The sequence below is a fragment of the Streptomyces viridosporus genome (assembly GCF_002078235.1).
Taxonomy (GTDB): Bacteria; Actinomycetota; Actinomycetes; order Streptomycetales; family Streptomycetaceae; genus Streptomyces; species Streptomyces viridosporus.
On record NZ_MSGP01000117.1, the window covers coordinates 1 to 55,293 of the forward strand.

Genomic DNA, 55,293 nt, shown 5'->3' on the forward strand with positions numbered 1-55,293 from the left:
GCCCACCGGCTCGGCTGGTCCGTCTGACGACGCCGTCATCAGGCCCGAGCTCGGGCCAGCCACTACCGCCGACAAGCCGCGGATCAGACATGAAGATCACAATCTACGGCTGGGGTATCAGGCAGTGTTTGAGATGTGCAGTCCCAGTCCGCTCAGTCCGTCGGCTGCTTATCATGGTGGCCATGACTGCCCAGCCGCCGAAGCCCTCTCCGCGCCCTGCTCCGCCGGGAGAGCTCCGCGCCTCTCACGACGACCGGGAAGCAGTGGTGGAGCAGCTGCGCGATGCGGCAGCCGAGGGGCGAATCGACCTCGATGAGCTGGATTCGCGCCTGGAGCAGGCGCTGAAGTCCAAGACCTACGCCGAGTTGGCCGTCCTGACCGCCGACTTGCCGAGGATCAATTCCGCTGAGGATCTGCCGCCGCTGGTGCTCAAGGGCGGCATGTACGGCGCGTCTCGAGGCCCCGGGCGCTGGGATGTTCCCGGGCGCGTGATCGCTCGCGGAGGCTTGGGGGGTGTGAAGGTCGACTTCACCCGGGCCGAGTGCCGCCTCACGGAGGTCGCGGTGGAGGCGTACGGGGAGACAGCCGGTGTCACGATCGTCATCCCCGAGGGCTGGGCCGCGGACACCAGCGGCATGGATCCCGGCGTCGGCGGCCTGAGGGACAAGACCACTCCCGACCGGCTTCCGGGAACTCCGCTGATCCGGCTCACCGGCTCCGGCGGCATGGCGGGAGTGGTCATCCGCCACCCCAACCTCTGGGAACGGCGCAAGCTGCACAGCAACCCGACGCAGGGCTAGGGCGTGTTGCGAAAGTGGATCTTGGTCGTAAATGATCACGTCCTGTGGGGTGTGGTGACCTGACGAACGGCCAGTGGGCCCGGTTGGAGCCGTTGCTGCTGAGAGGCGTCAAGTCGGGCCGCCCACCAATGTGAACGCGGCGACAGCTGGTAGACGGCATACGGTGGCGGACCCGGACCGGCGCCCCATGGCGCGATGTGACGGAACGCTACGGTCCCTGAGATCTGGTCTACGACCTGTTCCGGCGCTGGCAGCGGGAAGGCACTTGGGATCGGATCGTCACCCGGCTCCAGGCCGAGGCGGCCGCGAAGGGCCTGATCACCTGGGGCGTGAACGTCGACTCCACCGTCTACCGGGCCCACCAGCATGCCGCCGGGGCGAGGAAAAAGAGGGCTGCTGATCCGGACCGGGCGACTCCCGGCGGCCTGGAGGCCGAGCCGGACGACCACGTGCTGGTCACTCGCGCGGCGGCCTGACCACCAAGATTCACCTGGCCGTCGACGTCTCGTTTCACGTCCTGGTCGCCGCGGTCACCGCTGGACAGCGGGCCGATGCCCCGGTGTTCACCGAGGCCATGGACCGCATCAGTGTTCCGCGGATTGGTGGCGGACATTCGCGCACCCGGCCTGCTCATGTCCTGGCCGACCGCACGTACTCCTCCCGCCGGATCCGCCAGTACCTGCGTCGCCGGCAGATCCCGCACACCATTCCGGAGAAGCGCGACCAGGCCTGGCACCGCCTTCGCAGGGGTTCGACCGGCGGCCGCCCGCCCGGCTTCGACCGTGAGTGATACAAGGCCAGGCACAAAGTCGAATGCCGGATTGGGCTCCTCGAACAGGCCAGAGGAGTCGCGACGCGCTACGAAAAACTCGCCGTCCGCTACAAAGTTACCGTCCAACTCGCCCTGGTACGCCAGGCGTTGTAACGACATCTCAAACACGGTCTAAATCGCCTCTCCGCCCACGCCACAAGCCCGCCCCGGCCGCCGGTCGGCCGGAGCGGGCTTGCGTTCTCGCGTGCTGAGGGTTGCCCGGCTCGGGCTCGTCTTCCGCGCGGTGGACACCGCCCACCACCGCCAGCCTTTCGGGAGTCCGCCGTGTTCCACGTTCCGCCGCAGTATGCCGCCGCCCTCGAGCGGGCCGAGGCCGCCCTCGCGGCCCGCTTTCCCTACCACGTCCCCGGCGTGCGGGACGGATGGCGCATCCTGATCCTCTCGGAGAGGCCGATCGTGGTGGGTGACCTGAAGGAGAAGATCGACGCCGACCCCCGAGCAGGAAGCCAAGCGCATCGAACTCGCGCAGGCGCTGGCCGCCGCCGGTCTGGCCGTGACCCTTCCCCCGGACGCGTACAGGGGGCTCTTCGCCGAGATCCCCGCCGACCACACCAGTCCCCGCTACACCGTGCAGACCCGGGCTCCACACGCCTACCTGCGCCGGCGCAACGCCCACGCCCGCCACCGCGACGTCCTGGCCGCCGAACGCAAGGAACGCGCCCGCATCCGCAGCGAGAAAGGCATCCGCTGGGGTGGGCGGCCGTTGAAGGCGGCGTAACCAGCCGCGAGCGGTGATCTCTGCGGGCTCATTGATTCCGAGCCCGGTCAAGGCGCTCCCGTCAGCCGTTCCAAAGTGGCTGCTGCTACCAGGGCTCCCCTGCGGAGGGGGCGAGGTCCGCCTCCCCATACCATTTCGGCTCACGCCCGTTGACGAAGAGGGCTCTCCCGGAAGGACGGCACTGATCGTCTCCTCCTGGAATTCTTCATCGGTGAGCAGTCTGCGCAGGAACTCCGCCATTCCGAAGGAGTGGACCTGGAAGTGGGGGTTCGTGTGCCGCCCGCACACGAGCACGGGCCCCAGGTCGGGATCGTCGCCCGTGGTCAGCCGGCAATAGATGTCTGCGCCACTGGTGTCGCCCGGGCCAGAGTGGAGTCCGGGTCCACGTCGAGGGCCGCCCTGCCGCCCGGCGAACCATCCGGGTCGGAGCACTAGCGATCGCTACTCGGGGATCTGGGTAAACTGCTGGCAGCTGGGTCCTCGCCGGGCAAAGATACAGCCATGCGCTATGCCAACACCGACCCCGAGCTGATGGATCTGGTCCGACGATTCGTCACGCCCGGCCGGCGGTACCTGCGGCTGGGGGGAAGCTCGCTGCGGTTGAGCGGGCCTGAGCGCGACCTGTTCGTGGAGGAGCTGGTCCAGGCTGCCGGGGAGATCACTCCCGCTGAGCTCAACATCCTTTTCGAAGGCGGTTGGCGAGAGCGTAAGACTGCCTCCTGGCTGGTTGCTGTAGCCGGCAGGACCGAGTTCCGCAGCCGCATCGGCGAACTCCTGCTGGCCAGCGGAGGCCCCTACGGCGGGGCCTACTGCATCACTCTTGCCACCTTCGGCACCAGCGCGGACGCCGACCTGGTCTGCAGGTACCTTGATCGCTACTTGCCTCAACCCGACCTCGTCTACGACCAGACCTTTGCTCTCAGCACACTGCTTCACCTCGATGCCGTCCTTGGGGCCGAACGAGCATCCCCATACCTTGCTGCCGGTGGCCTGTGGCAGCAGTGGACCGGTGCCACGCCGAACATGGTGCGGGATCCGCAGGAGTACCGGCAGGTCGTGGCCCAACTCTGTTCCTTCGCCGGCGAGTGCGCTGAACTCTTTGCCAGAATGGGTTCTGGCACAACTTCCGTGCAACGGCCACTGTGAGTGACGGCTGAGTACTCCCGGGCGCCTTCGGAGTCACCCGAAAATGAGCCGTGGTCAAGGTGGTTGGCCTGACAGTTCGGGGCCGTGGAAGAGGTCGTGCTCCGTCTGGAGGAGTTGTTGTTCCCGTCGATCGCGGACGTCGCGGTGTTGTCGGTGGACGCGGGTATCGAGATCGTGCGCGTCGACGCGCAGTGCACCACGGCTGGCGCCACCTGTCCGGAATGCGGAGCCTGGTCGCCCCGGGTCCATAGCTCCTGCCTGCGGTTTCCCGCGGACGCTCCGAGCGCCGAGCGGAGCGCGGTACTCCATTTCCGGGTCCGGGGGTCGCGGTGGACCGGATGAGCCGGCGGCTGCGGCCGGGGACCTGCGCGCCTCCGCTGGCGGGTGGATCACCGTCCGTCCCGGCCGTGGGGTTCGGTCTGTGCCTCACGGATGGACGGGGCCGTGGCGGCGTTTACGACAGTGCGGTGGCCGTGCGAGTGTCCTGCGTCCAAGCTCCGGTATCGCGCATGGACCTCGAGTCGGCCGGTGTGGATCCGTCAAGGGCAGATCGAGCTGCGTGACGACTGTGCCGGGGCGGCCCTGTGCCGGATGGATCCCGCTCCGGGCGGTTCCGCCGGTTTCCGGTTCCGACCGTCGCGGAGCGTCTGGTGCGTCGGCGCCGCCGACCCTACTGTAGCCGGGGGAGCCGAGGCCGTCCGGGAGCCCTGCGCGGACACTGCCGACCAGTACTTCGTCGTCCGGGCGGACTGAGTGGTCAGCCGTGCAGTGAGCGGTGGACGGCGACCGCCCCGGGGAGTGCAGAGGGATGCTGCCCGTTCCGATGTGGCCGTGGATGCCGAGGAGCCGGTCACCGGACGGCGCCGTCGGGGCGAGCGCGTTCGCGGGAGGGGATGCCGCCGTGGACCGGTCGCAGTCTCGGCCGGGGCGTGGAGTCCTGTCGAACGCGGTGCCATCCGAGCGGATATCCGTACCCGTCCCTACGAACGAGAGGGCAGCGTCATGGACATCATCGATCTCGCCGCACTGGGCGAGTCCTTCACCCGCGACCCTTACCCCGTGTACGCCGGATTGCGGGCCCGGGGCGCGGTGCACCGCATCCGGATACCGGAAGGGGGAGCGGAAGCCTGGCTGGTTGTCGGATACGAGGCCGGGCGTGCCGCACTCGCCGACCCCGGGCTCTCGAAGGACTGGGGCAAGGCATCTCCCTCCCTGCCGCTGGGCTCCGTCTCCTCCGGCCCGCACATGCTCAGGGCCGACCCTCCGGACCACACGCGGCTGCGCAAACTGGTCGCCCGGGAGTTCACCGCGCGCCGGGTGCAGGAACTCGCCCCGCGCATCCAGGAGACCGCCGACGTGCTGCTGGACCGGATGCTCGTCGCCCCCGGTGGGCGCGCCGACCTTGTCGAGGCGCTGTCCTTCCCGTTGCCGATATCCGTGATCTGTGAACTCCTCGGCGTACCGGACCTGGACCGTGAGTCCTTCAGGACCTGGTCGAACGATGCTCTCGGTGCCACCGATCCCGAAGAGCGCACGGCCGCGGCGAGTTCGATGGCGCGGTACATGGCGGACCTGGTGGAGGGCAAGCGGAAACGGCCCGGCGACGACCTCTTGAGTGCGCTGATCCACGACTCCGACGAGGACGGCGACCGGCTGTCTGGGGAGGAACTCCTGGGTATGGCCTGGCTGCTACTCGTGGCCGGCCATGAGACCACCGTGAACCTCATCTCCAACGGCGTCCTCGCCCTGCTCACCCACCCGCGTCAACTGGCCGCCCTGCGCGAGGACCTCTCCCTGACCGACGCCGCGGTCGAAGAGATGCTCCGCTACGAGGGTCCTGTGGAGACCCCCACGTTCCGCTTCACCACCGGGCCGGTGACGATCGGTGACACGGTCATTCCCGGGGGCGGTGAACTCGTTCTGATCGCGATGGCCGACGCCAACCGCGACCCCGCCCGCTTTCCCGTCCCCGACCGCTTCGACATTTTCCGTGATGCCCGCGGCCATGTGGCGTTCGGCCATGGCATCCACCACTGCCTGGGAGCCCCACTGGCTCGCTTGGAGGCGCGGATCGCCGTCAGGACGCTGCTGGAACGCTGCCCTAACCTGACCTTGGACATCCACCCAGCGGCGATCACCTGGCGGCCGGGGATGATGATCCGCGGTCCGCGCAGCCTGCCCGTGCGTTTCAGCGGGTAGGTCGACGGCGCAGGCGGACCGTCCGGGTCCGCCGGAGGCCTCTGTTGCCTTTGCAGGGCTGCGCGACGGAACCTTCGGCGTCCGGGTCCGAAACCTGTCGGCCGTCCGGTCGAAGGCCGGGACGACTGGACGGCGGTGGGTCCTTTGCAGCCGGCATGCCGCAGGGGCGGCTGGTGCCGGGGACGGCCGGTGTCGGAGCCGCTTCTGCTCGCCGGTCTCGGCAGCGACTGTTCACGGCTCCGGGAGGCGCCGTGGCTGCGCCGTGTTCGATGTTCACGAGAAGCGACGGCGTCTCAGTGCCGTCCGGCGGGTGGAGGTGTCACCGGGTGGGAGAAAGCGGGGTGGGCGGTCCGGCCGCGGCGGGACGGCATCCGGCTGGGGGCGAGACGCTCGAGCGGCGTGCACCTGCGGTGGGTACGCGTCGCCCGCGCGCATGTTTTGGTGCTGCGGGTAGTCGGGCGGGTCCAGCAGGTACAGGGGTTGCTTCGGCGGTGGCGTGCTGGGGCGGGAGCCAGGAGCCAGGAGCCGGGAGCCGGGAGCGCCGTTTTGCCGGCGGTGCGCGCGAATGGGAGACGGGGACGGCTCCCGGTTCCGGGTGTCGCCCGGCAAGTCGGCGGAAGTCGTCCTGGCTGTGTCTTGCCTGCTGCGACTGGGGTAGAGTGGATCTTGAGCATGCCGCCGGGTTCGCCGGTGGTGGGCTGTGCGTTGGTGGTCCAAGGAAAGACGCCCCGCTTCCTACGGGGAGATGCAGGTGCAAGGCCTGCCCGGCGCTCCATGAGGAGGACCCCCGGCCCTGAACAGCAGGGCCGGGGGTCTTTTTCATGTCCGCCCGCCGGGATGTTCGGCCGAAGTCGTCGCGGTGGATCCCCGTCGAGCGGGCCCGGTCGTTGAGGCCGGAGCCGCGCAGGTCGTGGACGGAGCCGCCGCTGCGGGTCACGCACACCCGCCGGCCGGAGCAGGTGCGCTTCTCAATGCAAGCGGGCGGTGCGGGCGGAGTTGCTGCGGGCCTGCGCTGCTGCAGAAACGCACCAGTGCGGATCCGTCATCTTCCGACGGGTGCCGGTGCCGGGCAGCCCGCCCTACCGGTTTCTCGTCAGGCGGGATCCTTCGGGCGTGCGGCGGTAGAGCACCGACCGGCCGGACCGGGCGCGGGTGACGAGGCCGGCCCGGTGCAGTACGCCGAGGTGGTACGAGACTGTGGCGAAGCTGAGGAAGTGACGTGCCGCTCGTTGCGTGGTGGAGGCCGGTTGCGTCAGAGCGGCGAGCAGTCCCGCACGGGTGGGACCGAACAGCCGGACCGTCTCGGCGGAGGAGGCTGCCGGCGCGATGGCGCCGGTGTGGGGGTGTAGAAGACCGAGGCGCCCTGCTTGGTGCGCTGGGCTTGGCTCTTGGCCACGAGTCCTTCGAGCGCGACGCGGACGGCCTTGGTCCTGATGCCGCGCTCTCCGCTCGCTTCGGGAGTCACTGGGACGGTGTGAAGGGCGGGACGGACACCGTACCGTCCTCGCCCACGACGATCCGCTCGGCGAGCTGGGCCAGGACCTGAGAGGGAGACAGCCCCGCCCGGTAGGCCACCGTCTGGACCAGCCGACTGGGCGCGGCGGACAACCGGACCTCCGCTCGCAGTTCATCCGCTCCCTCCCGCCCCTGTTCCTCGAAGTCATCCTGTGTCGCAAGCGCACCAGCAAGCCGTTCCTCACGCTCGCGAGCCCACACCGAGCCCTGAACATCCTGCTCCGGCTCGTACACGCTCCAACCGAGCGCAGTCATCAAATCCCTGACGCGCTGCCACTCGGCGTGTTTGGCCAACCAGATGACAGCCAACCGCTCCCGGTCCATCTCGAACGCGTAGAAGGAACCGTTCCCCCTCAACCGCTCCGCGGTCTCCCGCTCACGGACAGCGGCCTCCGCGACCTTCTCCGCAACGGCGGCGACATCCAGGCCACTCGCCTGACGCCGGACCTCATCCCGCGCCACGTCCTGAGCACTCCACATGCGTTTTCCCTTTTCCGAAAAGCGCGGGCATCTGGACCCGCATCCGACAAATCCGTTAACGATCACTAGGTGAGCGAAGCGCTGACCTGGGAGTCTAGTGATCGTTTCAGGACTCGCGACTATGGTGCGGTGCGTCTCTGAGCTGGGGTTTTCGTGGAGCTGCGGTAGCTGGAGAGGTCTTGACGTGCAAGTTCAGTGATCGAGCCTTTTCCACCTTCACTCTGAGCTGGTCAGATGAAGGGTGAGGACGGCCTGCTCGACGAGGGCCCGGATCTTTACGTGGGACCGGCTCACCGCCTGCTGGCCTACGAAGAGGGCCTCCCACCGCCTCCAGCACGGGATGCGGACCGTGTTGGGGGCCCCCCGATAACCCTTTGTCGGCCCAGCACCGGAGGCCGGCCCCGACGGTGCCGTGGGCACGGGCCGCGCGGACGTCGTGGACGGCGCCGGGCAGGGCCGCAACAGCCGGCCGAAGGGATCCGCGACGACCTGCACGTTCATCCCGTGTCTCTTGTGTTCGCCGGAGCAGCACGGCCGGTCCGCGGCGATGCGGTCGATCGGCAGCAGCGTGCCGTCCAGGATCAGATACGCCTTCACCGAAGCGGCCCCCAACGCGTCGATGGGGCCGGGCGCGAGGGTGGCCAGGAGCTGGACAGTCTCGGTGACATGGCGGTAGGCCCTCGTGGCTGCGACGCCGAACCCGGTCGTGATCTGGGCCTGTGTGTGCCCCACCCGCAGATGGGTGAGTGCCGGCAGGCCTGGCGGCCGGCGCTCAGGCGCCGCCAACGGGAACCGATCGCACGGTGGTGCCGCCACACCTGCTGCGTGAGGAAGCGGAGGGCAGAGCCGGGTACGTCGACGCGATGGGGTTTCCCCTGCTCGGGGGCACCTCCCAGCGGTAGCCGGGGGAGAAGCCGAGAGCTTGGGGAAGGTAGACAAGCATGTGAAGCCTCTCGTGGGGATGGCTCTCTTGGTCGAAAACCCGTCTACCAGGGACTTCACCACGTTGTCAGCACAACTGCCGAACTTCAGAGGCGGGTTGGAAAGGGGTCACTGTCTGCGCCCCGGCTTGTAGGGGAGCTGCCGGGGCATACGGGCTTCAACCGTCCGAGAGGAGCCTGCTCATGCTTGGCATAGTGGCCGCGGTGCTGTTCTTCTTCGCTTTTTTGATCAACGCTGCGGACATTGGCACCAACGATGTGTTCTCTTCGACGAATGTGATGCTACTGGGACTGACCGCCCTGGCCCTGCATGTGGCGGGAATCGGTGCTGGCTGGGCTTCCAGGAGCCGACGCTGACCCTGGACCCCTCAGTCGGCGGTGCGGCGCGCAAGCCGAGTTCGGTGCTCGGGTGGCGGCAGGCGACCCGCCGGGTGGTCCCATCGGCCCTGCCGCCGGCAGACGGGGGCGAGTGACGAAAGAACGCCCGCCCACGTTTCAGCGGCTGGCGTCTTCGGGGCGTTTCTCGGCCTGGGCGGCAGCCGTGGGCTCCGGCGCGGCGGGGGCGGTATAGAAGATCGAGACGCCCTGCTTGGTGCGCTGGACTTGGCTCTTGGCCACGAGTCCTTCGAGCGCGACGCGGACGCCCTTGGTCTTGATGTCGCGCTCGGGATGCGCCTGGCCGAGCGCGGCGGAGGTCTCCGCAGCCGAGCGCGGTTCGCTCTGCTGTGCGAGGTGGTGGCGGATGAGGTCGACCAGGGCGGGCCGGGCCGTCTTCGCGGTGCCTGACGCCTTGGTCGCGGTTTTCCCGGCGGCGGCCTTCCTCGCGGCTCGCTTGCCGGGCTCGGCGGCCGCCGCCTTCCGGGGAGAGGACAGGGCGGCACTGTCGGACCCGGCTGCGGGCTTGGCCGGCGCCATGGTGATGCCGAGTACCTGCTGCATGGTCACCAGCACGGTGTGGTCCTGCTCAGGGCAGTCAACCACTCCTGAAGAGCGGTGATTTCCACCCTGATGCGCTCCTGCTCCTTGATGTTGCGCTCAAGGTCGCCGGTCACCCGAGCACGGTATTGCGACGCCAGTTCGGTGGCGGGGGCTGGGTTTGTGGCATGACAGGGCCTTTCGTCGGCTCGCCGGTCACGCCGCCGGCCCCTGGGCCGGCTGGCGTGGGGGACTCGCCGCGGCGGCCGAGGTCACGGGTGCGCTTCGCGGGTGCAGCGTGACCGCCCGACCTCCTCGAGGAACAACTTGTCAGCAGTTATGGGGGAAGCTCAGCCCCGGAGGCGGCGTGGCGCGCAGTTCCCTCACCAAGGCACGCACAACAGCGGTTCCGGCCAGCTGGGACGTGGTGACGTAGCCGACCTGGCGCGTCGGGCGCTCGGGGCCGAGATCGACGATCCCGACCGAGTTCGGTGCTCCGGCCAGGGAGAGTGCGGGCATGATCGCCATTCCGTGGCCTCCGCTCACCAGGGAGAGCACCGCTCCGTCGTCCTCGGCCTCGACGGTCGCCTTCGGGATCCACTCCTGTGCGGCCCACCAGTCGCGGGTGTACGAGCTGCAGTTCTCGGCCCAGTCGACCAACGGCAGCGAGCGCGGGGCATTGTGTTCCGCCGTGTGCACGAGGGCATACGGTTCCTCGAAGAGCCCGTTCGCGACCAGGCCCGGTGGGAGGGGTACGGAACCACCCAGTGTGGCGATGGCTATGTCGGCTTTTCCGTCGGATACCTCACCGGCGCTGCCGCGCCCCACCTCGCGTACGATCCGCACCTGCGGCTCGACCCCGGGATGCCGGGCGCGCAGCCGTTGAAGGACGGGTGGCAGCAGGTGGAGAGCCGCGCTGCGGAAGGCCACGATCCGCAGTGGCCCCTCCGGCACGTCGGGCCGGACCGCGCCGCGCGCCTCGGCGGTGAGGATGTCCAGCAGGCGCAGGATGCGGCGGGCGTATGCCACAGCCTTCTCCCCGGCAGGGGTGGGGCGGGCGCCGGCACGGCCGCGTTCGAAGAGCACGGCACCGGTCTTGCGCTCGCTGCTGCGAATCGAGTGTGAGACCGCGGACTGAGTCAGCCCCAGCGTTCCGGCCGCGGCGGAGAAGCCGCCGGTGTCCGCGACCGCCACCAGCACTCGAAGTTCGTGCGGGGCGAGATCGGAGTCGGTTGTGCGGGCCACGGGTCGCTCACCTCAATGTATGAGAACTGCTCATGGAACGGGATGTCGCATGAGCCCAACCGGCTGCCCACCGGGCGCATTCCCGCCCTACGGTCCAGTCATGAACCACACCGCGCTCACCGTGCACCAGATCACCCGCCCTCACGGCTTCCCCACCGCCGAGCACTTCACCTTCGTCGAGTCCACGATTCCGGATCCCGCAGCCGGGAGCGCACTGGTCGAAAACCTCTACTGGTCCGTCGACCCGTATCACCGCGAGATGATGGACGACGTGCCCGGCGGCTTCGCACTCGGCGCCCCGCTGGAGGGCCGTACCATCGGGCGAGTGATCGCCTCGCGCACGCCCCGGCTGGCCGAGGGCGACATCGTGTTCCACCGGCAGGGCTGGCGCACGCACACGGTGGTCACGCCTGAGGAGATCCGGCGGTTGCCCCTCTTCGACGGGGTGCCCCTGACCGCACACCTGGGCATCCTCGGTGGCACCGGCCTGACCGCCTATGTGGCTCTGACCCGGATCGCCCGGCTCCAGAAGGGTGAGAACCTGTTCGTATCAGCCGCCGCGGGTGGGGTCGGCACGGCCGCCGGGCGGTTCGCACGGCTGCTCGGCGCCGGCCTGCTCGTGGGCAGCACGGGCTCGGCGGCGAAGGCCGACCATCTCACGCGGGAGGTCGGCTACGACGCGGTCTTCGACTACCACGACGGGCCCGCCGCCGACCTGCTCGGCAAGGCCGCGCCGGACGGCATCGACGTGTTCGTCGACAACGTCGGCGGTGAGCAACTGGCCGCCGCAGTAGGAACGCTGCGCGAGTTCGGGCGCATCGTCCGCGTCGGCACGATCAGCCAGTACAACACCCCCCACGCGCCGCTGCCGCGCTTCGACTACGCGGACATCGTGGAGAAGAGCCTTCGCATGGAGGGGTTCCTGGTCAGCAACTACCGCGAGGTGCAGGAGGAACTGTACGAGTTCGCGGTGCCGCATCTGCAGAGCGGGCGGCTCGCTCTGGACGAGACGGTGGTGGACGGGTTCGACCACATCGTGGACGCGTTCCTGGGAATGCTGCGCGGCCGGAACACCGGGAAGATCATCGTGCGGGACCAGACGCAAGCCCCGTACGTGAGCTGACCAGGCCGTCTCTTTCGGATCTTGCATGATGACCGGCATGAACACGGAAGTCTGTGACCCAGCCGAGTTGGCCGCCCTCCACGAGATCTTTGCGTCCCGTCCCGAGCCGCTGCCGCCAATCGGCTCGGATGCGGTGCGGTCCTTCGAGGCGGAGCACGGCATCGTGCTTCCGGAGCCGTATCGCACATTCGTGGCAGAGGTCTGCGACGGACTGCGCGCGGGACCGCCCTACTACGGCCTGCTGCCCTCGAGCAAACGCCCTCGAACTGGGGCTCGGGCCGCCCCGAGCGCCTACTTGCCGAACCTTTTCCTCTCACGGCGGCGTGGCTGTGGGAGGCGGAGGGCGACGAGACGGCGCTGTCCGGGCGGGGGTTCGAAGACCGGATAGCCTCCGTGTACGACCACGGCTCACTGCTGTTGGGCACCGACGGCTGCGGCATGTACTGGCACCTGATCGTCACCGGTCCGCAGCGCGGTTACGTCTGGCTGACCGACGAGAACGGCGCGATACCTTTCGGCACCCGGCCGGGTACCTGCCTGATGCCGGGCACGCCCGGTTTCTTGGGGTGGGTGACCCGCTGGGCCCAGGGCTGCTCCTGGTTCGCGGATGCCCAGCCAATGCCATTCCCGGTGGTGGTGCTGTTCGTTGCGGTCGTCTTCAACCGCGGCCGGATACCAACCGCAGGGCAACTCACCGATTTGATCATCCCTCGATGAGGCCGGAGAGCCATGCGGCGTGAACCCCACTTCAGCCGACGAGCCCGGTCCTGCTGCTCCCAACGGGTCGCGCGTCCTTGCGAACGTCCGTACCCGGCGGCCAGGGTCGGCAGCAGGGTCTGGCGTCAGGCCGGGGGGTTCATGGCGGTGTGGGCATCGGCTCGGGCAGCACCCAGGACATGTTCTGATGCCTTCTACGTGCCCCGTGAAGCCACCCAGGGTGTCGGGCACCGGTGAAACGTGTGTGAGCGGTCAGGGAGCCAGGGCTTCGTGGAGGGTGGGGTGGCATTTGATGATGTCGTCGATGCCGACGAGCTGCAGGACCCGCAGGACGGAGTCGGTGGGTGCGGCCAGGCGGAGCCAGCCGCAGGCCTCGGTGACGGCCCGGTGGGCGGCGATGAGGATGTTGATGCCGCTGGAGTCCATGAAGGTGACCTGACGCATGTCGATCACGATGCGGGGCCGGGCGGTGTCGGTGACGTCCAGGGCGTGGCGCAGCTGGTCGCCGGTGTGGTGGTCGATCTCCCCGGCCAGGGTCAGCACGCGGATGCCGTCCGTGGTGGTGGTCATGACCGACAGTCCGCCGACCTGTTCGGCTTGCCCGGTGTCCGTCATTCGTTCCTCAGCCATTCGGTGATACTTGCACACCAAGACCTTCGGCCCGAAGTGCTGCCCTGCACGTCCGGGCGATGCTGCTGTGCCGGTGGGGAGCCGGCGCAGGGGAGTGGAGCGTGTACCGCGCGGGCGCGGGTACGCGCGGGGGTGTGAACGGGGCAGCGAAAGCGGGCCGTGATGGAACCAGTCCCGGTGAATGAGGACGGCACCGCACCAGACGAGCAGACCATACAGATCACGGTGGCCCTGGAAGGCGACGGCACGGACATCGCCCACGCCCGCCACCTGGCAGCGCAGTTCCTCACCCGGGTGCAGGCCGAGCACGGCCTGCCGGTCTCGCAGCGCGCCGTGGACCTGACCCAGCTGGTGGTCAGCGAACTGGTCACCAACGCCCGCAAGTACGCGCCCGGCCCGGTGCTGCTGGACCTGCGGATCGCCGGGGACCTGGTGGAGGTGGCGGTGTGGGACTCCGAGCCGGTACTGCCCATCGCCCGGGCCGCGGACGCGGGCCGGGTCGGGCAGCACGGGCTGGAGATCGTGATGGCCGTCGCCCAGGGCTTCGAGGCGCAGCGGGAGCCGGTCGGCAAACGCATCACCGTTCGCATCGCCCTGCTGGACGACCCCGGCGGTCACATCGCCGGACGGGATCCCGTGTAGTGCGGCGCAGAGGCGTGGACGTGAGTCGGTGTCCCCCGGGCATTTTTCTGGTGCGGAGGTAGTTCATGAAACGCATCAGCCCCGAGGGCCTCATCGCAATTTTGGAGGACGTGGCGGCGTCCTATGCGCCAGGTGAACTCGCCTACTTGGCGTTGACCAGCAAGCCGGAGCTGACGGTGCGGGACCGGCTTGCTTGGGCGCTTCAGACACGGCTTGCCGGTGCTGTGGTGGCGCGCGAATGGAGGAACACGGTCGGCTGGATCGACCTGGCGGTGCTCGATACAGCGGGGGACTCACCGCGGGCTTTGCTGGAGTTGAAGGCGGCCTACACGTTCGACTTCGCAAGGCCCGACAGGCCATCCGCCATCAACTACCGCAACAAAATCATCGCTGATGCGGAGAAACTGCGCAGTACTGACGCCGTAAGCCATGACATGCAGCTCTACGTGCTGCTGCTGTTGACTCACCCTATGGGCATCCCTTCCGGCGGCACTGCCATCAAGTACCGTCCAGGGCTTTCGGCAGCACTGCGCGCCTATGGCCCAGAGCCCCTGCGTCACATGGCCGAGCACAGCGTCCGCGCCCTCCTGTCCTGTCTCGGTCCGATGCACCAAGGGACCTTGGAGGGCGGCACGGCGTTCGGCGTCCGGGTGACGATCGACTACTGGCTCATCGGGCCCCTGGCGACTGGCTGCCCAGAACCGGGCGCTTGAGGAGTGCGACTCAATCCGGCGCGGGAGGACCCCAGCTCGCCCGGTGCGACTCGACCGCAACCCTGGCGATCATTCTCCCTGAAGCTCAATTTCTGGGTTGTTCTGGACACTGGCTGGTCGAAGTCGTCGGCTGGGTACAGGAGGAACTGGCCCAGCGACACTCCCTGACGCTCGGCCCGACTCGCCACCGAATCGACCCGGAGCACGGGCCGGTGGAGGGGAACCCGCAGCAGTACCGGACGTCACTGCCGGCGGTCCAGGCTGCGCAACGGAGGACTGCGCACTGCGCAGCACGCGTCACGACACTGCGCAGCGCGCGACCGCGCCGAGTCGTGACGGTTCTTGGTCCCGGCGCCAAAGGCCGGTGTCCTGTAGCTGCGCAATCGCCTGCCCGGCACCGTGAGGCCGGGCAGGTCGGAACACCCCGCGCTGGCGGGGAGGACGTCGGCTGCCACCGCACCTCGACGCCCCGGGGCACCCCGGACAGCCCCTCGGGCCCGCTGACCGCCAGGCTCTCCACCGCCTCCCTGGGTAACGCCACTTTTCCGGCAGCCCGAAGCCGAGGCTGCGCCGCACGGCCCTGGCCAGGTCGGGCGTTGCGGGCGTCATGTGCGAGGGCGCGGTCGAACTCGATGAGGGCCTCCTCGTCCCGGTCGGAGTAGCAGAGGCGCCGGCCGTGGTAGGTGTGGGCCCAGCTTCTGGCCGTCGTGCCGAGTCGGCCGTGGGCAAGCAGAGCAGCGAGGCAGGCAAGGATGGGCTCGTCATCGGCGAGAGCGTCCCGCAAGCGTGTGGACCAGGTGAGCAGGGCGGCGTCCGCGGTGTCCTGGGCGGCTTGTTCCACGGTCTCGATCCACTGCCGCAGCACCGCGGTGTCCTGGCCCGCGGCATGCACCACCTGTTCAAGAGCGGAAGTCAGATGCGTTGTCGGATGCGCGCACAGCCGGCGGTACGTCTCATCCAGACGGTGTCGGCACCATTCAGCGTTTTCCCACCGCTTGGCCTCGGGAGCCGTTCCTCGACCGCAGCACGCCAGGCGGCATGCGTGTCTGCCAACCGCAGATGCGCCGAAGCCCAGCTTTGGGGAGAGTGGGTGCGCTGCTGCCGGACCAGGCTGGCGCGCACCACCGCGTGGTAGTGCTTGAAGCCCGAGACCGCTCCCCGTGTTCGGCTGCGCGCCTTGCGTGCCGTGCCCGGGGGGTCATCCGGCCCGTCCCGGCCGCCACCGGTACGCCCGAGGTGCGGGGCGGATTACGCCGCCAGCACCTCGCGCAGCCCGCGCACGGCGTGCTCCTGGTGATGCTGGGTTGGGATGGAGCGGGACAGGTCCAGTGCCCGGCGGTGGACGAGCTCGGTGCGGTAGGCGTCCGGGAGGCCGGACAGGACGGCGACGGTGCGCCGGCACGCCTCTTGGGTGTCGCCGTCGTGACGGGCGCAGGCGGCCGCGTCGATGGCCAGCAGGGAGCGGGTCATGGTGCTGGTCGGCGCGGACAGCTCGAGCGCCCGCTGCTGGCTCTCGCGAGCCCGCCGGGTATCGCCGAGCGCGGTGAGTGCGTGGCTGAGGTGGACGTGGTGCTTCTGCTCGCCGTGGGTGAGCCAGGTGTCGGCCCGCGCGTCGGCGTCGAGTCGCTCCATAAACGTGTCGGCGGCCGCAAGCGCCTGGCGAGCCTGTTCGGGCTGGCGAGACAGTGCGTAGGCTCGGGCGGCGACAGCGGCAGCCAACGTCGCCGCGGCGGTCGGCCGGGATCCGGCGAGTTGGCGGGCCTGCTCGGCAAGGACGGCTGCGGCCTGTGGGGCACCGTAGTTGAGTGGCACCATCGCCTCCCGGGCCAGCACCCATGCGTGCAGCTGTGGGTCGCCAGACTCCTTCGCGGCCGTGGACGCAGTGACGAACCAGGCACGGGCCTCCTTCCGCGCTCCGAGGTCGTGCAGCATGATGGCCGCCATTCCGGCCATCTGCCCGGCTGCGCGGCACACCCGCACCCGCGTGGACACCGGTTGCGGGCTGTCGAGGTAGGGTTGAAGATCGGCGAAGTCGACCACCAGGTCCGCCAGGGCCCGGGTCGGCGGCTGTCCGTGGTAGCCGTAGCCGTATGCCTCGGCAGCCGCTTCCAGCTCGTGCGACTGGCTCCTGCTGGGACTGCTGGCCGCCCGGCTGCGGCCCGGTCAGGTCCTCGTGGACGCCGGCTGCGGCACCGGAGGCGTCGGGTTGTGGCTTGCCCGTGCCCTGGATGCCCACCTGCACGGCTTCGACATTTCACTCGTCGCCGCCGCGCAGGCCACCGCCCGCAGCAGCCGCTTCGTCCCCGCCGGCCGGGCCGCCTTCCGCGTCGCCACCCTGGACGACACCGGCCTGCCCGACCGCAGCGCGCACGGCGCGGTGTGCGTGGACGCCCTCGCCCTCGCGACGGACCGGACGGCCGCAATGCGCGAACTCGGCCGCATCCTGGCACCCGGCGCCCGCCTGATCCTCACCCAGGCCCTGCGCAAGGGCGCCGCCCCTCGGTGGGAGGAGCAGGCCCGCGCCGCCGGGCTCGTCGTGGAACACGTCGACGAGCGGCCCGCCGAACCGGCGATGTGGGCACGGCTCTACCGGCTGTGGATCGACCACGCCGACGAGCTGCGACGCGAGCTGGGCGACGACCAGGCGCACAACATGCTGCACGAGGCACACCGGATGCTCCCCGCGCTCCCCGGACGCCGCGCGGTCCTGCTGACCCTGCACCGCCCCCGACGGAACCGGCGGCCCCCGGGGCAGCCGATACGATGACCCGGCCCGGTCCGCATCCCGCCGGCGACCGGCCCGCGACCAGCGAGAGGACCCCGCAGTGACCGAGCACCGCCCCGCCCGTGCGGCAGTGCTGTCGGCCGGGTCCTGGGGCACCGCCGTCGCCAAGATCCTCGCCGACGCCGGCAGCACCGTCGTCGTGCACGCCCGCCGCAGCGAGATCACCGACGCCATCAACGCGACGCACCGCAACCCGGCCTACTTCCCGGACGTCGAGCTGCCGCCTTCCCTGACGGCCACAACGGACCCGGCCGCCGCGCTGGACGGCGCCGACTACCTCGTGCTGTCCATCCCCGCCCAGGCCCTGCGGGACAGCCTCGCCGCATGGGCACCGCACATCGGGCCGGACACCGTGATCGTGTCGCTTATGAAGGGCATCGAACGGGACACCGGGCTACGGGCCAGCGAGGTCATCGCCGATGTGACCGGCGTGAGCACGGACCGGATCGTGGTGCTGTCGGGCCCGAACCTGGCCCGCGAGATCATGGCCGGGCAGCCCGCCGCCGCGACCGTCGCCTGCCTCGACGAGGCCGTCGCGCGCCGCTTCCAGCAGGCGTGTCACACCTCTTACTTCCGGCCCTACACCAGCACCGACGTGATCGGCTGCGAACTCGGCGGCGCGACCAAGAACGTCATCGCGCTGGCCACCGGCATCGCGCACGGCATGGGCCTGGGCGACAACGCGGCCGCCATGCTCATCACCCGCGGCCTGGCGGAGACGATCCGCCTCGCCACCGCGCTCGGTGCCCAGCCGACGACCCTCGCCGGCCTGTCCGGGCTGGGCGACCTAGTGGCCACCTGCACCTCCCCGCTGTCCCGCAACCGCACCTTCGGTACACACCTCGGGCGGGGCATGACCGTCCAGGAGGCCACCGCCGCCACCCGGCAGACCACCGAGGGCGTCGAATCGGCGGAGGCGATCCTCGCCCTGGCCCGCGCCCACAGCGTCGAGATGCCGATCACGGAGGCCATCTCCGCGCTGCTTCACGAGAAGGCCACGCTCGGCCAGGCCGCCGACGCGCTGATGCAGCGGTCCGCCAAGCCTGAGCACTGACCCCGGCACCCCGCCCCAGGGCGCACACCGCCCTTTTCATCCTCCCCTTTCCCGGAGGTCTTCGCCATGCCCGCATCCGTGCTGCCCGCTGCCCAGTTCGCCGTCACCGCCGCCCTGGTGGCGTGGATGGCCACCGGCTTCACCCGCCTGCCCGGCCGCTGGCTGCGCTGGAAGATGTTCTGCCGGGCCACGTTCACCATCGTCGTCACGCTCACCGGCACCAGGAACGGCCGCACTGAGCCGGTGAACGTCTACACCTATCTGTCCCCGGGGAGCTTCCTCTGGCGCTGCTGCTGGTCCTGGCCGGGGCCGCGATGGAGCTGCTGTACCTCAAGAGCCCCAACGCCGTGCGGTACACGCTGCTGACCGGCACCTGCCTGATGACCGCCGGTGACCTCGGCCAGGGGCTGAGCACCGGGCACGCGCCCAGCACGGCCAACACATGGACGCAGTGCCTGCTGGTGCTGGTCACCACGGACATCTACTGGAACAGTGCCTGGCAGAAACTCAAGTCCCCGCAATTCCGCACCGGCCTGTACCTCGCCCAGTGGATCCACACCCTCACCCAGCTCAGGCAGCAGCTGCCCTACCGGCGCCAGTACGCCGTCCCCGGCGTCGTCTGCCGCCTCATCGGCAACCTCACCCCCCGCGACATCCGCCTGTGGCGCCTGGCCGCGGCCGCCGTCATCGCGCTGGAGATCGTACTGACTCCCGCCCTGCTCATCCCGCAGACGATGCCGTACGCGGTCGCCGCCGGCATCGCCGTGCACGTGGCCTTCACCTGCCTCAAACCACGCCAGCTGATCACCTTCTCCGGCCTCACAACCGGCACGTACCTTGCCTTTGCTGCCTGACCTTCCCTCCGCAGACTGCCGGCCTTCTCCTGCATGCTGCGCCAGTTGCCGTCTTCGGCGTAGCCCATCATTTCCGAGAGCTTGAGCAGGACGTACGCGAAATCCTCCGCGAGCACGCCTTCCTTGCCTGTGGTACCGAGCAGTTCGGACAGCCGGGGCTCTTCGCTCCTCTTTCGCCCTTCACGCGAAGTGTGGTGGTTGTCCGGTCTGGCAGGACTACGCTGTTGAACGGGCCCGGATGCTGCATCCCCCGTCGGCATCCGGGCCGCCAGATACCGGCGGCGGCACGGGCAGCGACCGTGAAGTGAGCGCCGATGAGCGTGTCCTCGAGATCCTTCGGCGCCAGCCGGTTTCGTACGATCTGACGCAGCCACGTGGCCGGATCCTGGCCGCCACGCGCGGTCGCGGTGATGCGGTCCGGGGCGGCGTCGGTGAACGGCTCTCTCCTGGCCGTGACGGTGGCAGTGTCATCGGCGGGGAGGAGCGCGCATGGCCGCACCCACGGGACTGCGCGCATGTGGACCTGCCACCATGGGCGGCATGCGCACGGTGGGGATCGATCTGTCAGCCGACCGCTCGAAAACGGCGATGTCGGTGGTGGAGTGGGCGGACGGGATGGCCGCGGTCGGGCCACCCGCGCTCAAATGCACCGACGACCTGCTGATCAACGAACTCTCAGGGCTGCGTCCCGGCGACCAGGCAGGCGTCGACACACCGTTCGGGTGGCCGGCCGAGTTCGTGCGCGCGGTCGGGGCGCACCTCGCCGAGAACCCGTGGCCGGGCCGCGGCCAGGACAGTGAGCGCTACCGCAAGGACTACCTGCGGTACCGGCTCACGGACCGGATCGTGCGCGACCAGATCTACCCGGTCGCGCCCCCGCTTCCGGCTCCTTTCGACCGGATCGGCGCCATGGTGGCGCGGTGGGCACACCTGGAGGACGAGCTCAACCGCCGCGGCGTTCGCGTCGACCGGACGGGACGCGGGCCGATCGCCGAGGTGTACCCGAAGGCATCCAGGCACCGCTGGGAGCTTCTCGACGGCCCCCGGCGGATGGACGCCCTGCTCGCCGCCGCACCCTGGCTGCGGTGCGATGAGCCGACGGCGCACGCCTACGACGCGAGTGAGCATGCCTTCGACGCGCTGGTGTGCGCGCTGACGGCGCGTGCGGTGGCATGCGGTCTGACCGCCCGCCCCGAGGCGACGGAGCTCGACGAGGCCCGCATCGAGGGCTGGATCCACCTGCCGGTGCCGGGGTCGTTGGCGCTGTTGCCGCACCACGAAGACGTGGCTCCGATACACCGCTCGACCTGCGCCGGATGACCGGTCACTGCACGCGGCCGCAAGAAGCCGGGACAAGGAGTGCCTGGCCGTCCACGACTGGGTCGTCCCCGCACCCGCGGGGGTAGCTCCGGCTACAACATCCTCGTCCGGTCGGCGGACCGTCATGCAAGATCCAGGCTGGTACTCCAGTTGCAGTTCGCCATCCCTGCTGGTCAGAGGTGGCTTCTCGAGTCTATTCGGCTGTCGTGCCCTCGGGTGCCGGAAGGTCGTTACTTCCCTCGTCGCGGCGACGGTAGTGGCAGCGTTGCGCGGTGGCCTGGTGACGGCGGCGCCACCAGGGCCAGTTCAGCGCTTGATCGGCTTTCCGCCGGGGTGAAGGACGTCGTCATCCTGTCCGTCTCCTTCGAGCGCATCCCGGACGTGACCGTCCTCTTCCCGCCACCATCCCCGCGGTAGCGACAGACTTCCCGCTCGATGCCTCCGACGGGCCGGTGGACAGGGGCGCCGAAATATCCCGGGCTTCATCGGTGTTCCCGGATATGGGCACGCTCGGCATTCGGCGTGCCCGCGCCCGTACCGGTGTCTGTCTCTCCGAGAGGTCTGCTACCCGTGACTGTCCCGCTCTCCATCCTCGACCTGGCGCAGATAGGCGAGGGCGAAACCGCCGCCGACAGCTTCCAGGCCAGCGTGACCATGGCCCAGCACGCCGAGGAGTGGGGCTACCGGCGTATCTGGTATGCGGAACACCACAACATGCCGACCATCGCGTCCTCGGCGACCAGCGTGCTCATCGCGCACATCGCCGCGCACACGCGGACCATCCGCCTCGGCGCCGGCGGCATCATGCTGCCCAATCACGCACCGCTGCCGATCGCCGAACAGTTCGGAACCCTGGCGACGCTGCACCCCGGCCGCATCGACCTGGGCCTGGGCCGGGCACCGGGCAGCGACCAGCAGACGATGCGTGCGCTGCGCCGCGACCCCAGGTCGGCGGACACCTTCCCGCAGGACGTGCTGGAGCTGCAGGGCTACCTGGCAGGTGAGTCGCGCATCCCAGGTGTCGACGCCACACCGGGCAAGGGCACCGACGTGCCGTTGTACATTCTCGGTTCGTCCCTGTTCGGTGCGAGGCTCGCCGCCGCACTCGGGCTTCCGTACTCCTTCGCCTCCCACTTCGCCCCGAACGCGCTGCGGGACGCCGTCGCCCTCTACCGGCGCGAATTCCAGCCGTCGGCGCAACTGGACAAGCCGTACGTCATCGCCGGCGTCAACGTCATCGCGGCGGACACGACGGAAGACGCCCGGGAGCATCTCCATGCCACGAAGCGCCACCGCGTGACCCAGATGCTCGGCCGAGGCGGCCGGACGTTCACGCCGGAGGAGGCGGACATGATCCTCGAGACCCCCGCCGGACAGCAGGTTCTGCAAATGCTCCAGTACACCGCCGTCGGCAACCCCGCCGAGGTCAAGGATTACCTGGACCGCTTCACCGAGCTCGCCCAGGCGGACGAGCTGATCATCGTGTCCTCGGCCATCGACAGGAAGGCATGGCTGAGGTCGCTGGAGTTGCTGGCGGAAATCAGCGGACAGGCATCCGCCTGACGGGCCGAGGAGCTGTCGAAAAACAGCTCCTCGGTTCCGGGCACGGGTTCATCGGCTCAGCACGTGGTCGGCGATGGCGGCGAGTTGGTCGGCCGTGGTCACGGTGATGGCGCCGGCGGGAATGGTGCGGTCGAGGGCCTGAAGGACTCGGGTGGCCTTGCGGACGGCGCTCCGATCAGCGCCTTGGAGGTTCCCAGGAGTGCCGCGAGTGGCGGTTGGGGAACATCCCTGCGGGTCTGCGGGTCTTGAGGACGCCGAAGTTTCCCCGGCCCACGGCAGAGACAACGAGTCGGACGCGAGCCTGGCACCTGGACCTGCGCTTGCCGGTGACCTCGTCCGCGCTGGTCGGAGTCGGTGTGCGGGGTGTACGGGGTGTCGAGCGCGGTCGGTCGGGTCCGCGCCGTCGCGGGCTGTCGATCAACGCGGCATGAGGACCGACCGTGCTGTTGCGACCGGCCCACCTGGGCAGGGCGACGCGTTCGCCCTGCTGCGCCTGCTGCCGATGAGCGATCGGGACACGGATGTGGAGACCCTCGCCCTGCGCCACCAGCTGTCGGTGCCGGAGCGCCGACTCGGTGAGGAGAAGGTGCGGTTCAGCCCGAGCGGCCGGGCGTTCCCGGTGGCGCTGCCGTACCGGCTGCCGTCGGAGGTGCCACGCAGGCTGCGGCTGCCGGGCCGGATGAATGACGTTCTCGGCAGGAACAACGTTGCTGACCGATGTGGTCATCGGGGCAGGACCTCACGCCTCCGGCAGGGAGGCGGGCAGGGGTGTCAGGACGGTGTCAGGGCCGCGGAGTCGGCGGTGTGATCGGCGAGTGCGGCGGTCAGGGCGCGATCGCTGCCGGCGGTCGCGACGAGACTGAGCCCGACGGGGCCGACCGGGCTCCGCACTCCGGGCAGGGTCAGGACCGGCAGGCCCGCCACGCTTGCAGCGCAGATCAGCTGCACGGTCGCGGTACGCAGCGCCATGCCGGTGACGGCCGGGCCGGGCAGGGGAGCCGCCGTTGGGGCCGCCGGCTGTACGAGCGCGGTCCCGGGCGGGACCAGTTCGGCGAGCGTGCTCCGCGCCTGGCTCACGGTGTCCCGGGCCCACGCGAGGTATTCGACCGGCATGCCCTCGCCCGCAGCGATGGCGTCTGCGACGAGGGGCGAGACGGCCTCGCGGTGCGTCTTCAGCCAGCTGCCGTGCAGCTGCCACATCTCCACGGCTTGGAGGACACCCAGTGCCTCTGCCCACTCCTCGAGATGTGCGGCGCAGGTGCTGCTCCTCGGCTGCAGCGGGACGGCCAGCCGGTCCGCCCACGCGTGGGCCGCGTCTTGCAGCGGCAGACGCAGTGCCGGGCCCACCAGGTCGAACAGGTCCGTGGCCAGGAGCAGCCGTTTGATCGGCTGAGCGGGTCGCCGCGGGAGGAGCACGTCGGACACCCGGCTGAGCAGTCGCGGTGTCCGGGTGATCCAGCTCACGGTGTCGAACGAAGGTGCGAGACCGATCTGGCCGGTGTCCGGGACCAGACCGTGTGACGGCCGCAGGCTGTACAGCCCGCAGTAGGAGGTCGGCACCCGCACCGAGCCCGCCGTGTCAGTGCCCAGGCCGATGTCGGCCAGCCCCAGGGCGACGGCGCTGGCCGAGCCGCTCGAGGACCCTCCGGGGACCCGCCCGGGCGCCGCGGGATTCGGCGGCATCCCGTAGTGCGTGTTGAGCCCGGACAGGCCGTAGGCCAGCTCGTCGGCCCGTGCGATACCGGTGACGTCCGCCCCTGCCTGCAGCAGGGCCTGGACGGCCGCGGCGTGGGCGGACTCGATCGGCGCCTCGCGCAGCCATGCCGGATTTCCCGCCCCGATCGCATGGCCGGCGACAGCGAAGAGGTCCTTCACCGCGACCCGGGAGCCGGACAACACGCCCCCCTTGGGCGCCGCGACCAGCGGGTCACCGACAACACGCCAGACCGATGGGTCGATCTCCCCTGGAGCCGAGACGTCATCGCGGGGAGCGCTTGTCGTTCCACCGCTGTCGTGGCGAGGCGGGACCAGGAGCGGCACGTCGGCAACGGCAGGACTCGGCTGCTGGGCAGGCATGAATGACCTCTACGTGATCGGGAGGCAAGTGCGTACAACAGTTTGTACAGGATGGCCCCTGCTTGCAGCCCTTGCCGGTCGGGTCCAGGCTCATCAGCGCCATGCAGACGCACTTGAGCACCTCGGTCTCGTTCGGGAGGTGCCCACGGGCCCGGACGGCCCTGCGTGTGCGGGCGTCCACACTTTCGATCGCGTTCGTCGAGCAGATGACTTCACGGACCCCGACGTCGAAGGAGAGGAGGGGCACGAGCCCGGCCCAGGCGTCGGACCACAGCTTCACGATCGCCGGACACTTCCGGCCCCACGCCTCCTGGAGCTCCGGGAACCGCTCCATCGCCGCGTCCTCGTTCGGCGCGGTGCAAACGGGCGCAGCGCCTTGGCGACCTTGTCCCAGTCCTGGCGGGCCGCGTGACGGAAGCTGTTCCGCAGCAGGTGAACTCCACAAGTTTGGACAATCGTTCGAGGTCAGAGGGCCTCCACCGCATCGGGCAGGCCCTTCAGTCCGTCACAGACCAGCATGAGCACGTCGTCGATACCGCGGTTCTTCAGCTCGGTGAACACCTGCAGCCAGTACTTCGCGCCCTCGCCGCCGTCGCCGGCCCAGACCCCGGGACGTCCCGGGTACCTTCGGTGATCACGCCCATGACGACGTAGATCGGGCGGTTCGCGATCTGGCCGTCGCGGATCTTGACGTTGATGGCGTCCACGAACAGGACCGGAGAGACGCGGTCCAGCGGGTGGTTGGACCATTCCGCCATGCCCTCCACCACCTTGGCGGTGATCGTCGAGACGGTCTGCCGGGAGAGCTCCGCAGCCGTGGACATCGGCCAGGTGCGCGGAGATCTCCCCGTGCGTGAGCCCTTTCGCGGACAGCGACAGCGCTTTCTCGTCCACGCCGGTCAGGCGCCGCCGCTTCTTGACGAGCTGCGGCTCGAACCTGCCGGCCAGATCCCGGGGACCTCCTCGACCGGACCAACGTCGGTCAATACGGTCTTCGCCCGGGTTCCGTTCCTGCTGTTGCCGCTGTTACGGCCCTCGGCGTCGTGCTTCTCGTATCCGAGGCGACCGGTGATCTCGCCCTCCAGGGTGGGCTCCAGCACCCGCTTGGTCAGCATCTGCAACAGGCCGCCCTCGCCGGTCGGCTGCAGCCCCTCGGATCGGGCCCGGTCCACGAGGATCGCGACCGGCTGCTCATCCGACGCGGCCGGCACCGGCGTGACCGCCGGCTTTTCCACGGACTCCTGTTCGACAACGGTCTCGGTCATCTCCGGCGTTTCCTTGATCAGCAGATCCGCCGTTGATCAGACACTCCCGGTGCCGGCGGTCACCCCCTGGCGGCACCGGCTCCCGCCCCGGGGGACCTGCCGTCCAGCCCAGGGATCAGTACCGCCGCAACCGCCAGGTGCATCAGAGCGAGAAAGACCCGGGTGCCGTCGTCCATGCCGTCGCCGATGAACGGCAGGAAGGACACGGCCGGTACGGCGACGGCCACCCCGGTCCAGACGGTGCGGGCGCGCCGCGCCCCGAACCGTTCCAGGGCTGCCAGCAGTCTCCAGCCGGCAAGCGATGCGAGCAGTGCGACGACCGCCACGGGCACGGCGCCGATGTCGAGTGTCTGCTCGCCGTCGGCGATCCGCAGCCGGTGCCCCAGCAGTGGGTCCGCGACCAGCCACACCAGGACGGGGGCCAGGACGGGGGCCAGGGCCGTAGCCCCAGGCGCCTTCTCCGCGCGCTCACTTGGCGCCCTCCGAGAGCGGCCCCGTGCAGGAAGACCTCCACCAGCTCCTGCGGGGCCAGGTCGGGCTCGTCCTCCGTACGCGGCTGGGCGAAGAGCAGCCCGAAGAAGAGGGCCGCGATCTGCTCCGGCGGCCGGCGCAGGACGGCCTTGTCGGGTTCCAGCAGCTCCGCGAGGGCCGCGCGGGTACGGGTCGTCGACTCGTCGCGGCCCGCGCCGCGCACGGTGCCGGGGGGCTTGCCGCCGCGATGCCCCAGCGAGCCGGCGATCGTGCCCATCCTGGACAGGTGCGCCTGCAGCGCCTCGGCCGCCTCCGCGAGCCGGTCGGGCAGCGGCTGGGACACGTCGATCGCGTCCAGCTCGCGGACCGCGTGTTCGGGGGAGAGCGCCTCGGCCATGCAGGCCCGCAGCAGTTCGTCCTTGTCGGCGAAGACCCGGGAGATCGTGCCCTCGCCGATGCCCGCGGTGCGGGCGATCTTCGCGGTCGTCACTGTGGCGCCGTACTCGGCGATCAGCGGGATCGCGGTCTGGATGATCATTTCGCGGCGCCGCTCCAGCGACATGCCGGGAGCGCGGCGCGGGTGGTCTGGTTCTCCTTAGGCGCTGTCATGACCGCGAGAGTGCGGAGTGAGCCCTCACTCCGCTCACTTTTCCCGTCCCCGACCGCTTGTCGATGGCAGCCCACCAGATCCACGACTACGGCTGGAGTGGAATCGGGTAGGGGTGTGGTGTCGGAGGTGTCCATGTGCAGTGCTGACTGCCCGCTCGACGCGAACTCATCGCCACCACGCGAATCCCGCCCCGCCTCGCCCGCCCCTGCCGGTTCCGGGCTCCGACCGGCTCCGCCGCCGCTCCGCCCGGTGAGCCGGGGAGCGGGCCGCACAGACGTATCACTCGCTCGATCGGGCCAACCCCAGGCCCCGGAAGGATCACCGGGGCCGCCCGTACCCATACGCTCCACGAGTGACTCGTATGAACGCCTTGAACACCGGCCGCGACGACTTCCTCAGCTGGGCGACGGAGGAGAGAGACGTCGCACTGCCGGCGCGCCTCACGGACGCTGTGCTGACGATGCTCGCGCTGCGCGGAGCGGACCGCAGGGCGGGCGTGCCGGAGCCGACCCCCGGCCTGCTGCGGCAGGTGCTGCACGAGGACCTGCCGCAGCTGCTGTGCGCCGGCGACGACGAGCTGGACGCCCTGCCCGGCCTCCTCGGCACCCTCGCCGACCGGGTCCGGGCAGCGGGCCGGCTCAACGCCAAGCGTCACGCACGCCTGCTCGCCGCAGTCGAGGAAGCCGTGCCCGGCTTCCGCCGCGCCATGACGGACCCGGCGAATCTGACCTGGCACCGCTGGTACGCGTCGCTGCTGACCGCCGACGGTGTCGACCCGGACGACCCCGCCGCCGTGAGGGCCTGGCTCGACGCCTACGAGAACACACCGCACGCCGACCGGCCGGCTCTGCCCGAGCCGCTGCACCGTTCCGACGTGGCGGAACGGACGTTCGCCGTGCGGATCCGTCTCAGCGAGGCGCTGCTCGCCGCGTTCGCCCGCGACACCCGCGAGGCATCACCGGCGGGCCCGCTGCTGCCCACACCGCCGCTGGACGACCGACGCCCCGACGACGCGCTCAGCAGTGAACTGGAGCGCATCGCCGATGCGCTGACCGACCGGTGGACCGCGGCGGGGCTCACGGAGGCGTTCGCCGTCCGGCACGCCGCACTCGCCCCCGCCCCGGAGGCGATGCCACACGTCGCGCTCGCCGACCGCATGCTCGACGAACACCTCGACTACTACGGCGACTCGTCCGTCCCGCTGCCGCCCCCGCCGTCCGTCCCGTCGCCCGACGAGATCCGGGACCTGCTGCACGCCGCCCCGCTGCCCGCGGCGCTCGCGGCCGGGACCTTCGACGACGAGCTGCGCGACGTCGCGGAACGCTGCGGCCTGCCCGGCCCCGCCACCGCCGTGTGGGCCGACGGCACCCCGCAGGAGCTGCTCGAGCTGGCCGCCGACGTCCTGGCCGCCCAGGCCGAACGGCTGCCGCCGGTCACCGGCCCGCAGGAGGCGTACTCGTTCGACGCAGCGCACCTCCTCTACTCGCTGTACGAACGCGGCAGCACCCCCGACTCGATCGCCCGCAAGATTGCCGACGCGAAGTCCGACGGCCTGCCGCCCGCACTGGAGGACGCTCCGACGCCCGTGTCGCGCAACGCCCCCGACGCCTACGAGCTCCCGGCGCCCGAGGAGCTGTCCCCACTCCTCGGGATGCCCGCCGTCACGGACGCCGACCGCGCCGAACTCGACGCCCCCGCACACGGACTGGCGTCACTCGTGGACCAACTGGCCGCCACCGGCTGCGTCTTCCGTACCGGCGACACCTACGGGCTCACCCCGCTCGGCGCCGCCGTCATGCGCCACGTGCTCACCGCCGGCCATGCGGCCGCCCCCGACCAGGAAACCGTGGCGGAGTGGAACGCGGCCGAGACCGTGGCCGCCACCCGCCACTGGCCCACCCGGATCGCCGCCGCCACGCTTGCCGCGTGGGCCGCGCACCGCGGTGGCACGGACGAGGCATGGGGCGAGCTGCTCGACGCCGTCTCCGCGGCCAAGGCCGACGAGTCCGATGCCGCCCGCACGTCCGAGTACTTCGCCCGCCTCGATGTCGCCGCGATCCCCGACACGGTGCTGCGCGCCGCGCTCACCGACCCGGTGACCGGGGCCGCCGCCCGCGGGCTGCTGCTGGCCCGGGGAGAGTCCGTCCCCGAGGACATGGTCCCCCTCACCGCCCGCGCCACGGTGCTCGTCGAGGAGCTGGACCAGCGCTGGATCGACGACAGGCTCGGCCATGGGAAGCGCCGGTACGACGCGGGCGAGACGGGCACCCCGGCCGCGGCCGACATCCCGCCGACGACCCTGCTCCCCGCCTTCGACACGGCGGCCGCCACCTGGCCCGGCGGCGCTGCAGCCCTCACCGACGCCCTGGCCGAAGCGGACCCGGGCACGTCGCTGCGCATCCTGGACACCCTGCACGCCCACCACCCGGACCGCAGGGTGGCAGACGCGGCGGCCCACGCGAAGAAGACGGCGCAGCGGGCATCGTCCGGGCGCCGCCGCTGACATGCCCCGGCCCCGGCCGACAGCCTGCAGGTGCGCCCATCCCGCTGCGTACCAACGCCCGGGCCCGGCAGAGCTTTGCCAGGGGTGACGGTCGGGGAGTTCGGCGGTGAGATGTCCGCGCCGCTGGTGCGGCAGGGGCAGCGCGGCGTCCTCGTCTCCCACGAGACCATCCGCCGTCGGCGCGCGCGGTCCGGGCGGCCGGGGCCGCCGGCGGCCCCGTGCTCGACATCCTGGTCCAGGGCCGAAGGGACAAGGCCGCGGCCCGGCGCTTCTTCCGCCGCCTGCTGAAGACGACGCGTGCGGTGCCGCGGGTGGTCGTCACCGACAAGTTGCGCTCCCACGGTGCCGCCCACCGTGAGGTCGTGCCGTCGGTGGAGCACCGCTGCCACAAGGGCCTGAACGACCGGGCCGGGAACAGCCACCAGCCCACGCGGCAACGCGGGCGTGCGATGAAGGGCTTCCGATCGGTGGGTGCCGCACAACGGTTCCTGGCCGTGTTCGGCGGTATCTCACCGCACTTCCGGCCCCGCCGCCACCTGATGACCGCCTCGAACTACCACGCCGAGATGACCGTCCGCTTCGCGATCCGGGACCGGATCACCGGCGCTGCCAACCTGCCCACCACGGCCTGAGCGCAGGCCCGGGCCGCGGGCCCACCACGCCCCGAAGCGCCAGCAGACAGCCACGCACCCAACAACGTGACAACGCCGGCGAGTGCCTGCGTCTCTGGTCCATCCGCTCGAACTGGTGACCGATCTGCGCGAGTACCTCTTCCAGTTCCGCCACCCAGACGTCGGGTCGCACATCCTGCATGACGATCACGACAGCCGGCCTCGGGGGAGGTTACGGACTTCCGGCGCCAGATGGCACGGCAGCCGAATGGACTCGAGAAGGCGCCTCTGACCAGCAGGGATAGCGAACTGCAACTGGGTTACTGGACATTAGGTTGATACGGCATCAGCTCGATGGACATACGGGGTCGACTGACTGGCCCGGTAGATACGCCTCCCGTTGGCGGGCTCAAGTGGTCAGCACATCACCGCTGTTCAGAAGCTCAGCGTAGACCTCTGCCGGGGTGCGGTAGCCGTGGATCTTGCGCGGACGGTGGTTGAGCTCGTGGGCGATGGCGTCCAGGTCGGCCTGGCTGAACGTGCGGAGGTCCGCGCTCTTGGGGAGATGCTGCCGTAGCAGTCGGTTGGTGTTCTCGTTGGTTCCGCGCTGCCACGGGCTGCGCGGTTTGCAGAGGTAGATCGGCATACCGGTCGTGGCGGTGATGGCCTGGTGCTCGGCCATCTCGCGCCCCCGGTCCCAGGTGAGCGTCCGCCGCAGCTGGGGCGGGATACCGAGGAGACTTCGGGTGAGGTGTGGGGCAACCTGCTCGGCCTTGAGGCCTTCCGGCAGCGCGATGAGGGCGGTGTAGCGGCTGGTGCGTTCGACGAGCGTTGCGACCGCCGAGGGGCGTGTGTCCATCACGAGGTCGCCCTCCCAGTGGCCCGGGACGGTGCGGTCCTCGACCTCCGCGGGGGCGGGGTTACCTGAGGGCGCGTGCCGTCGGCGCCGATCCGGCCAGCACTGTTCGGCACCTGCCTCCCGACCTGGGCCGCTCGGTATCGCCGGGGGCCCTTCGCGCGCCGGCGGAGGCCGCGGTGAGTCGTGCCGGGGTCCCGGAGCCGGGTCCGCGCCGGTGGACGGCCCGGCTCAGCCCGTCAGGGACAGGACCAGAGCGGCGCTGGGAGCGCAGCGGAGCCGGCCCTCGCGATGGCGGCGACGGCTTCCGGCAGGGGAACGCGGAGGACCCTCAGGTCCGCCTCGGACGGCTCCGCAGCGGCCGGACCGGATGTCGGCTGGTCGACGCACCACAGGTGGACCCGGCAGTCGGTGAGGCCGGGCAGGGGGTGGAGGAAGCCGTGCCCGATCCAGGTGCCGCCGTGGTACCCCGTCTCCTCGGCCAGCTCGCGCCGCGCCGCGGTCAACGCGTCGTCGTCCGGGTCGACGGACCCACCGGGCAACTGCCACAGGGCACCGGCGAGGTAGTGGTACTGCTCGACCAAGAGGAGCTGCCCCTCGACGAGAGCCGCCACCCGAACCTGGTCGGGTGCCTGAACCCAGTCGTAGCCGCCGCGTCGTCCGTCGGGCCCGGTGACCTCGTCACGGTGTACCTGGAAATGGGGGGGTGCGGTATGCCATCGTGCCGCCGTACCGGGTCCATGGTCCTCGCTGCTCCACGTGAGCACCGTACCGGCCCGGCCGGCGGGACGGGACGGGTCGGGTCGGGTCGAGACCGGGCGGACCGCCCGGTTGTCAGCTGCCCACAGGTCCACGGGGCGGCGCCACGGCATGGGGGCGGTGGACCAGGGGTGCGTCGATCATTGCTTCGGCGTCCCGGACGCCGGCAAGTCGCGCGAACGCCAGCAGGTAGCTGCGGGCATTGCCCTGGAGCAGCCGCAGTTCGGCACCGCAGTCCGCGGCGAGGGGCCACTCCGTTTCGGGGCGCCCCGGTGACGCCTCTTCGAAGGCCCGCAGGCGCGGGTGCCACCGGGACAGGAACGGACGCAGTTCGAGGTTGAGGAAGTTCACGGCCAGGCACTCCACGGTCATCCCGACGCCGGGTTGTTCACGCCGCAGGTTCGAGAGGGCGTCCGCCCCAGCGGATGCCTTCCTTGCTGCGGACGCGGGCGCGTTCCTTGCGTTCAGCGGCCAGGACGTCGCGGTGGCGGGCGTTGGCGTTGCGCCACCGCAGGTACGCATGCAGGGCCCGGGCCTGCACGGGGTGGTTGGAGCTGGCGATGGTGATCTGCCGCAGTGGTCCGAAGTGGGCCTCGATCGGGTTCACCCACGAGGCGGCCTTTGTGAGTGGACAATCGTCGCTTCACCGGCAAAGCCGTGCCAAACCGGCATAAATTCTGACGCCCGATAATCGAACATAAATCCTCGGACTAAGCGGAAGTATCGCGTGTAGGCGAGCGATGTTCTGTGAAATCCTCCTCGACTAGAGATGGGCAGGGAATACTCGGCTTCTGTGACGACACCTGACATCGAGGGCCTGGACCAGCTTGAGCGTGCCGTTTTAGACGAGGACGTCTCCTTGGCCACCGCCCTTCGACGGTTTCTGCTCATAGCTGGCTATGCTCGCCAGGAAGAACTCCGTGCCTGGGCGCTGAAGCAGTTAGAAGGGTATGAAGTCGGCGAGGAAGTGCCCAGGTTTCGAGAGGTTGCGGCAACGCTCGAGATAGCTCTGGAGCCCAGCGCCCCTGGCCGGCCACGAGCAGAAGGTATCCGGCGGATCAGCCCGTATCAGCTTCCTCAGTCGGTACGTGATCGTGGCATCGGGGAGCATGCGCCGATCCGATACGGAGTCAGGGAGATGGAGGCTCTGATCGCCAGGGGGTACAACCTGGAGCTCCGCCCGCCGGGTTCAGCCGAGTACCTGGCGGAGGTGACGAATGAGCTGGGCAACGGCTCCGCCGTCCTGTCGCTGCATTGGTTAGTGCGGCTGACGGCTCTTCAGCAGGTCCATGATCACATCAGGACACGCTTGACGCAGTTCGTCGCGGAAGTGAGAGCGGCTATGCCGCCCGGCCAGCGGAATCCCAGTCCTGATCAGATCGATTCGGCCGCGCAGCAGACGTTCAGTATCACGGGAGGTGACGGAACCACAATCAACATTGTCGCGCCAAGCGCGAAATCCGCTGGTGACAGCACAGCGACCGTTTCTGCCAACGAGCCAGTGCCGACGCTCCTGCAACCCTGGTGGCACCGCAGCTCAGTGATATGGAGCGCCATCGCGGCGACGGCGACCATTGCCGGTGTCATCGCTACCGTGGCCGTGGCGAAATGACACGTTGCTAATGTGTGACCGCATAGACGCCTCAGGCGGTTACTGAGGTTGTAGGCGTGGTGTCGTCCGGGTGAGGCCTGCGCCCGTGAGGCATCCGTCGATGAGGTTGCTGCGGTACTGGATCTCGCGCAGGCCTCGGCGGAGGGCGCGCATGAGCTGGGCGGGGTCGGTGAAAGCGGTGTTCGCCTGGCTGCGGCGGCGGAGTAGGGACCAGATGCCTTCGACGGGGTTGAACTGCGGTGCGTACGGCGGCAGGTAGTGGGCAGTGATCCAGTCGTGGGCGTCGATGAAGGCGCGCATGCGGGCGTCGCGGTGGACGTCCAAGTTGTCCCACACGAGTACGAGAGGGTGGCCGAGCTGCCGGTGGGCCGCGATCAGCAGGTCGCGGTAGTCGGTCCAGGCGAAGCTGCGGCGCCCGCCGGCCCTGTGGTCCGGGTGGACGATGGGTCGGTAAATCAGGCGGGAGCGTTCGCCTGGTGTGTAGCAGGCCAGGGCTGCGATCGAGATCCGGCGCTGGGATCGTCCGCGGATCCTCACGACCGGAGTGGTCCCGCGGCGGGACCAGGTGCGGGCGGTCGGCGGCGTCATCGAGAAGCCGGCCTCGTCCTCGAAGACGAGGTAGGCGTCGAGCGCCGCCGCCGTTCTTCCGCGGACGGCCAGGTCTCCCTCACCCATCCCGCCACCGCGGCATCGTCTCGCTCGACTGCGCGCCGGGCGGGGATCTGGTGGCTCCGCCCGTGGCGACGCAGCATCTGCGCGATGCCCGACAGGGTGAAGCTCCTGTGGAACCGGCGTCCGATCAGGGTCTTGATGCGGGACAGGGTCCAGGTCTGATCCGGCCAGCGGTGCGCCACTGCACCCTTGTCCAGCTCCAGCTCGAGCACGGTGAACAGCGCGTCGCTGAGCTTGGGCGGTGAGGCCGGCCCGGCCGAACGCAGCCCGTCCGCGCCCGCGTCCTGCCAGGCCCGGTGCCACCGCTGCACCGAGCGCACGGTGACCCGTAAGTCCTTGGCGATCTCCGCGTTCGAGGCCCCGGCAGCGAACCGCTCGGCCGCCTCCATGCGGATCCGCTCGCGAAATGCCTGTCTCTCAGGCGTGAGCCCACCGCCCTGCGGATACCTCATACAGACGGCATACCGCAGGGATCACACTCCGTCAGCCACCCGCGACACCACGGCTACAAGGTCAGTAATTCACCGACAGGCCCGGAGGCATCCCCACCGGGACGCCTCCCGCTTCTTGGGTGACTGCGCCGAGCGCCTGCGTCGCGATAAAGGCACATATCCACGCCGACAAGAAGCAGGAAGGGAAACCGAGATCCCCAGCCTTTCAACTTCGGAAGTCGAAGGCGGATGACGGCCGACACGGGAAGCTCGTCAACCGGCGCGCTCGGTGATCAGGTTGAGCGGGTTACTGGATTCGTACCAGCCGAGGAATGGAGGACAGACGTCGTAGCCCAGCAGACGCTGCAACTCTTCGGGGTACTCGCGGACCACATCCATCGGCACCGCGAGATACTGATTTTCCTCCTGTCGCATGTTGCCGGCGATATAGGACAGGGTCAGCCCGGTACGCGGCTCGGTGGACGAATTACGCCCGCCACCGTGATAGAGACCGCCGAGCCAGATCAGTGCGGATCCGGCCGGCATCTCAGCGGGCACCGCCTCGTCGCGCTGCGGTGCCCGCTCGTCGTCCCAGCGGTGACTTCCCGGGATCGTCATGGTCGCGCCATTCTCCGCGGTGAAATCGGTCATCGCGACCATGACCTGGACCCGGGTAATGGGCGCGGGGTAGGGCCGCAGGTGAGAGGTATCGTCGCGGTGCAGCCACTGCGCACCCTCGTCGGGCCAGATCTGGATCACCTGGGTTGCGCTGACCTGGATGTTGGGTGAGATGTTCACCTGCTGACCGCTGAACCACACGGGCACGGGCTGCTGAATGAGTCGGCGGGCAGCCCCGAGGAACAACGGGTGCAGCGCAACGGCGGCCATGTGCCGGCTACGGGCGAACAGCGAGGACATCCGTTTGGTCTTGTGGCCGGAGAAATCATTGTCGCCGTAGCCGAACTTCTCCAGCGCGGGACCCAGGTCGGCCCAGAGCGCCTGCCGGGTGTCGGGGTCCAGGAACTCCTCCACGACGACTGCACCATGCTGATCGAGGAGATTGCAGACTTGGTCGAGATCGGCGTCGGAGTGTACCGTGACGAGATTTTTGTCGGTCATTTGTTTCCCCTCCATGAAGGCGTGCGGTTCAGGACGCGATGCCCTTGAGGTTCTGGGCGCGCTCGGTGCTCTCCCACTTCAGGTCCGGCGGCTCCCGGCCGCCCGTACGCCGCGGCCTGCTGGTGGATCAGGCGCAGCAGCTCCAGGGCGCGGATGATCGCGGCGGTGCGCAGATCGAAAACCTCCTTGATGGCGTACGGCGTACGCGTCCTCCGAGGTGAGCACGTCGGTCTCCGGCACATCCGGACCAGGGCCGCGTGCCGCGCCGCACGCCTGGACGGCGTCCTGCGGACGGGTCCACAGCTCGTGGTTTCCCGGAGGCCAGATGACCTTGGCCCATCGTTGCCTGAGCAGGCTTGGTGTCCGCTCCACGTCGGCGAAGATCTCGGCCATGTCACTGGCCACGACGGGCCAGTCCCGGGGTGACTCCGGGACCATCTCCTCCACGATGCGACGGTTCTCCGGGTGTGTGACATGTGGAGGTCGCTCCCGGCGTGGAGAGCGCCGTCGCGTACGGGCATGTGGTGTCTCCTCGTTCAGCTGGGATCGCCGGTCATACGAGTTCCTGGTCTCGCGGCGACTCCGTCTGCCGGAAGCGGTTGATCGCGTCGAGATGCGCATCGCGCATCGCGGTGTCGCGGACGCCCAGCCCCTCGTGCGGTGCCAGGGCCAGCACGCCGACCTTGCCGATGTGCCGGTTGCGGTACACGTCGTCGACTGCCTGACCGGCGTGTTCCAGGGCGTACGTTCGGGAGAGGGTGGGGTGAATCTTGCCTTTGGCGATGAGGCGGTTGGACTCCCATGCCTCCCGATAGTTGGCGAAATGTGATCCGATGATCCGTTTGAGTGACATCCACAGGTAGCGGTTGTCGTACTCGTGGCGGTAGCCGGAAGTGGATGCACAGGTCACGACGGTGCCGCCCTTGCGGGTGACGTACACCGAGGCGCCGAAGGTGTCCCGGCCGGGATGTTCGAAGACGATGTCGGGATCCTCCCCGCCGGTGAGCTCCCGGATCCGGCGGCCGAACCGTTTCCATTCCCCTGGGTCCTGGGTGTATTCGTCCTTCCAAAACGTGTAGCCCTCGTCAGCACGGTCGATGACCGCCTCGGCGCCCATCGCCCGGCAGATGGCGGCCTTGGCCGGGCTGGACACCACGCAGATCGGCTTCGCGCCGCCGGCCAGCGCGAACTGCGTCGCGAACGCCCCCACGCCGCCGGATGCGCCCCAGATGAGCACGTTGTCGCCCTGCTTCATCTGGGCGCCGTTGCGGGAAACCAGCTGCCGGTACGCGGTGGAGGAGACCAGACCGGGCGTACTGGCCTCCTCCCACGTCAGGTGCGCCGGCTTGGGCATCAGCTGGTTCGCTTTGACCAGCGCCAGCTGGGCCAGGCCGCCGAAGTTGGTCTCGTAACCCCAGATGCGCTGGTCCGGGTCGAGCATCGTGTCGCTGTGCCCGTCGGGCGCCTCCAACTCGGCCGACAGGCAGTGCGCGACGACCTCGTCGCCAGGCTTCCACGCGTACACGCCGGGCCCGGTACGCAGCACGACTCCGGACAGGTCGGAGCCGATGACGTGGTAGGGCAGGTCGTGACGACGGGCCAGAGGTGAGCGGCGGCCGTACCGGGCCAGGAACGTGAAGGTCGGCAACGGTTCGAACAGCGACGACCACACGGTGTTGTAGTTGATTGAGCTGGCCATCACCGCCACCAGCGCCTCCCCGGGACCGACTTGGGGAACGGCGACCTCGTCGAGGTGCACCGACCGGCGCGGATCGCGGTCCTGGGCCGCGACTCCGACGAACATCTCGGCCTCGTCCGCGTGCAGGGTCACCGCGCGGTAGCTCTCCGGGATGGAAAGTGCGGCGAAGTCCTCCGGCCGGGTGTCCGGGTCGAGAACGGCGCTGATGATGTCTTGCATCTGTGCTCCTCCGTGAACGCGACTGCGGAAGAAGGGGGGCCGGCGGGCCGCCGCCCGGGTCAGTGCACGAGCCGTCCCATCAGGCGCTTGAGCTCGGCGGCTGGATCGGTGGTGAGCCCGCCGTGCACGGGACTCGTCTGGATCACGGTGCTGCGGGGTGCGGTGAGCCAGCCGAAGCGTGCCCCGCGAGTGCCGGATCCGGCGGGACCGGCCTCGGGGCCGCCCGCGCACACCGCGCGGATGGTGTCCAGGGCCGCAGCGACCATGTCGACGTCGATGTCGGGGTCGAGCGCTCGAAGCCGGTCGGCGTCGACGTGGACCGCGGCGCCGAGGAAGTCCGCGCCGGGGCAGTAGAGCAGCGCCCCGACGTTGATCTGCTCACTGCGGTCGACTCGCGGGACGGCGCGCAGCAGGGCGTAGTCGAAGCTGAGGGCGGACGGCGTGGCGGTGGTCATGCGTCCTCCTCCGGCCACCACGCACGGGGTCCGGCGCATCGGGTGAGCAGATAGTCGACGTAGCGCTGCCGCAGATCGGCCGGGTCCGCGTCCTCCGGAACGGAGTTCATGCCCAGCAGGAAGCTGTCCGGGACCATGGCGGTGATCTCGGTCAGCGCCTCGGCGGTCACCGTCTCGGCGAGTTCGGCGTCGAGTTTGGCGAGAACGGCCGGGTCGAGGGAGGCGACCAGGTCGGCGAGCACGTGCTGGGACAGGTCGTACCGGCGCTCGGCCCAGGTGGCGACGCTCGGCCAGGAGTGCTGGAACAGCAGTGCGGCACCGTGGTCGATGGCCCAGAGCTGGCGGTGCCAGATGATCAGGTTGGGGTTGGACCAGGTGCGGTCGACGTTGGCGGTCAGCGCGTCCAGCCAGTAGATCCTGGCGGCCTCCTCGGCGGGCGGCTCCCATCCGACCCCGTCGTAACCGACCGAGCCGGGCAGGAAGTCCATGCCCAGGTTCTCGCCGGCGCTGGCCCGCAGCAGCTCCTGGATCTCCTGGTCGGGGTCGCGGCGCGCCATTTCCGGGTCGATGTCGACGGTGACGAGTTCGGGGACGCGTATGCCGAGGCGCCGGCCGAGTTCGCCCACGACGATCTCTGCGACCAGGGCCGCGGTGCCCTGGCCTGCGCCACGGAACTTCACGACGTAGACGCCGTCGTTGTCGGCTTCCACCAAGCCGGGCAGCGATCCGCCCTCACGCAGAGGGGTCAGGTACTGCGTTCCTAAGACTCTTTGCAACAAAACTCATCCTGCTGTTCGTTGTCGGGCATGGAAACGGTGGTCACACGAGCCGGACGGGCAGTTGTGTGACGGCTTTCAGGAAGCGTGGGCCGACGTCGTCGGGGTCGGCGGCCAGGCGGATGTCGGGGAAGCGCGCGAACAGCTTGTTGAGCGCGATCTCGGTCTCCGCCGTGGCCAGCGACGCCCCGGGGCAGAAGTGGTCGCCGGCGGCGAAGCTGAGCTGCGGGTTGTCGGCGCGGGTGACGTCGAGGACGCGCGGGTTGGTGAAGCGCTCCGGGTCGTTGTTGGCGGCGCCTACCACGAGCTGGATCTGGCCGTCCTTGGGGATGGTCACCCCGTCGATCTCGATCGGCTCCGCGGCGAAGCGCGGCAGGGCCATCTTGATCGGGCCGGAGTAGCGCACCAGCTCGCGCACCGCCCGGACGGTGTTCTCCGGCTGCGTCTTGACCAGCTCCAGCTGGTCGGGGTGGGTCAGGAGGTTGAAGAAGCTGAGCGAGATCGAGTGCCGGACCGTGTCGAGGCCGGCCTGCACCAGGACTAGGACCAGGGCGACGAGTTCGACCTCGTCGAGCTTCTCGGTCTCGTCGCTGACCTGGACCAGGTCGGAGATCAGGTCGTCGCCGGGCTGGGCACGGCGCGCGCCTATCAGCCGGATGACGGTGTCGACCATGCCGTGCAGCGCGGGCGGCAGGATCTCCGGGTCGGGGCGGACGAAGGTGGTGAACGCCTCGGACCACTTCAGCCACTGGTCGCGGTACTCGTCGTCGACGCCGAGGAGTTCGCAGATGACCGTGGTGGAGATCGGGTGGGCGTACTCGGCGACGAGGTCCGTCTCGCCTTCGGGGTCCATCCGGTCGAGCAGCTGGTCCGCGAGCAGCTCGATCCGGGGGCGCAGGGACTTGACCCGGCGCACCGAGAACGCCCGGTCTATCAGGGACCGCACGCGCCGGTGGTCCTCCGGCACCATCGTCATGATCGTCGAGTCGAAGTACTTGAGCAGTTCCTCGGGCACGCCGCGGCGGCGCATGCTGTCGAGGTGGACGCCCTCCGGCGGGTGGTTGCTGACCCGGCGGTCGGTGAACAGGCTGCGGACCTCCTCGTAGCGGGTGACGACGTAGACGTCGTTGCCGTCGGAGAAGCGGCCCGGGCACACCGGTCGGGGCGCTCCTGTCCAGCGTTCCCCCGCCTCGCGGTCGGTCACGAAGTTCACGTCGGACAGGTCGAACTCGACGTCCGTCCAGTCGAATGTTCCGGTCACCGACATCCCCATTCGCTAGCTTCACAACGCTCATCCGGGTGTTGACGGGGGCCGCTGGCGAGCGGTGCGGCACGCCCCGGGTTGAACCATGCAGTATTCAGATACAGGACTGTATCAGAATGCGGTACTGTATCTGAGTTCTCGGAAGGAGGCCGATCATCAGCAAACGACTCACCCGGCAGGAGAGCCGGGAAATCACGCGCCAGGAGCTGCTGCAGGCAGCTGCCGACCTGTTCGCCGAATGCGGCGTCAACGGCACCTCGGTCGAACAGATCGTGGAACGCGCCGGGTACACCCGGGGCGCCTTCTACGGCAACTTCGACGGCAAGCAGCAGCTGATCCTGGCCCTCCTGGAGCAGCGCACCGAGCGCGAACTGGCCGAGGTGCAGGCACTCAGCGCCAACGCCGACTCGTTCGAAGAGACGATCGAGCACCTGCGCAACTGGCACCGCGAGCGGGACAAGAACTTCGCGAGCTGGCTGGCCCTGCGCACCGAACTGTGGCTCTACGGCATGCGTGATCCGGCAGTGCTGTCCCTGCTGGCCGACCGCGAGCGCCGTTCCCGCGAGGCGATGGCCCAGGCCCTCACGCAGGGTTTCGCCGCCCGCTCGGTCACCCCGCCCGCGCCGGTGGAGCTGCTCGCCCTGATCGTGCACGCCCTGGACGACGGGCTCTCCATCCAGCGCGTGCTCTCGGCCGGCGAGAGCCCGGCCGGGGGCGTCATGGACGTGGTGGATCTGCTGATGCGGTCGTGGACCGCGCTGGCCCGCGCCGGGACCGCCGAACCCACCGGTCCGCCCGCCCCGGAGAGCGGCACCACCCCCTGAGCCGTCGGCCGGTCCCTTCTCCCGGCCACGCCATACCGAAGAACTGGAGTACCTCCCATGAGCGAGGAAGCGAAGTCGACGACGGCGGAAGCGGCTCTCGGACCGCCCGTCGCCGCCGACGGTCCGGACCCCAAGCGCTGGCTGGCGCTGATCGTCCTGCTTGCCGCGACCTTCATGGATCTGCTCGACGTCAACATCGTCACCGTCGCGATCCCGAGCATCCAGGAAGACCTCGGTGCCTCCTCGGCCGCCGTCCAGGCGCTGAACGTCGGTTACACCCTGTCCTTCGCGGTCACCCTGATCACCGGCGGCCGTCTCGGCGACATCTTCGGCCGTAAACGAGCCTTCCTGTTCGGCGTCGCCGGCTTCGTCGTGGCCTCGGCCCTGTGCGCCTTCGCGCCCAGCGCCGAAGTCCTGGTGGCGTCCCGGATCCTGCAGGGCATCGCCGCCGCGATCATGGTGCCGCAGGTCTTGGCGATCATCTACGTGACCTTCCCGGCAGCGGAGATCGGCCGGGTCGTCAGCCTGTACGCCAGCATGATCGGCCTGGCCATCGTCGCCGGACCGTTGCTGGGCGGCGTGCTGATCTCCTGGGCCCCGGCCGGCCTGGGATGGCGGACCATCTTCGTGGTCAACCTGCCGTTCGGCGTGGCCGCCCTGATCGCCGGCGCAATGTGGATGCGCGAGTCGAAGTCGCCCCGCGCCACCCGGCTGGACCCGGTCGGCATGGTGCTGGCGACCACCGGACTGCTGTTGCTGCTGCTGCCCCTGTTGCGCGGGCGCGAACTCGGCTGGCCGACCTGGAGCATCGCCTCGCTCATCGCCTCCGTGCCGGTCCTCGTGGCGTTCGTGTACTACGAGCGGTACAAGACCGCCAAGGACGGGTCGCCCCTGGTCGTCCTCTCCCTCTTCAAGATCCGGACCTTCGGCGCCGGGGTCGGCGCACAGCTGCTGTTCAGCTGCATCCCGGCCGGATTCTTCCTCAGCTGGACGTTCTACCTGCAGGGCGGTCTCGGCTGGTCGGCGCTGCACACCGGTCTCACCGCGATCCCGTTCTCGCTGGGCGTCCCGATCGCCGGCAACCTCGCCGTCCGCAAGCTGTTCCCCCGCTACGGACGCAACTGCCTGTTCGCCGGGGCGCTGCTGATGATGGCCGGGCTCCTGCTGTACGCGTGGATCGCCCACCTGGCCGGCGAGACGATCACCTCCTGGCACGCCGTCGTCCCGATGCTGCTGCTCGGCTCCGGCATGGGCATGCTGCTGGCCCCGCTGACCGGCATGACCCTGAACGACGTCGAGCCGCGGGAGGCCGGTGCGGCGTCCGGCCTGATCAACGCGGCCGGTCAGCTCGGCGCCGCCCTCGGCGTTGCCATCATCGGTGCGATCTTCTTCTCCGGCCTCGCCGCCAATGCGGGGACGCAAGCCGACCGGGTGCTGCCGAGCGTCCCGGCCGTCGCCTCGCAGCAGGCCGAGATCCGCGCCTGCGCAGTCGACGCCCACAGCCAGGCCGACCTCACCGCCGTGCCCGAGACCTGCCGCGCCCTCGGCGCCGATGACCCCGCACAGCAGACCGCGATCGGAAACGCCCTGACCGACATCAACTCCGGGACATTCATCGCCACCTTCAGCGAAGCGCTCTACTGGGCGTCCGCAGGCCTGGCCGCGGTGATCTGCCTGCTGTTCCTGCTGCCGCGGCAACCGCGGCGGCTGGGCGTGTCCTGACTGTCCCCACCCCCCCGACACCTGAGGAGCACCACCATCATGCCCCGTAAGAACTACCAGATCATCGTCTACGGCAAATTCGCGCCGCTCGACGACGACCAGCGCGCCAAGCTGCTGGCCGTGGCCGACAAGCACGACCTGTTCCAGTCGAAGTTCACCGAGGAGGGCACCGTCACCTACGAGCGGACCCTGCTCACCTTCACCTTCCGCTGTGTCGTGAAGGCCGACGCCGAGGACAAGATCGACGAGGTCGTCGCCGGGGCCGAGGAACTGGCCACGGCCGCCGTCCGAGACCTCGGCGCCGATGTGCGCGATCTGCGGTCCGTCTGCACCGACCTGGAGACCATCAAGATCAAGCGGCGGGGACGATGACGCCCGAGACATTCACCGTTCTCCTTTCCGACTCCGCTCGGCGGCGGATTTTCTCGGCCGTAGCCCTGGGCGCGTCGACGTCCGCGGAGATTCTCGCCATGACCGGGCTCGCCGCCCCGGAGGCCGCCCCGGCGATCGGTCGGCTGCTGCGCGAAGGCCTGATCATCGCCCAGGGCCCGGGCCGGCTGGCCGTCGACGAGGCCGCCCTGGGCAGCGCGGCCGAGGTTGCCGGACGCCGCCTGCAGGAGCAGGCGGAGGCCGAACAGCCCGATCCCGGGCTGCGCGGCTACGTCCGTGGCACTGTGCTGGTCCGACTGCCGGAGGACGACGAGACCCGGCGGGCCGTGCTGGACCACGTCGCGGCGACGACCTTCGAGGCTGACCGGGAGTACGACGAGCGCACCGTGACCGATCTGCTGCGGCCGTGGTGCGAGGGCACCACCGTGGACGCGGTGTCGCTGCGGCGGTTCCTGGTCGACGACGGCTTCCTGCACCGTGAGTCGGGCGCCTACCGGCTCGTCTCCCTCGTCGGGCCCGGCCAGTCATCCTGAGCCCACCGCGGCCGGCGAGGGCCGCGGACGCCGGACGGCCTCCAGGACGGCGGCCTGGTAGGGCGTGAGCGCCGGCATCGGCGGGGCGGACGTCGGCCAGTGCGGGTCGCGGCCGTACGTGAAGAGAGTGCCGAGCGACGACAGCATGGCCCGGCGTTCGGTCCGTCGGCGGCCGGAGGGCAGCACCTCGCCCGGCCGTCCGGCGCTCTCCAGCGTCTGGCGCAGGCTGCTGAGCAGCACCGGATGGGTGCTGACCTCGACGAAGATCTCGTGACCGTCCTCGGCCAGCCGCCCGGTGGCGGCGGCGAACCGGACCGGCTCCCGCAGGTTGCGCATCCAGTATGCGGGCCCGAGCGCGGTGCCGGGGACCGGCGCCGCGGTCACGGTCGAGTAGATCGGTACCCGTGACGGCACCGGGCTCAGCGAGCACAGCGCCGTAGCCAGGTCGTCGCGCAGTTCGTCGACGTAGTGGCTGTGCGAGGCGACCGTGCCCCGCACCATCCGGCAGTAGACGCCGCGCCGGTCGAGGTCCTCGACCAGAGCGGTCAGCGTGGCGGTGTCCCCGGCCAGTACGGTCGAGCGGGGACTGTTCTCCCCTGCGACGCAGATACGGCCTCCGCTGGAGGCGGCCAGGGCGTGCGCGGCCTCGGGCGACAGCTCGGTGGTGGCCAGCGCACCCCGGCCGGCGATCCGCCGCAGCAGGGCGCTGCGGCGGCATGCGATCAGCAGGGCGTCGTCGAGACTGAGCGCGCCGGCCGCGTACCCGGCGGAGATCTCGCCCATGCTGTGCCCGGTCACCGCGTCCGGCTCCACATGCCAGCTGCGCCACAGGGCCACCAGGGCGATCTGCAGCGACACCATCGTCGGCTGCAGCACGTCGATCTCACCGAGCCGCGACGCTGCCGGGTCGGCCCCCAGCTGCTGGATCAACGAGAAGCCGGCCAGCGCGCGCACGCGTTCGTCACAGCGCTGCAGCGCCGCGCGGAACACCGGCTCGGTGGCCAGCAGTTCCAGGCCCATGCCGTCCCACTGAGCGCCCTGACCGGCGAAGACGAACACCAGGCCGGGTCGCCGGGACAGCGACGGTGCCGACGTCCGGTCGGCCCACCCCTGCACCAGCTTGTCCAGGCCCACGGCGAGGTCGTCGTACGACTCGGCGGTGAGAGCGGCCCGGTGTGCCAGGCCGGTCGTCCCGGCTGCCGCGTCGTGGCAGTACCGGGCCAGCGAGGGCAGATCCCGGCCGGCGCGGATCCGGTCGGCGTGCCCGCGGATCGCGGCGAGCAGGCCGTCCTCGGTCTCGGCGGCGACGGCGAAGAGCCGTACGGTCACTTCTCCCCCTCACACTCGGACGGCGACCTGGTGCCGGTAGCTCTCCATCGGCAGGCCGCTCATCCACGGCACGAGGCCCAGTCGGCTGAGTACCTTGATCGAGGCGGGCGGCTGGTAGTCGGCGAACATGCCACCGAACATCAGGATCTGACTGTGCGTGGCGATCGTGCGCACCAGCGGGTTCATCCGCTGCCGGTCCAGCGTGCGACGGAAGCGGCTGCCCGGGGCCATCCGGCGGCGCACCGCGGCGCGGACCTCGCCGGAGACGTCGTGATCGCTGATCCACTTCAGCTGGGGCATCTCCTCGGTGATCCCGCGCATCGTCTGCAGCCGCTGACGGGTGAACACGTCGATGTGCGACAGCGTCCCGCCCGGACGCAGCACCCGCGCGGCCTCGTGCAGAAAGCGGCCGAGATCGGGGTACGTGTGCGAGCTCTCGATGTTGATCAACACATCCACCGAGGAGTCCTCGAACGGAAGCTTCTCGGCATCACCGTGAACGAAGCTCAGGCTCTCGCCCCGCGCCAGGGTGGCCTCGGCCCGGGCGATCGCCTTCGGCGACAGGTCCAGGCCGGTCATCCGGGCGCCGGGAACGAGCCGGGACAGGAAGTTGAGCCCCTCGCCCGTCCCACAGCCCACCTCGAGGACCGCCCGGCCGGCGCACCCGTCCAAGCCGTCCGGAAGATCGCGCAGGGCCAGGTAGTAGAGCTGCTCGCTGAAACCGTCGGTGCCGAACTCGGTGAACCCGGGCATCCGGGCCTCGATCTCGGCTGCCAGATCAGGGTCGTACATCCCCCAGTTCCACAACTCGCCGCGACCGGACAAGGTGGCCGCCATGTCGTAGATGGAGGAACTGGCCGACTTCATCCCGGCGGCCTTCACCCCCGAGCGGGGTGCTCTGGACTCGTCGAGGTTGATGTCCGCCAGACCGGCGGTGAAGGCGGTCATCACATCGGGTTGGCTCATTGTGGTCTCCGAGTTCGCCGGATCGGTGCGGTCACGCGTTGACGGTGTCGCCGCGCATCAGGTCGTCGGCGCCGTCGGGTGCCTCGGCCGGGTCGGAACCGACGCTCTTCGGTCGGTTGCCGCCGTCGACGAAGACCACGCTCGGCCGGTACGCGCGAGCCTGTTCCTCGGCCATCGCCGCATACGAGATGATGATCACCAGGTCGCCGGGGCTGATCAGCCGGGCCGCCGCGCCGTTGATGCCGACCACTCCGCTGCCGGCCGGCCCCTCGATGACGTAGGTGCTGAGCCGGGCGCCGTTGTCGATGTCAACGACGTCGACCTTCTCTCCGGGCAGCAGGTTCGCGGCGGCCATCAGCGTCGAGTCGAGCGTGAGCGAGCCGACGTAGTGCAGGTCCGCCTGCGTCACCGTGGCACGGTGAATCTTCGACTTGAGCATCTCTCGGTACACCGGATGGTCTCCGTTCACCATGTCACCGGCAGCTCGTGGACGCCGTAGATGATCGATTCGGGGTTGGTGCGGATCTGGTCCGCGGGTGTCGCCAGACGCAGCTCGGGCAGCCGCCGGGCCAGCGCCTCGAACGCGATTCGCAGTTCCAGTCGCGCCAGTTGCTGCCCGACGCACTGGTGGATGCCGTAACCGAACGACAGATGCGCCACCGGCGGCCGGGTGATGTCGAGGCGGTCCGGGTCTTCGCAGAGCGCCGGGTCCCGGTTCGCCGCGGCCAGCGACAGGGACACCGCGTCGCCTGCGGTGAAGCGGTGCCCGTCGAAGTCCATGTCGGTGCCTGCCGCACGGATCGAGCCGGCGTGCATGACCGTCACGTAACGCAGCAGTTCCTCCACCGCGTTGGCGCCCAGGCCCGGGTCCGCGGCCAGCGCCGCGTACTGGTCGGGGTGTGCCAGCAGGGCGAAGGTGCCCAGCGCGATCATGTTCTTGCTGGTGTCGTAGCCGCCCACGAGCAGCACGCTGCCGATGGTCGCCAGCTCCTCGTCGCTGAGATCGCCGTCGGCGACCAGCGTGCCGAGCAGATCATCGGTGGGTTCTTCGCGTTTGGAACGGATCAGCTCCATCAGCTGCCCACCAACGTTCTGCCAGCCGGCGATTGCCTCCTCCGCGCTGGAGTGGACGGTCAGCAGCGCCTTGATCCCCTTGACGAACACATCCCGCCGGTCGGCGGGAACACCGAGCAACTCGCAGATCACCAGCCCGGCGACCGGCTCGGCGAACGCGGCGACCAGATCGGTGGGGCAGCCTTCCTCGATCATCTGGCCGAGATACAGCTCGACGTGCTCGGCCAGCCTCGGCTCCATGGTCCGGGTGCGGCGGGCCGAGAACCAGGCCGTCAGCCGGCGCCGGTAGTGGGTGTGCTCCGGCGGGTCCATCGCCGTGAACATCCCCGGCGCCAAGTCGGTCCGGTCCCCGGCCATCGGCAGCGGAATGGGGGTGCGCAGCAGGTCGCCACGCGAGCTCATGCCCCGGGCGGCGAGGAGCCGGCGGACCTGGTCGTAGCCGGTGATCAGCCAGCCGAGGTGGCCGTCCGGGAAGACCATGCGGGCCACCGGTTGCTCCGCGCGCAGCTCGGCGAGCTCGGGTGCGGGGTCGAACGGGCAGGTGCCACGGGACATGGGCAGGCCGTCGACGGGACGAACGGTCTCGGACACAACGCTCTCCTTTGCTAGACGCCGGTGGACCCGACGATTTCGGCGGCTTCGGTGATGAGTCGGTCGGCCAGCTCGTCGGCGTGCCGGTCACGCCATGCCTCGTACGGGGTGCCGCGCAGCCAGTGGTTACAGGCGCCCAGCGCCGGCCCGCAGGCCACCTGGTAGTCCGCGACACGCTCCGGGGTGCCCTCGATCGCCCACCGCTGGGCTTGGGCGCAGTACCAGCGGAAGACCAGGGCCATCCGGTGCTTCGGGTCGGCCGGCTCGCCGGCCGGGACGACCCGCGACGCCAGTTCCTCGAAACCCGCGCCGAAGTAGTCGCGCTCCACCCGGGACCGGATCTGGCCGGGCACGGCGTCCCAGGAGTCGTAGGTACGCCACAGGTCGTAGAGCTTGCCGGCGCGTACGTGGAAGAGGACGCCCTTCCTCAGCACCCGGGCCCGGCCGCCGAGTTCGAACAGCGCGCCGTACGGGGCGTACGCGGTGTCGTGCACGTCGAGGTTCGGCAGCAGGTCCTTGGCGGGTTCGCTGAGCCCGCTCTCGGCGGTGCAGAGGTTGATCGATCCGGTAAGGATGAAGTCGGCACCCAGTACGAAAGCGGCCGCGGCCGACTCCGGAGAGCCGATGCCTCCACCACCCCCGACGCGTACGCCGGAGGCGACCCCGCCGAGCTGCGCCCGCAGCCGGCGCACCGAGGGCAGCAGCGCGGGCAGTGCGCCCTGGTCGGTGTAGTCGGCTCCGTCGCCGACCGCGCAGATGTCGTCGGCCAGGGCGATCCGCTCGCCGGCTGCGGCCTCCTCGGCGGTGAGCAGTCCGTCGTCGACCAGCCGTGCCACGAGGGGGCGCGGCGGCGGCGCGAAGAACAGGCGGGCGGTGTCCAGGCGGGTCACCTTGGCCAGCAGCTTGCGCGGGGCGTGCACGGTGCCGTCCGCCAGGATGTGGGCCCCGGTCAGACGATGCCTCACCAGCGCGGGGGTCACCTCGACGTACGTGGCCGCCTCGACGAGAGACACGTTCTCACGGACCAGCAGGTCGACCAGGTCGGCCTCGGCGCGCGGGTTGAACGGGTCATGGGTGAGGTTGACTCCGAACGGCGCGGCGGCCCCGGCTGCCGCCCGGATGCCGCGGATCGCGCCGGCGACGTCCGCGAGCGGGAGCCCGGCCGCCCCGAAGCAGCCGAGCAGGCCGGAGCGGGCCAGCCGGGCGACCAACTCGACGGAGCTGACGCCGTGGTGCATGCCGCCGGCGACGTAGGCGTGCCGAACCCCGTGGTCGCGCCGGAACGCCGCCGAACCCAGCTCCGCGCACCGCGGCGCCGCAGCACCGACCGGCTCGGTCGGCGCCACGATCCGTTCCGGCTCGGGTCGGAGCGGGGTGGCCTCCTCCCGGATCCGGGCGATCAGCTTGGTCAGCACCTGCCCCGGGCCCAGTTCGCGGACCCGGAAGTCACCTCGGCCCATCAGCAGCCGGATGCTGTCGGTCCACTGCACCGGGGAGACGATCTGGCGGCGCAGCGTGGCGGCCACGGCGTCCGGCGCGTACGGCCGGGCGTCGACGTTGCTGATCACGGGGATCTTCGGGGCGGCGAACGTCGTGGCATCCAGCAGGCGCCCGAACTCCTCTGCGGCCTGCGCCATGTAGCGGCTGTGGAAGGGTGCGCTGACGTTGAGCGGGGCACAGCGGGCGCCCTTGTCCTTGAACAGCGCAAGCGCACGGTTGACCGCGTCGGCCGGGCCCGCGATGACCGTCTGGGTCGGCGCGTTGTAGTTGGCGATGTCCAGTCCGGACAGCTCGCCGTCGCGCAGCACCTCCCGGACCAGGTCGGCATCGACGGCCGAGACCGCCGCCATCGTGCCGCCGGTGACCTGTCCCATCAGCCGGCCGCGTTCGGCGACCAGACGCAGCCCGGTCTCGAAGTCGTACACGCCCGCGGCGAACAGGGCGGCGAACTCACCGAGGCTGTGCCCGAGCAGGTAGTCGGGCAGGCGGCCGCCCTCCTGCAGGGCGGCCAGCCAGGTGAGCGCATCGACCACGTACAGGGCGGGCTGGGTGTACCGGGTGTCGCGCAGGTTGCGGCCGGGGTCCTCCAGGCACAGCTCACGGATCGAGTACCCCAGGACGGCGTCGGCCCGTTCGACCAGCTCGGGGAACCGGTCGAACAGGTCTCGGCCCATTCCCTTGGCCTGAGCGCCCTGGCCGGGGAAGACGTAGACGTCGAAGCCGTCGCCCGGGGTGGCGGGGTCGGTCACGGGCGTCTCAACGGTCATGGTGGTCACCTCGGTTCGTCGAGCCGGTGCGGCGATGAGCGAGCGGGTGTCGAGCACCGCCTGGTACAGCACCTCGTCCCGGGCGTACGGGGAGAGCAGCGGCAGTACCCGGGACCGGCTGCCCTCGGGAAGCCGCGCCCGCACCAGGTTGGCCATCGACCCGGACGGGCCCAGGTCCAGGAAGAGCAGATCGTCGCGGGCCAGCAGCGGTTCGAGGGCGCGTGACAGGTCGAACGGCTTGCGCAGGACCTGCCAGAAGTGGTCCGAGTCGGGGTGGTGCACCTCGGCACCGGTCGTTCCGGAGATCAGCGGGATCGTGGCGGGTCGCGGGGTGAGATCGCCCACGAGCTTCGTGAACGCGCCGCGCACGCCGTCGATCAGCGGCGAGTGGAACGGGAACAGCACCGGAAGCCGTTGGCAGAGCACACCTGAGGCGTTCAAGTGGCGCTCGATGTCGTCGAGCCGGTCGGCCGTGCCCGCGAGCACGAAGTTGTCCGGCCCGTTGATCGCGGCCAGATGCGCCCCGGCCAGCGCGGGATCGCGGTCGACGAGGGCGGCGTCGGCGAGGACCGCCAGCATCCCGCCACGCGGGCACTCCGTCTCGAAGAGCGCCACTTGGTCCAGCAGCGAGCGCAGGCACTCCTCGGGGTCGAACATGCCGGCCACCGTGGCGGCGACGACCTCGCCCAGGCTGGCGCCGAGCACCAGCTCAGGCTCGAAGCCGCGGGCGCGCAGCATGCGGGCCAGCGCGTACTCGACCATGAAGATGGCCGGCTGGGTGAGCGACAGGCGGGTCATGGGCAGCTCCGCGCCCCGGCCGTCGCTGTGGATCGCGGCGATGACCGAGTCGCCGTGGACATCGCGCACCACCGCGTCCAGAGAATCCAGGGCATCGCGGAAGACCGGGTCGGCACCGTAGAGCCACCGGCCCATGCCGTGGTACTGGGAGCCCTGACCCGCGAAGAGGAAGACCGGTGTCAGCATGGTGAGTGGTCCTGTTCGGTCGCTCACGCGAGCCCGCGCAGGCGGCCGGCCAGCGCGGCGGGGGTCGGGTTCTCGAACACGTCGGTAAGAGCCAGCCGGACACCGGTCTCGTCCTTGATGCGCTGCGCGAGCGTGGCGGCGAGCAGCGAGTGCCCGCCGCTGGTGAAGAAGTGGGCGTCGGCGTTCAGGTCCGGCCGGGCGAGCAGCTCGGCGAAGAGCTTGGTCAGGGTGGCGGTGAGCGCATCGCCGCCGACCGGGCCCGCGGCGTCGCGGCCGGTCGCGGCCGACTGTCGCACGGCGAGGTCCGCCAGTGCCAGGTAGTCGACCTTGTCGCTTCCGGTACGCGGGAACGCGTCCACCGCGAGGAATCGGTGCGGCACGACCGCGCGCGGCAGCCGCTGCCGGGCGTACTCCCAGAGCTCGCCCATCGCCTCGGGCCGGTGCGAAACCTGCACGAAGGCGGCCAGGCTGCCGTCCGCGGCGGGGTCGCCGACCACCAGCACGGCGGCCGCCTCGACGTCAGGATGATCGGACAGCACCGCCTCGATCTCGCCCAGCTCGATCCGGTTGCCGCGCAGCTTGACCTGCCGGTCCATGCGGCCCAACAGGTCGATGCGGCCGTCCGGCAGCCAGCGCGCCACATCTCCTGAGCGGTAGAAGCGTCCCCACTGGGAGTCCACCCCGAAGCGCTCGGCGGTGAGGTCGGGCCGTCCGTGGTAGCCGGAGGCGACACCGACTCCGGCGACGCACAGCTCGCCGCGCAGGCCGATCGGCAACGACTCCCCGTTCGGGCCGGCGATGAAGATCCGGGTGTTGGCGATCGGCGTCCCCACGTCCACTCGGTCGCCGGGATCTGCCGGCACCCGGCCCGCGGTCGCCCAGATCGTGCTCTCCGTCGGGCCGTAGACGTTCCACAGTTCGGCGCCCGCCCCGGTCAGGGTCGCGGCCAGCCCGCCGGGCAGGGGCTCACCGCCGCTGAGCAGCGTGCGGCCGGAGACCAGATCGGTGATCCGGTCGGCGACCAGTCGCCAGGTGGTCGGTGTCGCCTGCAGGAATCCGATGTCGTGGGCCCGTATCTCCTCGGCCAGCAGGGCCCCGTCGGTGCGGGCCTCGTCGGGCAGCACGACCGTGTGGCCGCCGTGCAGCAGCGGCATCATCAGTTCCAGCGACGAGGTGTCGAAGCTGTATGTGCTGAGCCAGCCGGTGGGCCGCGCCGTCGTGACGACGCCGAAGCGCACCGCGTAGTCGGTGATGTGGTTGACCAGGCTCCGGTGCGTGATCGGGATGCCCTTCGGCCGTCCCGTCGATCCGGACGTGTAGATCACGTACGCGAGGTCGTCCGGCCCTGCCACGCCGACCGTGCCGACGTCGACGGGGACGGTGGGGGCGGTGTCGACGTCAGGGGCCGGGATCGTGCGCCGGTCGCCGGGCGCGGTGAGCCCGTCGCCGGTCACCACCACTCGCGCGCCCGCGTCGTCGAGCTGGTAGGCGATCCGCTCCGCCGGGTGGTGCGGGTCCAGCGGCAGGTAGGACGCACCGGCAAGCCACGTGCCGAACACCGCGGCGGCCAGCGCCGCACCGCGCGGCACGAGCAGCGCGACGACGTCGCCGGGGCGGACACCGGCCGCCGTCAGCCGCTCGGCGGTGTGCACCGCGGCGCACCACAGGCGGCCGTAGCTCACCAGCTGATCGCCGTCCCGGACCGCGAGGGCGTCCGGATCGGCCGCGGCGCGCTCGGTGAATCCGGCGAGCACCGACGTCAGCTCGATCGGCTGGTCGGTCGCGTTGGCGGCTTCGATGATCGCGTGGTCCTCCGGCGACCAGATCGACAGCGAGCCGACCGGCGTGTCCAGTGCGGCGCCGACGGCGACCAGCAGCGCGTCATAGCGACGGACCATCAGTTCGACGTCCGCACGGTCCAGGACTCCGGTGTAGAACGCCGCGCGCACGGTTGCGCTGTTGCGGTCGGAGGTCACGAAGAATTCCAGGTCGAACTGGCTGAACCCGTTCTCGACCACGACCAGTTCCGCCGCGGCGCCGGCCACCGTGAAGGTGCGCTGGTCGGCGGTGAACGGCACGTAGTTGAACACATGGCGGAACAACACGTTGCGCCAGCCGGAACCGTCGCGTTCGATCACGTCGAGCAGTTCGTCGGCGGGCATGTCCGCATGGGCCATCGCCTCCATGAACACCCGGCGCGCCCGGCCGACCAGCTCCCGGAAACCGGCCGTGCGCTCGGTCAGCAGGCGCAGCGTGACCAGGTTGCTGTGGTAGCCGACCGCCCCGGCCGCCTCCCGGCCGCGCGAGTTCACCGGCGATCCGATGGTCAGGTCGGGGCCGGCGCCGTGCCCGGCCAGCAGCACCGCGTACGCGGTGAGGAGGACGACCGACTCGGGCGCGCGCAGCTCGCGCTGCAGCCGCCGGACGACCTCGTGCGCCTCGGGCGAAAGGACGTGGGTGACCTCGTCGCCCTCCAGCGTGGTGGTGGCCGGGGCCGGCTTCTCGCACCACAGTTCCAAGCCGGACGAGCGGAACCCGGCCATGGTGTCGCGCCAGAACGTCACACTCTGCTCGGAGGGTTCGGGCTCGTGCCAGGCGGGCACCGGGTCCGGCTCGGGGGTGCGGCCGGCCAGCGCCGCCTCGTAGAACTCGACGAGCTGGGCGCGCAGGAGGGCGGTGGACTGCACGTCGGCGATGGCGTGGTGCAGCGCGAGACAGAAGACGTCTTCGTCGGGGCCGTGCAGCAGCAGGGCACGCAGCAGCGGGCTCCCGTCGGCCCGGAATGGGCGGGCCACGAAAGCGGTCAGCGTGCCGCGCTCGTCACCGTGCCCGGCGGCCTGCTCCGGCTCGATGCCGAGGCTGGGCAGGATGGTCCTGGTCAGGGCGTCGTCGGTGCGGTGGAAGACCGTGCGCAGCACCTCGTACCGGCGTGGCAGCAGGTCGAGTGCCGCGGCCAGGGCCGTCGGGTCGAGGCGGCCGGCGACACGGAAGGCCAGCGACAGATTGTTGGCACCGCTGCCGGGCACGAGGTCGTCGAGCAGCCACAGGGCGGTCTCCTTGCGCGAGGCGCGCACGTGGGCCTCCGCGGCTCCGGCCGTCATCGGCGGGCCTGCGAGCCGGCGCCGAGCAGGCCGGCCACGGTCGTGGCGACCTCCGGGGTGCGCAGCAGGTCGCGGTGCTCCACGTCGAACCGGACCTCGTCGGCGACTCCGATCGGTGCCAGGCCGGGGGTGGCGCGCATCCGGTTGAGGCCGCTGGCCGGGCTCGCCGAGGTGATGACGGTGGCCCGGGACCAGCCGGGCCGCGGGTCCAGTCCGGCGGCGACGCCGAGATAGGTCATGAACGAGCCGACCAGTGCCACCAGTTCACCGGCGTAGCCCTCGTCGAGGCCGGCGCGGCGCAGCGCGGCCGAGCCGATCGGCTCGAAGATCGCGTAGAGCTCGGCGGCGAACTCGACCGGTGTGATGCCCGGCCGGGCGGCCAGGCGCTCCGCCGCGCCGGCCAGCTCGTCGACCTCGGCCGGGGTCAGCACGGCGGTCATGTTGCCGATGACCCGGCCGAACTGCAGGTGGACGGTGGGCACGTCGACGAGCTCGGGGTCGAAGACCACCACCTGCGGCGGCGTCGGCTGCCGGACGGCGATCCGCTCGGCCAGGGCACCGGCGAAGACCGATCCGGCGCAGTAGCCGAGGACCGCCCGGACCGTACGCCCGCTCGCGGCGACCTCGGCCAGCCAGGGCGCGAGGTACTCGTCCTGGTCGATGCCGGGGCCGGGGACCCGGGCCGGGGCGACGGTCTGCCACAGGGCGCAGTCCAGTCCCAGGCTGGGCGTCAGGTCGGTGAAACCGCCCTCGTTGCGGCCCGTCACCGGGAAGTCGGTGGCGAGCACGACGTCGGCGTCCGATGCTGCGTCGAGCACCACATTCCACACGGAAGGGCTTGGCATCTGGCAATTCTCCTGAATATCGAAAGGTCAACGCAGGGCAATTTTTCACGCATCGCCGGAGCCGTTCTTCGTCGATGCTATTAACCAATCGGGGCGTTGTCCACCTCGATTTTCCGGGCATTTTTCGAGCAATTTTTGGCATGCCCCAGCAGGCAAGACCCGGTACGGGCCCCGCCGAAATAAATGATTCGTCCGTCAGCCGACCGGCTATTCCCCCTCACTCATTCGCGCAACCACGAGATTCGCGAGAGCCTGCGGAGTAGGACATTCATAAAGCACATCCGCCGCCCATTCCAGACCGGTCAGCGTGCCCAGGTGATCACGCAGTTCCAGCGCGGTGACCGAGGACAGTCCCAGATCGAAGAACTCGTCGCCGGCGCCGATCTCGGCGCCCGAGTCGTGCCCCAGCACGGCCGCTGCCAGTTCCCGCACTCCGGTCAGGACCTCGGCGTCCCACCGGTCGCGGGGCAGCCGCGCCAGCGCCGCCCGCAATCCGCCGGACGGACCGGAGCCGGCGGGCGCACCCGAGGACTCGACGCCCGCGGGTGGCTCGGGCGCCGCCTCGCTCAGGGGCGACGGAGCAGGTGCAGCAGCCGAAGCCTCGTTCCCGTACTCGGCGACGAACACACCCTCCGGCCGGATCCGTGCCGCGGTGTACCCCTGCCCGATCACGGCGCACAGCCGGGTCCGGGCCCGGGCATCCATCTCCGACGGAAGGTCGACGACGTGATCCGCGGCCGGCAGCGAGCCGTCCCGGGTGAGAACCCATGACGGCACCCCGGGCGTCCCGGCCGGTTCGGCGCCAGGCAGGACGATCACCAGATCGGGCCGCTCGGCGGCGTCGACCGTCACCCGGGCGCCGTGTCTGGCCAGCGCACCGGCGAGCGCATCGGTTAGGTCCTGGTCGTCCCCGGGCGGTGGCACCAGCGCCACGGTCGTGTCCAGGACCGGGGGCACGCCGTCCGGGACCAGACGCCACCGCACCGGCCGCCGGGTCGTACCGGCGCCGGGCCGCAACCGTGCCACGGCCGCGAGAACCTGGTGCGCTGTCTCGTCGCCGCGCAGACCGAGCATGCT

At 70.2% G+C, this 55,293-nt stretch carries 43 protein-coding genes, 1 tRNA gene and 10 pseudogenes; 25 read left to right on the forward strand and 29 right to left on the reverse strand.

What is annotated here, in order from left to right; genetic code table 11:
• Window positions 1-182: 182 nt before the first annotated feature.
• The 6 genes and pseudogenes from B7L92_RS08620 (at window position 183) to B7L92_RS08655 (ending at window position 6,470) form a co-directional block, all read left to right on the forward strand.
• Window positions 183-800: a DUF1707 SHOCT-like domain-containing protein gene (locus tag B7L92_RS08620; protein WP_081236891.1), complete on the forward strand. Its 618-nt coding sequence runs from the start codon at window positions 183-185 to the stop codon at window positions 798-800.
• Window positions 801-844: 44 nt separating this feature from the next.
• A pseudogene (locus B7L92_RS08625) lies at window positions 845-1,725 on the forward strand (IS5 family transposase).
• Window positions 1,726-2,188: 463 nt separating this feature from the next.
• Window positions 2,189-2,350 (forward strand): annotated as a pseudogene (locus B7L92_RS08630) (IS630 family transposase); the annotation flags it as partial.
• Window positions 2,351-2,851: 501 nt separating this feature from the next.
• Window positions 2,852-3,496, forward strand: a complete 645-nt coding sequence (locus B7L92_RS08635) for a DUF6000 family protein (RefSeq protein ID WP_081236856.1) — start codon at window positions 2,852-2,854, stop codon at window positions 3,494-3,496.
• Between the two features lie 1,002 nt (window positions 3,497-4,498).
• The gene (locus B7L92_RS08650; RefSeq protein ID WP_081236858.1) at window positions 4,499-5,695 is read left to right on the forward strand and encodes a cytochrome P450 family protein; all 1,197 of its coding nucleotides are present in this window, start codon (window positions 4,499-4,501) and stop codon (window positions 5,693-5,695) included.
• 702 nt (window positions 5,696-6,397) lie between these two features.
• Window positions 6,398-6,470: transfer RNA gene (locus B7L92_RS08655), tRNA-Gly, on the forward strand.
• Between the two features lie 686 nt (window positions 6,471-7,156).
• Here B7L92_RS08655 and B7L92_RS08670 read toward each other — a convergent pair.
• Both B7L92_RS08670 and B7L92_RS08675 read right to left on the reverse strand, forming a co-directional pair.
• Entirely contained in the window at window positions 7,157-7,690 is a 534-nt protein-coding gene (locus B7L92_RS08670) for a hypothetical protein (RefSeq protein WP_081236860.1), read from the reverse strand.
• Between the two features lie 237 nt (window positions 7,691-7,927).
• A pseudogene (locus B7L92_RS08675) lies at window positions 7,928-8,586 on the reverse strand (transposase family protein); the annotation flags it as partial.
• Window positions 8,587-8,814: 228 nt separating this feature from the next.
• Between B7L92_RS08675 and B7L92_RS41015 the strand changes: the two are divergent.
• Window positions 8,815-8,988 (forward strand): hypothetical protein, encoded by a 174-nt coding sequence (locus B7L92_RS41015; RefSeq protein WP_170102187.1) that lies wholly within the window; start codon window positions 8,815-8,817, stop codon window positions 8,986-8,988.
• Between the two features lie 138 nt (window positions 8,989-9,126).
• Here the strand turns inward: B7L92_RS41015 and B7L92_RS08680 are convergent, their stop codons facing one another.
• Both B7L92_RS08680 and B7L92_RS08685 read right to left on the reverse strand, forming a co-directional pair.
• A complete protein-coding gene (locus B7L92_RS08680; protein ID WP_368656235.1) occupies window positions 9,127-9,582 on the reverse strand; it encodes a hypothetical protein in 456 nt (151 codons plus the stop codon).
• Window positions 9,583-9,876: 294 nt separating this feature from the next.
• On the reverse strand, window positions 9,877-10,791 hold the full coding sequence (locus B7L92_RS08685; RefSeq protein WP_081236862.1) for a LysR family transcriptional regulator: 915 nt from the start codon (window positions 10,789-10,791) through the stop codon (window positions 9,877-9,879).
• 100 nt (window positions 10,792-10,891) lie between these two features.
• Here B7L92_RS08685 and B7L92_RS08690 point away from each other — a divergent pair, with 100 nt between their 5' ends.
• Both B7L92_RS08690 and B7L92_RS08695 read left to right on the forward strand, forming a co-directional pair.
• Window positions 10,892-11,914 carry an MDR family NADP-dependent oxidoreductase gene (locus tag B7L92_RS08690; protein ID WP_081236863.1) on the forward strand — a complete coding sequence of 341 codons (1,023 nt, stop codon included), beginning with the start codon at window positions 10,892-10,894 and terminating at the stop codon, window positions 11,912-11,914.
• 25 nt (window positions 11,915-11,939) lie between these two features.
• A pseudogene (locus B7L92_RS08695) lies at window positions 11,940-12,526 on the forward strand (SMI1/KNR4 family protein); the annotation flags it as partial.
• A gap of 357 nt (window positions 12,527-12,883) precedes the next feature.
• Here B7L92_RS08695 and B7L92_RS08700 read toward each other — a convergent pair.
• Complete coding sequence (locus B7L92_RS08700; RefSeq protein WP_255310816.1) at window positions 12,884-13,261, reverse strand: STAS domain-containing protein; 378 nt, start codon at window positions 13,259-13,261, stop codon at window positions 12,884-12,886.
• Between the two features lie 162 nt (window positions 13,262-13,423).
• Here B7L92_RS08700 and B7L92_RS08705 point away from each other — a divergent pair, with 162 nt between their 5' ends.
• Together B7L92_RS08705 and B7L92_RS08710 are read left to right on the forward strand one after the other, a co-directional pair.
• Window positions 13,424-13,903, forward strand: coding sequence for an ATP-binding protein (locus tag B7L92_RS08705; RefSeq protein ID WP_081236864.1), 480 nt, complete (start codon window positions 13,424-13,426; stop codon window positions 13,901-13,903).
• Window positions 13,904-13,968: 65 nt separating this feature from the next.
• On the forward strand, window positions 13,969-14,616 hold the full coding sequence (locus B7L92_RS08710; protein WP_081236865.1) for a hypothetical protein: 648 nt from the start codon (window positions 13,969-13,971) through the stop codon (window positions 14,614-14,616).
• Between the two features lie 1,248 nt (window positions 14,617-15,864).
• Here the strand turns inward: B7L92_RS08710 and B7L92_RS08715 are convergent.
• Window positions 15,865-16,728, reverse strand: coding sequence for an NsdA family TPR-like regulatory protein (locus tag B7L92_RS08715; protein ID WP_497590777.1), 864 nt, complete (start codon window positions 16,726-16,728; stop codon window positions 15,865-15,867).
• A 19-nt stretch (window positions 16,729-16,747) separates the two neighbouring features.
• On the opposite strand from B7L92_RS08715, the gene B7L92_RS08720 reads away from it, so the two are divergent.
• The 7 genes from B7L92_RS08720 to B7L92_RS08750 all read left to right on the forward strand — a co-directional run bounded on the left by B7L92_RS08720 (window position 16,748) and on the right by B7L92_RS08750 (window position 23,000).
• Window positions 16,748-17,383: a class I SAM-dependent methyltransferase gene (locus tag B7L92_RS08720; protein ID WP_255310826.1), complete on the forward strand. Its 636-nt coding sequence runs from the start codon at window positions 16,748-16,750 to the stop codon at window positions 17,381-17,383.
• 58 nt (window positions 17,384-17,441) lie between these two features.
• Window positions 17,442-18,455 carry an NAD(P)H-dependent glycerol-3-phosphate dehydrogenase gene (locus tag B7L92_RS08725; protein ID WP_081236866.1) on the forward strand — a complete coding sequence of 338 codons (1,014 nt, stop codon included), beginning with the start codon at window positions 17,442-17,444 and terminating at the stop codon, window positions 18,453-18,455.
• A 66-nt stretch (window positions 18,456-18,521) separates the two neighbouring features.
• Window positions 18,522-18,821, forward strand: coding sequence for a hypothetical protein (locus B7L92_RS08730; RefSeq protein ID WP_255310817.1), 300 nt, complete (start codon window positions 18,522-18,524; stop codon window positions 18,819-18,821).
• A complete protein-coding gene (locus tag B7L92_RS08735; protein WP_255310818.1) occupies window positions 18,770-19,309 on the forward strand; it encodes a hypothetical protein in 540 nt (179 codons plus the stop codon). Before B7L92_RS08730 ends, B7L92_RS08735 begins: the two co-directional genes overlap by 52 nt.
• A 489-nt stretch (window positions 19,310-19,798) precedes the next feature.
• A complete protein-coding gene (locus tag B7L92_RS08740) occupies window positions 19,799-20,629 on the forward strand; it encodes a DUF429 domain-containing protein (protein ID WP_255310819.1) in 831 nt (276 codons plus the stop codon).
• 570 nt (window positions 20,630-21,199) lie between these two features.
• Complete coding sequence (locus tag B7L92_RS08745; RefSeq protein ID WP_081236867.1) at window positions 21,200-22,192, forward strand: LLM class flavin-dependent oxidoreductase; 993 nt, start codon at window positions 21,200-21,202, stop codon at window positions 22,190-22,192.
• Between the two features lie 427 nt (window positions 22,193-22,619).
• A complete protein-coding gene (locus tag B7L92_RS08750; RefSeq protein WP_255310820.1) occupies window positions 22,620-23,000 on the forward strand; it encodes a hypothetical protein in 381 nt (126 codons plus the stop codon).
• Here the strand turns inward: B7L92_RS08750 and B7L92_RS08755 are convergent.
• From B7L92_RS08755 to B7L92_RS42110, 4 genes and pseudogenes are all read right to left on the reverse strand, one after another.
• Window positions 22,964-24,091, reverse strand: a complete 1,128-nt coding sequence (locus tag B7L92_RS08755) for an amidase family protein (RefSeq protein WP_255310821.1) — start codon at window positions 24,089-24,091, stop codon at window positions 22,964-22,966. The two genes, B7L92_RS08750 and B7L92_RS08755, sit on opposite strands and share 37 nt — an antisense overlap.
• Window positions 24,092-24,335: 244 nt before the next feature.
• A pseudogene (locus B7L92_RS43630) lies at window positions 24,336-25,533 on the reverse strand (IS256 family transposase); the annotation flags it as partial.
• Window positions 25,534-25,592: 59 nt separating this feature from the next.
• A complete protein-coding gene (locus tag B7L92_RS42105; protein ID WP_081236869.1) occupies window positions 25,593-25,943 on the reverse strand; it encodes a DUF6069 family protein in 351 nt (116 codons plus the stop codon).
• Window positions 25,944-26,461: 518 nt separating this feature from the next.
• Window positions 26,462-26,566: pseudogene (locus tag B7L92_RS42110) on the reverse strand (TetR family transcriptional regulator); the annotation flags it as partial.
• Between the two features lie 409 nt (window positions 26,567-26,975).
• Between B7L92_RS42110 and B7L92_RS08775 the strand changes: the two are divergent.
• The gene (locus B7L92_RS08775; protein WP_255310824.1) at window positions 26,976-29,117 is read left to right on the forward strand and encodes a hypothetical protein; all 2,142 of its coding nucleotides are present in this window, start codon (window positions 26,976-26,978) and stop codon (window positions 29,115-29,117) included.
• 212 nt (window positions 29,118-29,329) lie between these two features.
• A pseudogene (locus B7L92_RS08780) lies at window positions 29,330-29,749 on the forward strand (DDE-type integrase/transposase/recombinase); the annotation flags it as partial.
• A 388-nt stretch (window positions 29,750-30,137) separates the two neighbouring features.
• Here the strand turns inward: B7L92_RS08780 and B7L92_RS08785 are convergent.
• The 4 genes and pseudogenes from B7L92_RS08785 to B7L92_RS08800 all read right to left on the reverse strand — a co-directional run.
• Window positions 30,138-30,641: pseudogene (locus B7L92_RS08785) on the reverse strand (IS30 family transposase); the annotation flags it as partial.
• 182 nt (window positions 30,642-30,823) lie between these two features.
• Window positions 30,824-31,198 (reverse strand): NUDIX domain-containing protein, encoded by a 375-nt coding sequence (locus tag B7L92_RS40585; protein WP_159461011.1) that lies wholly within the window; start codon window positions 31,196-31,198, stop codon window positions 30,824-30,826.
• A gap of 220 nt (window positions 31,199-31,418) precedes the next feature.
• Window positions 31,419-31,715 carry a hypothetical protein gene (locus B7L92_RS08795; protein ID WP_081236872.1) on the reverse strand — a complete coding sequence of 99 codons (297 nt, stop codon included), beginning with the start codon at window positions 31,713-31,715 and terminating at the stop codon, window positions 31,419-31,421.
• Window positions 31,716-31,731: 16 nt separating this feature from the next.
• Window positions 31,732-31,959: pseudogene (locus B7L92_RS08800) on the reverse strand (IS630 family transposase); the annotation flags it as partial.
• Between the two features lie 177 nt (window positions 31,960-32,136).
• On the opposite strand from B7L92_RS08800, the gene B7L92_RS40210 reads away from it, so the two are divergent.
• Window positions 32,137-32,955 (forward strand): AbiTii domain-containing protein, encoded by an 819-nt coding sequence (locus B7L92_RS40210; protein WP_143626267.1) that lies wholly within the window; start codon window positions 32,137-32,139, stop codon window positions 32,953-32,955.
• A 39-nt stretch (window positions 32,956-32,994) separates the two neighbouring features.
• On the opposite strand, the gene B7L92_RS43840 is transcribed toward B7L92_RS40210, so the two are convergent.
• The 7 genes and pseudogenes from B7L92_RS43840 to B7L92_RS08840 all read right to left on the reverse strand — a co-directional run bounded on the left by B7L92_RS43840 (window position 32,995) and on the right by B7L92_RS08840 (window position 39,587).
• Window positions 32,995-34,079 (reverse strand): IS630 family transposase gene (locus B7L92_RS43840; RefSeq protein WP_438363977.1). Its coding sequence is split into 2 segments (ribosomal slippage): window positions 32,995-33,618 and window positions 33,621-34,079, totalling 1,083 coding nucleotides; the frame shifts between segments, so codons are not numbered across the junction.
• A 252-nt stretch (window positions 34,080-34,331) separates the two neighbouring features.
• On the reverse strand, window positions 34,332-35,177 hold the full coding sequence (locus B7L92_RS08820) for a phytanoyl-CoA dioxygenase family protein (protein WP_081236876.1): 846 nt from the start codon (window positions 35,175-35,177) through the stop codon (window positions 34,332-34,334).
• Window positions 35,178-35,205: 28 nt separating this feature from the next.
• Window positions 35,206-35,383, reverse strand: a pseudogene (locus B7L92_RS41555) (methionine adenosyltransferase); the annotation flags it as partial.
• A 347-nt stretch (window positions 35,384-35,730) separates the two neighbouring features.
• Window positions 35,731-37,095, reverse strand: coding sequence for a crotonyl-CoA carboxylase/reductase (ccrA, locus tag B7L92_RS08825; protein ID WP_081236877.1), 1,365 nt, complete (start codon window positions 37,093-37,095; stop codon window positions 35,731-35,733).
• Window positions 37,096-37,154: 59 nt separating this feature from the next.
• Window positions 37,155-37,550, reverse strand: coding sequence for a DUF3037 domain-containing protein (locus B7L92_RS08830; RefSeq protein WP_081236878.1), 396 nt, complete (start codon window positions 37,548-37,550; stop codon window positions 37,155-37,157).
• Window positions 37,547-38,329: a HipA family kinase gene (locus B7L92_RS08835; RefSeq protein WP_081236879.1), complete on the reverse strand. Its 783-nt coding sequence runs from the start codon at window positions 38,327-38,329 to the stop codon at window positions 37,547-37,549. The genes B7L92_RS08830 and B7L92_RS08835 overlap by 4 nt, the downstream gene beginning before the upstream one ends.
• Before the next feature lie 40 nt (window positions 38,330-38,369).
• Window positions 38,370-39,587 (reverse strand): cytochrome P450 family protein, encoded by a 1,218-nt coding sequence (locus B7L92_RS08840; RefSeq protein WP_159461012.1) that lies wholly within the window; start codon window positions 39,585-39,587, stop codon window positions 38,370-38,372.
• A 212-nt stretch (window positions 39,588-39,799) separates the two neighbouring features.
• Between B7L92_RS08840 and B7L92_RS08845 the strand changes: the two genes are divergently transcribed.
• The 4 genes from B7L92_RS08845 (at window position 39,800) to B7L92_RS08860 (ending at window position 43,059) form a co-directional block, all read left to right on the forward strand.
• A complete protein-coding gene (locus B7L92_RS08845; RefSeq protein ID WP_255310831.1) occupies window positions 39,800-40,414 on the forward strand; it encodes a TetR/AcrR family transcriptional regulator in 615 nt (204 codons plus the stop codon).
• Window positions 40,415-40,471: 57 nt separating this feature from the next.
• The gene (locus tag B7L92_RS08850) at window positions 40,472-42,136 is read left to right on the forward strand and encodes an MFS transporter (protein WP_081236882.1); all 1,665 of its coding nucleotides are present in this window, start codon (window positions 40,472-40,474) and stop codon (window positions 42,134-42,136) included.
• A gap of 39 nt (window positions 42,137-42,175) precedes the next feature.
• Window positions 42,176-42,508: a DUF6204 family protein gene (locus B7L92_RS08855; RefSeq protein ID WP_081236883.1), complete on the forward strand. Its 333-nt coding sequence runs from the start codon at window positions 42,176-42,178 to the stop codon at window positions 42,506-42,508.
• Between the two features lie 98 nt (window positions 42,509-42,606).
• A complete protein-coding gene (locus B7L92_RS08860; protein WP_159461013.1) occupies window positions 42,607-43,059 on the forward strand; it encodes a DUF2087 domain-containing protein in 453 nt (150 codons plus the stop codon).
• On the opposite strand, the gene B7L92_RS08865 is transcribed toward B7L92_RS08860, so the two are convergent.
• From B7L92_RS08865 to B7L92_RS08900, 8 genes are all read right to left on the reverse strand, one after another.
• Entirely contained in the window at window positions 43,051-44,388 is a 1,338-nt protein-coding gene (locus B7L92_RS08865; RefSeq protein ID WP_081236885.1) for an acyltransferase domain-containing protein, read from the reverse strand. The genes B7L92_RS08860 and B7L92_RS08865 overlap by 9 nt on opposite strands.
• 9 nt (window positions 44,389-44,397) lie before the next feature.
• The gene (locus tag B7L92_RS08870) at window positions 44,398-45,354 is read right to left on the reverse strand and encodes a class I SAM-dependent methyltransferase (protein ID WP_081236886.1); all 957 of its coding nucleotides are present in this window, start codon (window positions 45,352-45,354) and stop codon (window positions 44,398-44,400) included.
• A gap of 31 nt (window positions 45,355-45,385) precedes the next feature.
• Complete coding sequence (panD, locus tag B7L92_RS08875) at window positions 45,386-45,805, reverse strand: aspartate 1-decarboxylase (protein ID WP_081236894.1); 420 nt, start codon at window positions 45,803-45,805, stop codon at window positions 45,386-45,388.
• Between the two features lie 14 nt (window positions 45,806-45,819).
• Complete coding sequence (locus B7L92_RS08880) at window positions 45,820-47,019, reverse strand: cytochrome P450 (RefSeq protein ID WP_255310825.1); 1,200 nt, start codon at window positions 47,017-47,019, stop codon at window positions 45,820-45,822.
• A gap of 14 nt (window positions 47,020-47,033) precedes the next feature.
• Complete coding sequence (fabD, locus tag B7L92_RS08885) at window positions 47,034-50,270, reverse strand: ACP S-malonyltransferase (protein ID WP_081236887.1); 3,237 nt, start codon at window positions 50,268-50,270, stop codon at window positions 47,034-47,036.
• A 23-nt stretch (window positions 50,271-50,293) separates the two neighbouring features.
• Window positions 50,294-53,371: a non-ribosomal peptide synthetase gene (locus tag B7L92_RS08890; protein WP_081236888.1), complete on the reverse strand. Its 3,078-nt coding sequence runs from the start codon at window positions 53,369-53,371 to the stop codon at window positions 50,294-50,296.
• Window positions 53,368-54,216 carry a hypothetical protein gene (locus B7L92_RS08895; RefSeq protein ID WP_143626268.1) on the reverse strand — a complete coding sequence of 283 codons (849 nt, stop codon included), beginning with the start codon at window positions 54,214-54,216 and terminating at the stop codon, window positions 53,368-53,370. Before B7L92_RS08895 ends, B7L92_RS08890 begins: the two co-directional genes overlap by 4 nt.
• A 207-nt stretch (window positions 54,217-54,423) precedes the next feature.
• On the reverse strand, window positions 54,424-55,293 hold an 870-nt coding region (locus tag B7L92_RS08900), incomplete at its 5' end, for a beta-ketoacyl reductase (protein WP_218030437.1).

Coding starts and splice junctions, on each gene's coding strand:
- B7L92_RS08730 (WP_255310817.1), top strand. CDS start 18,522: ATGCCCGCATCCGTGCTGCCCGCTGCCCAGTTCGCCGTCACCGCCGCC.
- B7L92_RS08620 (WP_081236891.1), top strand. CDS start 183: ATGACTGCCCAGCCGCCGAAGCCCTCTCCGCGCCCTGCTCCGCCGGGA.
- ccrA (WP_081236877.1), bottom strand. CDS start 37,095: ATGCAAGACATCATCAGCGCCGTTCTCGACCCGGACACCCGGCCGGAG.
- B7L92_RS08895 (WP_143626268.1), bottom strand. CDS start 54,216: ATGCCAAGCCCTTCCGTGTGGAATGTGGTGCTCGACGCAGCATCGGAC.
- B7L92_RS08870 (WP_081236886.1), bottom strand. CDS start 45,354: ATGAGCCAACCCGATGTGATGACCGCCTTCACCGCCGGTCTGGCGGAC.
- B7L92_RS08750 (WP_255310820.1), top strand. CDS start 22,620: ATGAGGACCGACCGTGCTGTTGCGACCGGCCCACCTGGGCAGGGCGAC.
- B7L92_RS08650 (WP_081236858.1), top strand. CDS start 4,499: ATGGACATCATCGATCTCGCCGCACTGGGCGAGTCCTTCACCCGCGAC.
- B7L92_RS08890 (WP_081236888.1), bottom strand. CDS start 53,371: ATGACGGCCGGAGCCGCGGAGGCCCACGTGCGCGCCTCGCGCAAGGAG.
- B7L92_RS08735 (WP_255310818.1), top strand. CDS start 18,770: ATGGAGCTGCTGTACCTCAAGAGCCCCAACGCCGTGCGGTACACGCTG.
- B7L92_RS08700 (WP_255310816.1), bottom strand. CDS start 13,261: ATGGCTGAGGAACGAATGACGGACACCGGGCAAGCCGAACAGGTCGGC.
- B7L92_RS08855 (WP_081236883.1), top strand. CDS start 42,176: ATGCCCCGTAAGAACTACCAGATCATCGTCTACGGCAAATTCGCGCCG.
- B7L92_RS08740 (WP_255310819.1), top strand. CDS start 19,799: ATGGCCGCACCCACGGGACTGCGCGCATGTGGACCTGCCACCATGGGC.
- B7L92_RS08775 (WP_255310824.1), top strand. CDS start 26,976: ATGAACGCCTTGAACACCGGCCGCGACGACTTCCTCAGCTGGGCGACG.
- B7L92_RS08820 (WP_081236876.1), bottom strand. CDS start 35,177: ATGACCGACAAAAATCTCGTCACGGTACACTCCGACGCCGATCTCGAC.
- B7L92_RS08635 (WP_081236856.1), top strand. CDS start 2,852: ATGCGCTATGCCAACACCGACCCCGAGCTGATGGATCTGGTCCGACGA.
- fabD (WP_081236887.1), bottom strand. CDS start 50,270: ATGCTGACACCGGTCTTCCTCTTCGCGGGTCAGGGCTCCCAGTACCAC.
- B7L92_RS08795 (WP_081236872.1), bottom strand. CDS start 31,715: ATGACCGTGGAGTGCCTGGCCGTGAACTTCCTCAACCTCGAACTGCGT.
- B7L92_RS08710 (WP_081236865.1), top strand. CDS start 13,969: ATGAAACGCATCAGCCCCGAGGGCCTCATCGCAATTTTGGAGGACGTG.
- B7L92_RS08860 (WP_159461013.1), top strand. CDS start 42,607: ATGACCGGGCTCGCCGCCCCGGAGGCCGCCCCGGCGATCGGTCGGCTG.
- B7L92_RS08830 (WP_081236878.1), bottom strand. CDS start 37,550: ATGACCACCGCCACGCCGTCCGCCCTCAGCTTCGACTACGCCCTGCTG.
- B7L92_RS08705 (WP_081236864.1), top strand. CDS start 13,424: ATGGAACCAGTCCCGGTGAATGAGGACGGCACCGCACCAGACGAGCAG.
- B7L92_RS08670 (WP_081236860.1), bottom strand. CDS start 7,690: ATGTGGAGTGCTCAGGACGTGGCGCGGGATGAGGTCCGGCGTCAGGCG.
- B7L92_RS41015 (WP_170102187.1), top strand. CDS start 8,815: ATGCTTGGCATAGTGGCCGCGGTGCTGTTCTTCTTCGCTTTTTTGATC.
- B7L92_RS08690 (WP_081236863.1), top strand. CDS start 10,892: ATGAACCACACCGCGCTCACCGTGCACCAGATCACCCGCCCTCACGGC.
- B7L92_RS08850 (WP_081236882.1), top strand. CDS start 40,472: ATGAGCGAGGAAGCGAAGTCGACGACGGCGGAAGCGGCTCTCGGACCG.